The organism is Bacteroides sp. An279 (assembly GCF_002159615.1).
GTDB classification, from domain to species: domain Bacteria; phylum Bacteroidota; class Bacteroidia; order Bacteroidales; family Bacteroidaceae; genus Phocaeicola; species Phocaeicola intestinalis.
The window spans coordinates 1-41,665 of record NZ_NFJA01000026.1 but is presented as its reverse complement, the minus strand read 5'-3'; the positions used below and the strand labels follow the sequence as shown (position 1 = coordinate 41,665).

The following is a 41,665-nucleotide window of genomic DNA, read 5'->3' as shown; positions in this document are numbered from 1 at the left end:
ATCTGACGAAGAACAGGAGCGAAAAAGACCAAAAAATCGCCCAAAGCACACACGAAAACGTATACATCAAGACAAGAAAAACTTTTTGGAGAAATTCAAAACAGCTTCTCATATAAAAAGGAACCATGACAAATGTTCCGTCATGATTCCTTCCTCATATTTCCGCACATTGTCCGATAACGGACCTACAACTATCAATTAGCCATTTCTGAAATGAACTTGATGCGCACCAACCGGATTTCTTCTTCCGTATAATCACCTCCCAGCTCACTCATGGCATCGTCTATCTTGTCTGTAGTAGACTCTTTGAAATAATCATAAATATCAAGCATGTGGTCTTCATCCATGACTTCTTCCAAAAAGTAATCGATATTCAGTTTTGTGCCAGAATAGACTATAGCCTCGATTTCATCAAGCAATTCATTAAATTCGATTCCTTTTGCTACAGCTATGTCATCAAGCGCTACTTTACGGTCAATACTTTGAATAATAGAGACTTTCAGTTTCGACTTATTGGCAACTGTACGCACACGCAAATCTTCCGGACGGTCGATTTCGTTCTCCTCGCAATGCTTCTTGATCAAATCGCAGAACTCCTGTCCGTAACGTTTAGCCTTACCGGCACCCACTCCCGGAATATTCTGCAGTTCCTCCAATGTTATCGGATAGATGGTAGCCATTGCTTCCAACGACGGATCCTGAAATATGACATAAGGCGGTACATCCAGTTTCTTTGACATCTTCTTGCGCAAATCTTTCAGCATAGAGAACAGCACCGGATCAACGGCACACGAAGCACCGCCGCGCATCGGCACGTCTTCGATTTCTTCTTCATCGAAATCTGTATCTTCTACAATCTTGAACGATTTAGGCTTCTTCAAGAACTTGCGTCCCTCAGCCGTCACTTTCAGCAAGCCATAGTTTTCTACATCTTTACTTAAATATCCGGCAATCAGCGCCTGGCGAATCACGGCATTCCACAACCTTTCTTCTTCGCCCATACCCGAACCGAACACTTCCAGATCTTCGTGTTTGTGCGCCAATACCTCGCTTGTCTCTTTTCCCAAAAGGATATCAACAATATAATCTTGTTTAAAGTTTTCTTTAACTGCAATGATTGTTTCAATCACTGCACACAATGAATCCTGAGCCTCCACTTGTTTCTTCGGATTTAAACAGTTATCACAATTACCACAATTATCTTCTGTATATTCTTCACCGAAGTAATGCAACAACACCTTTCTACGGCACACTGATGATTCGGCATAAGCTGCAGTTTCCAACAGTAATTGCTTTCCAATTTCCTGTTCGGAAACAGGCTTTCCCTGCATAAATTTTTCCAACTTCTGCAAGTCTTTGTTCGAATAGAACGTTATACATTGGCCTTCCCCTCCGTCACGTCCAGCACGCCCAGTTTCCTGATAATACCCTTCCAGACTTTTCGGCATATCATAATGAATTACAAACCGGACATCCGGCTTGTCTATTCCCATACCGAAAGCAATGGTGGCAACAATCACATCAACGTCTTCCTTCAAAAAAGCATCCTGATTGGCATTCCGTGTAGCCGAATCCATACCGGCATGATAAGGACGCGCCTTAATGCCATTTGCCTGAAGGATTTCGGCAAGCTCCTCCACTTTCTTCCGGCTCAAACAATAAATGATACCTGATTTTTCCGGATTCTGCTTAATGAAACGGATAATATCCTTGTCTATATTATTGGTCTTAGGACGTACCTCATAATACAAGTTCGGACGATTGAAAGAAGACTTGAACTCAGTTGCATCCACCATCCCTAAATTTTTCTGGATATCCATTTTTACTTTAGGTGTAGCCGTTGCCGTCAATGCTATCACCGGAGCTTTTCCGATTTCATTGATAATCGGCCGAATACGGCGGTATTCCGGACGGAAGTCATGTCCCCATTCAGAAATGCAGTGCGCCTCATCAATTGCATAAAAAGAGATTTTTACATGCTTCAGGAAATCAACATTTTCTTCTTTCGTCAATGATTCGGGAGCCACATACAACAACTTGGTTTTTCCAGCCAAGATGTCCGACTTCACCTGATCAATCGCTGATTTCGTGAGTGAAGAATTAATGAAATGCGCTACTCCATCTTCTTCGCTGTAGTTGCGCATCGCATCTACCTGATTTTTCATCAGAGCAATGAGCGGAGATATCACGATAGCCGTACCTTCCATCAATAAGGAAGGCAACTGATAACACAAAGATTTCCCTCCACCGGTAGGCATTAACACAAATGTATCTTTGCCTGCCAGCAGGTTACGAATAATAGCTTCCTGGTTTCCCTTAAATGTATCGAAACCGAAATACTTTTTCAATTGTGCTGCTAAATTGATGTTTTCCGCCATTGTCTCTTCATTTTAAGTGATGTTAGTATTCAAGTTTTTCAAGAGAATAATTCCTTTTTCCTCTTAACAAAGTTATAAACAAGTTTTGATATTATGCAAATTTCTTAGGAATAAATTCAAGAAAAAACTACTTTTTTCATCACTTTCCATGTTTTTAAGCCATTTGAAGACGCGAGATGTTCGCTTTTCCCATCTGTTCTTTCGCATAATCGAGCGTCACGACAAAGGTATCCACCTTGTGCGAAGGAACCTCGAACATCGTGTCCATCATAATGGTTTCCACGATGGAGCGCAAGCCGCGGGCTCCCAACTTATACTCGATAGCCTTATCGACAATATATTCGAACACCTCCGGCTCGAACTCCAATTTCACGCCATCCATTTCGAACAATTTGATATATTGCCTGATAATGGAATTCTTGGGTTCGGTCAGAATGTTGCGCAATGCCGTACGGTCCAACGGGTTCAGATAAGTCAGTATCGGCAAACGTCCGATAATTTCAGGAATCAGGCCGAATGACTTCAAGTCTTGAGGTGCAATATACTGCATCAAGTTCTTGCGGTCGATATTCACCGTATTCTTTGCTGCACCATATCCTACCACGTGCGTATTCAGGCGCTGGGCAATCTTACGTTCTATCCCATCGAACGCCCCTCCACAAATAAACAAGATGTTCTTTGTATTTACCGGAATAAGCTTCTGCTCCGGATGCTTACGTCCGCCCTGAGGAGGCACATTGACGATAGACCCTTCCAAGAGCTTCAGCAAACCTTGCTGAACCCCTTCACCACTGACGTCACGGGTAATAGAAGGATTATCCCCCTTACGGGCTATCTTGTCTATTTCATCAATAAACACAATACCTCGTTCTGCCTCGGCAACATTGTAGTCTGCTACCTGCAACAGGCGGGTGAGGATGCTTTCGATATCTTCGCCCACATAACCGGCTTCGGTCAAGACCGTAGCATCGACAATGGTAAAAGGTACGTGCAGCAACTTGGCTATGGTGCGCGCCAGCAATGTCTTTCCAGTTCCGGTGCTTCCTACCATTATGATATTCGACTTCTCGATTTCCACATCATCTTTGCTCTCGGGCTGCAACAAACGCTTGTAATGATTGTAAACAGCCACCGAAAGGTAACGCTTGGCACTATCTTGCCCGATGACGTATTGGTCAAGAAACTCCTTGATTTCTTTCGGTTTCGGTAAATCCTGCAAATTCAGATTCAAACCGTTTCCTTTCTGGCGAACAGCTTCCTGTACGATTTCATGCGCCTGTTCGGCACAACTGTCGCAAATACATCCGTTGACCCCCGTTATCAAAAAGCCCACTTCATTTTCCGACCGTCCACAAAAGCTGCAACGCCGTTTGCCTCTTTGATTCGTTTTATCTTCCAATTTTCTTGTTTTTTAGTTGAAAAAGTCAACAAGCTGGCAAGACTTCTTAATTACCATTCAGGTCTTTGCCAACTTGTTATCTGATACTTTGTTTACTCGTTAATACTACAATACCGGTTTACGCGACAACACTTCGTCAATCATACCATATTCCTTGGCCTCTTGTGCTGTCATCCAGTAATCACGGTCCGAGTCTGCCCATACCTTATCGAAATCGGTATGCGAATGTTCGGCGATAATCGTGTACAATTCTTTCTTCAATTTCTGTATTTCACGTGCCGTAATCTCAATGTCGGATGCCTGACCCTGTGCTCCTCCCATCGGCTGATGAATCATCACCCGTGAATGCGTCAACGCAGACCGCTTGCCTTCCTTGCCAGCCACCAGCAACACCGCAGCCATCGAAGCAGCCATACCGGTACAAATGGTAGCCACATCACTACCGATAAACTGCATTGTGTCATAAATACCCAGACCGGCATATACCGACCCGCCCGGAGAATTGATATAAATAGAAATGTCTTTACCCGAATCTACTGAATCCAGATACAGCAGCTGTGCCTGCAAGGTATTGGCTGTATAATCATCAATCTGGGTTCCGAGGAAAATGATGCGGTCCATCATCAAACGCGAGAAAACATCAAGCTGCGTCACATTCAGCTGACGTTCTTCCAAAATATAAGGATTCAAATAACCTGCCTGCGACTTGATTACGTCATCAAGCACCATGCTGTTCATGCCTAAATGCTTGACAGCATATTTTCTAAAATCATCCATTCGTCTATTAAGTTTTTAATTGTGTTTTAATCTGAATAAAAAGAGAAGCTTTTAAACTGGCCTCTTTTTTCCGCTTGGGCAAAAGTACAAAAACTTCCACTCACTTAACGGAATGCCAAATTAAAAGCTCCTCTTTTAGCAAGTTTTAGCAATTCGCCTTCACCACAGGAAGGAAATCACTCAAACATCTTATTGAATTCTTCTGCTGAAACGGCCTTGTGGTTTAATGTAACCTGTGCTTTCAATGCTTCTGCCAGCTTGCTTTCCACAGCACGGTTTACCAAAGCTTCCACACTTTCGCGTTTCTTCAACATTTCCTTCGAATAGTTATCCAGCAGTTCATCCGGAACATTGATCATGCCATACTGGGCAAATTGAGCACGAGTAGCTTCCTTGGCCATTTCGTTAATATCTGCCTGTTCTATTTTAATTCCGTTGGCAGCCACCAGTTTTTCCTTAATCAGGTGCCAAGTCAGTTCTTCCAGGCTCTTCTCATAGTGTTCTGAAACGAACTCTTCGCCTTTATCCTTGTTGTTTTCCAGCATGATGCGCTTCATCAACTCATCAGCGAACTGCAATTTTCCGATTTTTCCGGATACATACGAGCGCACATCAATCAAGAATTTATAATCACTGTCTGCTTCGTATTGCTTGGCAATGGTTTCCTTGATTTGTGCACGGAATTCCTCTTCACTATGCGCCTTGCCTTCACCCAAAACCTGATCGAACAGTTCCTGATTCAAGTCTCCCGGAATCATACGTGTAATCTCTTCTATCTGGAAGCTGAAATTGCCGGTATGTGCACCCACTTCTTCTTTCTTGATTTTCAAAAGTGACGACAATTCGGCTTCATTGTTGTCGAAAGCAACAGACGGGTTGAACACCAACACAGTATTCACCTTCGCACCGTTGAATACAGCCTTCTGGTCATCATTCTTCATATAAGTAGGCATCATTACTGCACCTTCTACCTGAATGCCGCCTTCTTTGGTATTTCCGTTTTCATCCAATTCGGCAAGCAAACCTTTCAACAAATCATTGTCCTGATAGTCTTCCACCTTTTCATATTTGGCCGTACGCTGAGTATACAACTTCACCTGTTGGTCTACCATCTCGTCTGTGACATTGATGTCGTAATAATCAATGGTATCAGCAGCCGACAAATCTACTGTAAATTCGGGAGCCAAGGCAATATCGAAAGAGAATTCAAAGTTTTCGTCATTGGCAAAATCTACATTGCTTTCTTTGGGAAGCGGAGCGCCCAACATATCCACTTTATTTTCACGAATATATTCGTTCACCTTTTCCTGCATCAATTTGTCAACTTCCTCTACCAATACTGACGTACCATACTGCTTCTTGAGCAATGTCATCGGAACCATGCCTTTGCGAAATCCCGGCATATTCACGTTCTGACGAAGCTTTTTCAATGTTTTTTCTACTTTTTCCTGATAGTCAGCTTTTTCAATCTGAACGGTAAGCACCGCGCTCACCTTGTCTACATTTTGCAATGAAATATTCATTTCCGACTTATTGTTTTAATTACTACTATATTTCCTATTCAATTTTTGAGGTTGCAAAAATAGTGTTTAATCTTACAATAACCAAAAAGTCAACGTAAAATTTCACAAAACACCTGGCAGATAATGCTATTCGCGTATATCTCTCATCTGAAAATCTTTCCGGCGGAGCACAAAACTGTTACTCAAATATTTCTCACGCACAATCTTGTTGGCCGCCAGTTCCTCGGGTGTGCCTTGAAACAAGATTTTACCTTCGAACAACAGGTAAGCCCGGTCGGTAATGCTCAATGTTTCCTGCACATTATGGTCGGTAATCAGAATGCCGATGTTCTTATCTTTCAATCTCCATACAATATGCTGGATGTCTTCTACAGCAATAGGGTCGACTCCGGCAAAAGGCTCGTCCAACATGATAAACTTAGGGTCGATGGCTAAGCATCGGGCTATTTCCGTACGCCGACGCTCTCCCCCTGACAACTGATCCCCCAAGTTCTTCCGGACCTTCTGCAGACGAAATTCGGCTATAAGACTTTCCAGCTTTTCCTTCTGATACTCTTTCGAAGTCTTGGTCAGCTCCAATACTGAAGCGATATTGTCTTCCACGCTCATCTTCCTGAATACGGAAGCTTCCTGCGCCAGATAACCGATACCGTTCTGCGCACGCTTGTACACCGGATAGCTGGTTATATCCTGGTCGTTCAAGTAAATATGTCCCTCATTGGGCACAATCAGTCCCGTCGTCATATAAAAAGAAGTGGTCTTCCCTGCCCCGTTCGGCCCCAGAAGCCCCACGATTTCCCCTTGCTTCACATTAATGGAAACGTGGCTCACCACGGTACGCTTGCCATACTTCTTCACCAAATTCTCAGTACGAAGCACCATACGTCCGTCAGCCGGAAGCTCGAAATTGCCTGTAGCCTGTTGCTGGTTTTCCTGTTCTGCCATATTGCTCTAAAATTCGTTTGCGTGATAAAAATCTTCGGCAAAAGTAGTAAAAAACTTGGGTTATGTGGTCATTCGCCCTAATTTCCTCTTCCCTTTTATTATAATATAGCTAAAAAACCGTACTTTTGCACTAAAATCAGACTTGAATAAGATATGGTAAAGCCAATTTCAAACTTCGGAAAATACATCATGCTTATGGGCAGGGTATTCGCCCGTCCTGAACGGTTCAGGATGTATTTCAAACAATACGTCAACGAAATGGCACAGCTGGGCATCAATTCCATCGGAATCGTCCTGCTGATTTCCTTTTTCATCGGCGCAGTCATCTGCATCCAAATCAAGCTCAATATAGAAAGCCCTTGGATGCCACGTTTCGTGGTCGGCTATACGACCCGTGAAATCTTGTTGCTGGAATTTTCCTCCTCCATCATGTGTTTGATTCTTGCCGGAAAGGTGGGCTCGAACATTGCATCCGAACTGGGAACCATGCGCGTCACCCAACAGATAGATGCACTCGACATCATGGGCGTAAATTCGGCATCGTACCTGATTCTCCCTAAAATAATCGGACTGATGACCATGATTCCCCTTCTGGTGGTATTCAGCATCTTTGCGGGCATTATCGGAGCCTTCTGTACTGCCTGGTTTGCCGGCATCATGAATGCCACCGACCTGGAATATGGCATCCAGTACAGTTTCGTGGAATGGTATGTGTGGTGCAGTTTCATCAAGTCGTTGTTCTTTGCTTTCATCATCGCCAGCGTTTCGGCTTTCTTTGGATATACAGTCGAAGGCGGTTCCATAGCAGTGGGTAAAGCAAGTACCGACGCTGTAGTATCGAGCAGCGTACTGATTCTGTTTTCCGACCTGATTCTAACCCAATTACTCAGCTAAAGCGAAACCAATCATGATAGAAATAAAATCAATATACAAATCTTTCGAAGACAAGAATGTGCTGGAAGACATCAGCTTCACTTTCGAAAACGGGAAAACCAACCTGATTATCGGACAGAGTGGCTCGGGAAAAACCGTGCTGATGAAATGCCTGGTAGGACTGCTCGCTCCCAATAAAGGTGAAGTATTATACGACGGGCGTAACTTTCTCACAATGGACAAGAAAGAAAAAAAATCATTGCGCAGAGAAATGGGGATGATTTTCCAAAGTGCAGCTTTGTTCGATTCGCTCACCGTACTGGAAAACGTGATGTTTCCCCTCGACATGTTTTCCAACAAGAATTACAACGAGCGGGTCAAACGTGCCCAGTTTTGTCTGGACCGGGTCAACCTGCTTGATGCCCAAAAGAAATATCCCGGCGAAATAAGTGGAGGTATGCAGAAACGTGTGGCAATCGCCCGTGCCATTGCTCTTCAGCCCCAATACCTGTTTTGTGACGAACCCAACTCCGGACTGGACCCGAAGACATCGCTGGTAATTGACGAGCTGGTACACGACATTACCACAGAATACAATATGACCACCATCATCAACACCCATGACATGAACTCGGTATTAGGTATCGGCGATAGCATCCTTTACATTTACCAAGGGCACAAGGAATGGGAAGGCAACAAAGACCAGGTATTCAGTGCCACAAACGAACGGCTGAACAATTTCATCTTTGCTTCCGACCTGCTTCGGAAAGTGAAGACCGAAGAGGCCTCGAAAGTAAAATAACCTTTGCAAAAGAAATGAACCTATGTTCATCAGCCCACGAACTTATCTTCGCCCGCTGATGAACATAGGTTCATAAGCATACGGACCTATATCCGCCCATATCATCTTTTATACTTCCAGTTGTATTTCATCACCAAGTCAAGGAATGTCAAAGAGGCTTCCTTCATCCGGTTCTCCATTGTTGCAATCCGATTCTGGATGTAAATGTAAAACACATAAAGCACAATGGCCGCAACCAAAGCAAATATCATAGGAAACAGAGCCGTACGTATATTCCCCGCCATATCCGATACCGAAAATCCACCGGTATAGCAAAGAGAATCAAAAGCCATAGCCATACCAATTACTGTGCCCAATACGCCTAACGCCAACGTCGTGACAATAAACATCCTTATCCACAAGCACCTTTTCTTCAGATTACCCGATTGTACTTCCCGATAAGAAACGACCATCCGTTCTACCACATCCGAGTCCTCATCGATTCTCGACAAGCCGTGATAACAAACAGCCGCTACTGGTCCACGCGTGTTATGACAAAGATTCGTAGCTCCTTCCACATCACCTTTTTCCAATGCAGACGCTACTTTTTCCATCAATTTCCGGATATCGATATCCGCCAAGCCCAACGACAGGATACGCTCTACGCAACAAGCCAAGCCTAATACGAAAGCAATGCCGACCAATGACATCAAGCCAGAATCTCCTTCTTTCCATCCTGAGGTCAGAACTCCGGGCACACCTCTTTGCCCAGCGGTCTCAACTGTGTCCTTGTCCATCACCTCATACTCTTCCGCTTGTTCGAATCCCTTGCTAATATCTGCATCTTGAGCCCTTGCAGAATAAACCATTCCCAATGACAGAATACCTGCCACCGCGAAAAATGCAAAAAACTTCTTCATCTTGGATTTGTTTAAAGATTCATATAAGACCTGATAAATCTTACCTTGCTGCGGAGAGAACGGGATTCGAACCCGTGATACGCTTTTGACGTATACACGCTTTCCAGGCGTGCCTCTTCAACCACTCGAGCATCTCTCCTTGACTCTTATGACCGTATCTTAGAAATTCGTGTGCAAAAGTATTCTTTATTTTTGGTTTTGCCTAAGATTTGGCGTACAAAAGTCTTCCAGCAAAGATGAATTTAATATATTTTAAAAACTTTCAGTGCGTTTGCTGATGTCACAGAGGCTATTCCAGCCATCGGGACTCCATAAATCTCAGACAACCTCTCTGCTACTTTCACAATAAATGCACTTTCGTTCCGCTTTCCCCGATAAGGCACCGGAGCCAAATAAGGCGAGTCGGTCTCCAGCACCAAACGCTCTAATGGCACCGACGATGCCAATACAGCCGGTAAGGTACTCTTCTTGAATGTCACAACGCCATTTATCCCCAACATAAAACCGGGATAATCCAACAAGCGGAGCGCCTCTTCCTCTGTACCTGTAAAACTATGGAAAATACCTGTCAGACTCTTTTTGTCATACCGCGAAAGCACTTCCAACAATTCGGAACAGGCGGCACGGCAATGGATGACCAACGGCAAACCATACGTCAATGACCATTCTATCTGTCTGTGCAACACCTCTACCTGCTCTTTCAGGTAAGTCTTGTCCCAATACAAGTCAAGCCCCACCTCTCCGATACCATAAAACCTCCTGTCTGAATGCAACCACCGTTCTACACGCTCCAGACGGATTTTCCAATCAGCATCTACCGATGTGGGATGCAATCCAATCATCGGATAACATCCTTCATGTTCGTCGCACAAAGCCAGCATCTGCTCTACCGATGCATCATCAATGTTGGGCATAAACAAACGTGTCACTCCTGCTTCACGGGCACGAATCAATGCCAGTTCGCGGTCTCCGTCAAACTCTTCGACAAACAAGTGTGTGTGTGTATCTATCAAATGAACCATAACCCCTCCTTTCATTTATCCGGTTACAGGTTACGGTGCATCAGACCGACTACAAAATCCAACAGATGCCGCTTGTTCTCCTGCGGAACCTGCACCTGTTCCAATAAACGCATCCCTTGCCCGTAATAATCTTCTATCTTCTTCTGGCACAGTTCTCCGATTTTCTCCTTATTATATATAGCCGTCACAGCAGCTATCTTTTGTTCAGGCATATAATCTCCGGTAGTAATCCAGTGCATCAGTTCGGTACGGGTTCCGGCATCAGCTTGCTCGAAAGCCGTAATCAGCATAAAGGTTTTCTTGTTGCAAAGAATGTCTCCCCCGATATTCTTACCAAAGACTTTCGGATCGCCATACACATCCAAATAGTCATCCTGCAATTGGAAAGCCAAGCCGATCTGGATGCCGAAGTCATACAACTTCCGGGCATCTTCCTCGGATGCACCTCCTAAAATCGCCCCTATCTTCAACGAACCCGCCAACAACACCGAAGTCTTCAAGCGTATCATCTCAATGTATTCATCTACCGACACATCATTACGGTGCTCGAATTCCATATCCCATTGCTGCCCCTCGCAAACTTCCAGCGCCGTTTGTGAAAATACTTCCATTACCGGTTTGACATACTGCGTAGGACAATCTTTCATCAAGAACTGATAAGCCAAGATAATCATGGCATCGCCCGAGAGAATTGCCGTATTTTCATTCCAACGCTTATGTACCGTCGGCTTCCCTCTCCGCTTGTCTGCCTTATCCATCAAATCATCATGCAAAAGAGTAAAATTATGATATGTCTCCAGTGCAGCAGCCTGCGAAAATACAGCCTCCACATCTTCCTTATATAAGTTGTATGCCAATAGCAACAACAATGGACGGATACGTTTTCCGCCAATGGCAAGTACATATTCTATCGGTTCGTACAAACCTTTCGGGTCGCGCATATAAGCCAGTTTTTCCATATACACATGGAAAAGCCCTTGCATTTCTTTCGTGGTCAATTGTTTCATAATTCTTTGGTATAAATAATGCTCCGGAATACTCCGTACTGCAAATATAACAGAAATCTTTAAAGGGTTGTCAAGAAAGAAAAGAAATCTAACAAAAATGTGTATCTTTGAAGCGCAAACCATAAAAACGAAACAACGTATGAAAAAAATAGTCATCGCCATCGACGGTTTTTCGTCGTGCGGAAAAAGCACTATGGCAAAAGACTTGGCAAAAGAAATCGGCTATATCTATATCGACAGCGGTGCCATGTATCGTGCCGTAACCCTATATTGCATCGAACATGACTTATTCGACCCGGACGGAAACATCCGGACCGAAGCCCTCAGACAACACATGGACGAGATACACATTACGTTTCGCATAGACACAGCCACCCAGCACCTGCACACCTTCTTAAACGGAAAAGATGTAGAAGAACAGATACGTACACTTGAAGTGTCCTCAAAAGTCAGCCCTGTGTCAGCACTTGATTTCGTGCGCCATGCTTTGGTGCGCCAACAGCAAGACATGGGCAAAGACAAAGGCATTGTAATGGACGGACGCGATATCGGCACCGCCGTATTCCCCGATGCCGAACTGAAGATTTTTGTCACAGCTTCACCCCAAATCCGTGCCAAACGCCGCTACGATGAGTTGTGCGCCAAAGGACAGAAAGCTTCATTCGAAGATATCCTGCACAATGTAGAAGAACGCGACCGTATTGACCAGACCCGTACCGTAAGCCCCTTACGAAAAGCTGAAGATGCTATCTTACTGGACAACAGCAATCTGACACTCAGCGAACAGAAAGACTGGTTGTTGGATCAATTCAAACGTGTAGTCTATGAATAACAAGACATCCCCCCAAATAGAAATAGACGAAAGTTCAGGCTTCTGTTTCGGTGTGACTACTGCTATCCAGAAAGCAGAAGAAGAATTGTCTAAAGGTGCTCCTCTGTACTGCCTGGGAGACATCGTCCACAACGGACAAGAATGCGAACGCCTGAAAAGACTCGGACTCCTCACCATAGACCATGAGAAATTCGGCACACTGGAAAAAGTAAAAGTCTTACTACGGGCACACGGCGAACCTCCCTCTACATACGAACTGGCTCGGCGAAAACACATCGAAATCATCGATGCCACCTGCCCCGTCGTATTACGGCTTCAGAAGCGTATCAAGCAAGAATATGCCACCCCTGCCCCTGAAGGACGAAAAAAACAAATAGTCATTTTCGGGAAAAACGGACACGCGGAAGTTTTAGGACTGGTAGGACAAACCAATGGTGAAGCTATCGTGATTGAAAATCTGGAAGAAGCCAAACAACTGGATTTCAACAAAGACATCCGGCTCTATTCACAAACTACAAAATCTCTGGACGAATTCAGAGAAATCGTTGCTTATATCCAAGCACATATTGCCCCTCATGTCACGTTCCAGTTTTACGATACCATCTGCCGGCAAGTAGCAAACCGCATGCCAGAAATACGCCGTTTTGCTGCAGCCCACGACTTGGTATTTTTCGTTTGCGGACATAAAAGCTCGAATGGAAAAATACTTTACCAAGAATGCCGCAAAGTAAACCCCAACTCTTACCAGATAGACCAACCTGAAGAAATAGACCGCAACTTGTTACAACAGGCACGTTCAATCGGCATTTGTGGAGCGACCTCTACCCCTAAATGGCTGATGGAAGCCTGTAAAGAAACCATTTTGTCACTCAACCGACAGCCCGGATAATGTCAAAAAATGGAAATATTTATTTGCTTGTAAACTAGTTTTTTGATACCTTTGCAGTATCACTATATAACGAATAACAATTTTATGGGAACTATTAAATGTATTGGTATTCTGACTTCGGGAGGAGACGCCCCAGGTATGAACGCAGCCATCCGTGCCGTAACACGCTCTGCTATCTATAACGGCTTGAGAGTAAAAGGCATTTACAGAGGATACAAGGGATTGATTACAGGAGAAATTCAAGAATTCAAAACGCAAAACGTAAGCAACATCATCCAACAGGGAGGAACAATCCTGAAAACAGCACGTTGCCAGGAATTCAAGACCCCGGAAGGACGTAAGATTGCATACGAAACGATGCAACGTGAAGAAATCGATGCCTTGATTGTCATCGGAGGGGACGGTTCGCTGACGGGAGCACGCTTGCTGGCCCAAGAATACGACATTCCGTGTATCGGTCTGCCCGGAACCATCGACAATGACCTGTATGGCACAGATACAACCATCGGTTATGACACCGCACTGAACACCATTCTGGATGCAGTGGATAAGATTCGTGATACAGCCACCTCACACGAACGTCTCTTTTTCGTAGAAGTAATGGGACGTGATGCCGGATTCCTTGCCTTGAATGGCGCTATTGCCGCAGGAGCTGAAGCTGCAATCATCCCCGAATTCAATACAGAAGTCGACCAACTGGAGGAATTCATCAAAAACGGATTCCGCAAGTCAAAGAGCAGTTCCATTGTGCTCGTTGCAGAGAGTGAAATCACTGGCGGAGCCATGCATTATGCCGAACGCGTAAAGAACGAATATCCGCAATATGACGTACGTGTCACTATCTTAGGGCACTTGCAACGCGGAGGAAGCCCCACGGCACATGACCGTATCATCGCCAGCCGTATGGGAGTAGCCAGCATCCAAGCGCTCATGGAAGGCCAGCGCAATGTAATGATCGGTATCGAAAACGACCAAATCGTATATGTGCCGTTCAGCAAAGCCATTAAAAACGACAAGCCCATTGACCGTGAATTAGTCAATGTATTGCATGAATTGTCCATCTAAACTTTCATTTACAGAGAACAAAATAGTCTCAAAACAAGGGTGACAAAGATTTAAGAAATCATGCCATTTCATGTTTTGAGACTATTATTCGTCTATGCCTCTTAAATTATATCATACTTTATTCTTGATAATCATGACTTCGATAATAGAGACCGCTGTCTGCACAGGTATCTGCAAAACCTCTGCCAACTGATTAATAATCGACTTCTCTTCCTCCTCCAAAACGCCATCTGCCAAAGCAATATCTACCGCACAAGCAAATGCTGTCAGTTTCAAATCATCAGACAAGCCTTCTGCAGAAGCTTTCACCAATGCAGCCGCACCATCTTTCTTCAAAATAGTAAAGAGTTTATCAAATAATTTATCAAAAGCCGGACCTGAGAAGTTATCGTATATCCTTAACCGACGGATATAATTAACGATGCCATCCCATTCAGAAGTAGCAATATTTCCGTCCGCACCAGCCAAAGCTACAGCTATTCCCGCAAAAGCCTCTTGCTGTGTCAGCTTTGTTTCTTCCGGAGTTGCTTGGAAAATTTTGTCAAACAGTCCCATAATACAAGAATTTAAAAGTTAATAATAAGTTTATTTAGCAAGCTATGCAGCTTTATTCTCAAAGGTAGTAAAAAATTAAAGAAGGTTGTTTTACCTCCTATTATTTAACACATATTTAATGTTTTAGATTTCTTATCACCTTCCTCGCTTCTTTAATCCTGAGGAACAAGACGAATGCCTTCTTTTTCCAAGACAATCAGACGTTTCTTGTATAAATCGCCGACCGCCTTTTTAAATGTTTTCTTACTTACCCCGAATGTATTGTAAATCACAGCGGCATCGGTCTTATCGTTCATCGGTGTAAATCCGCCTTGTGCCTCAATATATTGAAGCAAGGTCTCCGCAAAGTCGTCTATCTTTTCAAATCCTGCTTTCTGCAAAGCCAAATCAATCTTTCCGTCTTCACGTACCTGCCTGATATAAGCCAGGACATGTTTTCCCGGACTCAATGGCTGGAACACCTCGTTGTGATATAACATCCCGCTGAATTTATTATCCACAATGACTTTATAACCTAAATCCGTACGTTGCCATACCAACGCATCCACTTCTTCACCGGCTTCATATACCGGATGTTCTTTCGACAAGAAATGCTCCACTTTGGCAGAAGCAGCAATACGGTAACTTTCCTCATCTATGTATACATAAACAATATACTTACCACCCTTCACCATCTTTGTCTTCTGTTCCCGATAAGGGACAAACAGGTCTTTCATCAATCCCCAGTCCAAAAAAGCACCAAACTGATTGACCCACGCCACTTCCAGGCAAGCAAACTCTCCTACCTGTACATAAGGTTGGAGTGTGGTAGCTATCAGCCGCTCTTCCATATCCAGATAAATGAAAACATTCAAGACATCACCCGGAACGCAACCTTGTGGAACATAGCGTTTTGGCAACAAGATTTCCCCGTCTTCCCCACCATCCAGATACACACCGAAATCTACCTCCTTCACAACCTCTAACTGATTGTATTTTCCTAACCGTATATGACTCATAAAAATATTTTTGTTACAAAGATAGAAAGTTTTTTCCATATATTTCGTATCTTAGCCGGATATAAGGAACATCCCGTATAAAACCAACCTATCAAACCATTATAAAGATTATGAAAAGACTTTTTTTAGCCATTGCCGTTATCACATCGGCATTTTTCTCCTTACCCTGCCAGGCGCAAACGATTACTTGGGCGACATTCAACATCCGGTATGATAACCCTGCCGACCAATCGAACAACTGGCAATTCCGCAAAGACACCGTCACACGGTTCATCCAGGCACAAGACATGGACATCGTAGGCATGCAAGAAGTGCTGCACAACCAATTGGAAGACCTGCTGCAGCGCCTTCCTGGCTATAAATCTATCGGAGTAGGACGCGATGACGGGAAAACCAAAGGCGAATATGCTCCTATATTATATAAGGAAGACAGATTCGAAGTATTAGACAGCAACACATTCTGGCTTTCACAATATCCTGACAGCATAGGGTTTATCGGATGGGACGGAGCCTGCACACGCATTGCAACCTGGGCGAAAATGAAAGACAAGCAAAGCGGAAAAATCTTTATGGCAGTCAACACACATTTTGACCATGTCGGTGTTACTGCCCGACGGGAAGGCGCCTTGCTGATTATCCGGAAAATAAAAGAAATAGTAGGCGACCGCCCCGCGGTACTGACGGGCGACTTCAACGTAAACGACCAATCGGAAGCTTACCGCACCATTACTTCCAACGCATTCGTACTGAAAGATGCGGCTAAGATTGCCGGCAAACAGACGGGAGTGGATTACACTTTCCACAACTTCGGGCAAATTCCTTCGGAGCAATGCGAGAAAATAGACTTTATCTTTGTCACTCCGCAAATAAAAGTACTCGACAGTTTCATTCCGAAAGAAGCGGCACCGGGAAGCAAATTCCTGTCCGACCACAATCCGCAAATCGTACACCTTATATTATAACAATATATACAAAAGACTAAGTGACATGAAACAACAAAATCAAACGGAAGACCCTACCGGCCCGATGAAAATGATATTCAACTACAACAACATTTTCTTCAGCTTCTTCTACGATGATACCAGCGGATGCATTCACCGCTCCCGTGAATTTGCCATGAATTATGTTTATTCGGGGGAAATGTTGCTCGATAACGGCAAAGAACAAATACACGTGAGCAAAGGCGAATGCGTATTTATCCCTCGCGACCATCATATCACAATGTATAAACGGACAGCCAATGGCGAAAAATATTGCGGTATTTTCCTGATGTTTACCCGCAACTTTTTAAAAGAGATGTACACCAAATCCGAACAATACAAAGCGCCGGCAAATACTCCTAAATTAGATTCGGGAGTCATCAAACTGCCCAAGACAGCGGAAATCACCAGCCTTTTCGCCTCCATGACTCCTTATTTCGACCCCGATGTAAAACCGCAAGACGACCTTATGCAACTCAAACTGCAGGAAGGATTGCTTGCCTTGCTCCATATCGACAAGCGTTTTGCTCCTACACTTTTCGATTTCAATGAGCCCTGGAAAATAGACATTCTTGATTTCATGAACAAAAACTATATGTACGAGTTCACGATGGAAGAACTGGCACATTATACAGGCAGAAGCCTTGCCACCTTTAAACGTGACTTTAAGAAAGTGAGTAACCTTACTCCGGAGAAATGGCTGATACGGAAACGGCTGGAAGCAGCATATGACTTAATGAAAGAAGGCAGACGAAAAATAGCCGATGTATATACGGAGGTCGGCTTCAAGAACCAGTCTCATTTTTCGTCTGCCTTCAAGAAAATGTATGGCGTATCCCCTACGGCTTTATAAGCGTACGCCCTTTAACGGGGATTCTGCACCATATTCGGATTGGCATCTATTTCGGTTTGCGGGATAGGCAAAGCAATACGAAGGTCATTGGGCTGGATAGTCCATGCGTCAGAGGTATCCAACGTCACCAAGTGCCAGCCCTTGTTGCGCACAATAGGCTTACCGTTGCGCAGGAAATCAAAAAACACTTGCCCCTCTCCTACCAGTTCCCGGCGCACTTCTTCCAAGATGCGGTCAATGGTAAAACCTGCAGTCGAGACCTGCATACCGGTATTCGGCGTACGCTGGCTGATTAAATCATTCAGGTAAGTACGCCCCGTTTCTGCATACGAGCCTCCTAAATGGAAGCCAGCCTCTGCAGCATTCAGATAGACTTCGGAAAGACGGATGATACAGATGTCATTGTCTTGCGGATTGCCGGTCTTTCCGGGAAACTTCGTAAGAAACACTTTCCGGTCTCGTGCCGCTTCAGGCAATCCGCCATTGTTGGGCGTAACAGAAGCAACTGTCACACTATGACGCACATCGTCAGGGTCCTGTTCCAGCAAGTCTAAGTAGTCTTCAGTCAATATCAAGTTGTTCCAGTCGAAAGTCGCTTCATTGGCATAAACCATCGGAGCGCCTTCACCTCCTGTTCCTCCCGCAGGTTCGGTCATCGTTATATACAGTTCGAAAAGTGATTCGGACTGGAAATCCTGTCCCCATACTGCAGCATATTCACTCTGCGTATAAAGCTGATAAAGCCCTCCATTATTCTCGATGACATCCGTCGCAGCATCCCATGCCGCCTGATACTCTCCCATATCCAGATAAACACGTGAAAGCAAAGCCTGTGCCGCCCAATAATTGACATATCCGTCCGCTTTCTCACGCGTCAGGTCAGGCAAAGCCTCCGTAAAATCCGCTACAACCTGTCCGTAACATTCAGCAACCGTATTACGGGCAGGAGCCGAAGTCGGATCAGTAGGAGACGTAACAATAGGTACGCCCAGAGACGCACCGTTATCATACATATAAGGCATGCCGAAGAAACGTGTCAAATTGAACAATGCCAACCCGCGCAAAACCAGTGCTTCAGCCTTGATGCTTGCCAAATCTTCATCGGCAGCTCCTTCAATGCCTCCTTCCTCAATACGCTGAAGAATATTGTTCGCCTGACGGATGACAATATAAGGCTGTTGCCAAGGCAGAGTAATGTTCAGGTTATCGGTAGCCTGGACATTGTACTCGTAATAAGGAGACACACGCCGTCCGTCTCCTTTGGTAACCCGCGCCTGTACATCCATGGCACGGCAATCTCCGTAATACCAGTAATTGTCGCCATAATAGCTATGCGAGGAAGTCTCACGATAGACTCCGTTCAAAGCAGTTTCAATATCAGTCAGTGTAGACAAAGCCTGGTCTGTCGTGACCGAAGTAGACGGATTCAAATCAAGCCAACTATCTGAACAAGAAGTTGCCGCCAACGAAGCCGCCATCATTCCTATATATAAAGTAACTCGTTTCATACTGTTGTTTCTATCCATTGAATTAGAAAGTTAATTGTACACCAAAACTGAATGTGCGCATAGTCGGAGCTTCACAGAACACTTCGCCATTCACCGGAGTTTCCGGATCGTAATATTTCCATTTCGCCCATGTCAGCAAATTGCTTCCGGAAAAATAAACACGGGCATTCTGCAGCAATACCTTTTGTGTCCAACGTTCGGGCAAAGTATAACCGAAAGTCAAGCTCTTCAACCGCAAATGGTCGGTACTGTGAATATAACGTGAAGAGTTTTGCGGTCCAGCCGCTTCTCCATAGACAAAACGCGGCACATCGGTCACATCACCGGGCTTCGTCCAACGGTTGAGCGTATAAACGGACAAATTATAACCCGTACTTCCGGTTTCGTTCCCATAAATTCCAGTTGTCCCGTTTTCAATATAAGTTCCGGCTTTATCGAAAGAATATCCTCCCAACGAATAAGTCAAGGTAAAGCTCAAATCAAAGTCCCGATAACGGAATTGGTTGGTCAAACCGCCCGACACCTTCGGCTCCGCTCCCTTATAAGCGATGGCTTGAGCTGCATTTGCATCCGTCGTAAGCGAACGGTTCAGGCTTCCGTCTTCATTGGTGGTATTCAAGTAATATTGCGCCTGTCCGGTCTGCGGATCCACACCGGCGTACTCCTTTACATAAAACGTATGATACGGCAACCCTACCTTATGAATGAACCACGTGCCTTCGATAGACTGCTCCAGCTCGCCGTTCAGCGATACAATCTTATTCCGGTTATGGCTCAAGTTGAAAATCGTAGTCCAGTTAAAACCGTTCGAAGAAAAGTTCAAGGTACGCAATTCCAATTCCACCCCTTTATTGTTCAATTGCCCCACATTGGCAAGATAACTGGTAAAACCGGTTGTAGAACTGATTGGCAAATTATACAGCAAGTCTTTCGTGTCGCGGTTATAATATTCCAGACTGATAAAGATACGGTTAATGAAAGACAAATCCAATCCGATATTCAAGTTATAGTTCTTTTCCCACTTCAAGTTCGAATTCGGCTGGGACGATTCATACGAGCCCGCATTGCCGATATAGTTCTGCCCATACGAATACAAACCCATATATCCGTATAACGAATTCGGCTGGTTTCCGTTCACACCATAGGATGCACGTATTTTCAAGTCACTCAAAATATGGCGCACAGGCTGCATGAACGATTCGTTGCCGATGTTCCACATGCCCGACACAGACCAGAAATTCCCCCAACGGTTATCCGGCGAAAGGCGCGAGCTTCCGTCCCGGCGGAAACTCCCTGCCACATAGTAGCGGTCATCATAATTATAATTCAGGCGCGACAAATACGAAATCATCCGATAAGCTTGCGTCGATGACATAAAGTCGCTCAATGAGGCGGCATTGTCCGGTTCTGTCAATATTCCGGAAGGCAAACCGAACGCCTCGCCTACGGCATGGTCGGTCTCATAACTTTCTACTTCATAAGCTGCCAGAACATCCAGATTATGCTTGTCTGCAAATGTATGCACATAATTAATAGAGGTAGACGAGTTCAGCCGTCCATATTCGATAAACCCTTTCGCCGTACGGGCATCGCTCCCGCTTTTGGGTCCCGCCGAACTGAGCGGATTGTAATAACGGGCATCCTTCTGGATATTGTAATCGTAACTCAACGTTTCCTTCAGCTTCAGTCCCTTTAGGGGTTCTATCTGGGCATATCCCGTACTGAACATACGAGTCATGCGGGTACGGTTGTAGTCGGTCAAGATATCCCGCAACGGATTCAATGAAGACCCCGGATAAGCTCCCGTATAATTGCCTTCCTCATCGCGTACAGTCATTGAGGGATTCATCGTCACAGCCACATCAAAGAAAGGATTTATGGCAGAAGTACGTTCCTCGTTCAATTCCTGGTTCATCTGCGAGAACATCATGTTAGCTCCCACTTCACCATACCTGCCAACCTTTTGAGTCAGGTTCAGACGGGCAGAATAACGTTTCAGGCTTGAGTTCTTGGCAAGCCCTTCCTGCTTGTCATACCCCAACGAAGCATAATATGTCGTGCGTTCGCTTCCTCCCGAAACCGATGCCTCATAGCGCTGCTGGGAAGCCGTACGAAGCAATTCCTTACGCCAGTCCGTATATCCCATCGAAGGAATGGAAGCATAATTGTCTATCAGCCCGTCGGCATATTCCGTGGGCGATTCCATCCCCTGGTCTGTAGCATAATTCACCAAGCCCTCATACAATAATTCACGCCGTTGGTCACCGTTCAGTGTCGGCCGGAAATCGACAGCAGAGTTTGAGAATCCTCCCGACACATTCAGCGTGACTTGCGTCCTGCCTAATTTCCCCCGTTTGGTGGTAATCAAGATAACGCCGTTAGCCGCGCGCGAACCGTAAAGCGAAGCTGCAGCCGCATCTTTAATCACCGTTATGTTTTCAATATCAGAAGGGTTCAGCGTGCTCATGATATTTGTTTTCGAATTATTCATATACGATGCGTCAAAGCCTCCTGTACTTAAATTTCCGGAAGTAACCGGCACGCCGTCAATTACGAACAAGGGTTCTTGCGACGCGTTAAACGATCCCATACCACGGATACGGATGCTTTGATTGGCACCCGGTTGCCCCGAACTTCCGGTAATGTTCACACCGGTAGTCATCCCTTCCAGTTTCTGCTCCACATTCATAACAGGAATGTCTTTCATCATATCCGCCCGCAAGGTATTGGCAGAACCGGTAAATGACGACTTGGTAAAATTACCATATCCCGTCACTACGACTTCCTGCAACATCTGATTATCAGGCTGCAAAATGATATTCAACTTGTCACGCCCATGAGGGATACGGACTTCCTGAGTTTTCATACCTACATACGAAACAATCAAAGCCTGAGTCTCAGAAGGCACATCAAGCGTATAATGCCCGTTGATATCAGTAATCGTACCTTGAGCTTCGTTTCCTTTAATGGCGATGACAGCCCCAATCAAGGGTTCGCCGTCTTCAGCCGAAGTGATAATGCCTTGCAATGTACGGTTTTGAGCGACAACCGTCTGCCCCACTAAAAACAAGGCAATGAAAATAAACAATACTTTCTCTCTTGACATAAGTTATAAATTTTTGCCTATACACTACTTCCCTTGCAAAACAAATACCAAACACCGGCTTTTCACATCCGATTCATCAAAACACATTAAACAACAACATTTTACCATTGCAAAAAATAAAGAAGGAAATCAAACCGGCAGATATTATTGTAGAAAAAATCCACAATCTGTGCAACATTGCCACACTATAAAAAAATGAATGTCCGCAAAATGTCAATGGTATGAAAGGAGTTAGAAGAAGTTATGCTCGCTTCGCCCACAGGAGTTAAAGGACAATAGTTCTGTTAGGATTTCCATTAGTAAATGCATTGGCTTCTAACTCCCTTTAACTCCCTGAAATAACTTCTTATTAGTGAAATGCGGACAATCATATTATAAAAAGCATATCTTTCATTTTGAACTTTTCAACAATATAAATTGAGCCTTTCAGCAATCAGACTAAATAAGTTCTGCCCTATCTTTGTCTTTGTAATCATAAAAAATGAATCAACATCATGAAACCTTACATCATTTGCCACATGATGGCATCCATAGACGGACGCATTGACTGCGATATGACGGAACGCATTGGCGGAAACGAATATTACGAAGCACTGGAGCAACTGGCTTGCGACTCCGATTTATCAGGACGTATAACGGCGGCCATGCACATTGCCTTACCCGAACCTTTTCACACCGACAATCCGAAACCGGCAAACCAATCTTCGTTTTACAAGGCAACAGAAGCAAAAGGATATTCCATCGTACTCGACTCGAAAGGCAAGCTGAAATGGCCTGGCAACAATATTGACGGAAAACCAATGCTCGTCATCGCAAGTGAACAAGTGGCGCAAACCTATCTTGACACCTTATGCAGACAAAACATTTCGTGGATAACAACCGGAAAAGAAAAAGTTGACTTGACCCAAGCCGTAAAGATGCTGAATGAACATTTTGGCGTAGAACGTCTTGCCATCGTAGGAGGAGGACACATCAACGGAGCCTTTCTGAAAGCCGGACTGCTGGATGAAGTAAGCCTGGTAATCGGTGCCGGAATCGATGGAAGGAAAGGAATGACCGCCGTATTCGATGGCATTGATGATAAAAATTACCCCACCACCCTTCTGAAACTGAAAAGTATGGAACGCATCGGTGAAAACTCCGCCTGGTTGCGCTATAACGTCATTGACACTACAAACCCAAGCAGGCCTTAACCATGAAACATCCACTGAAAAGACTTTATACAACCCTGCAGGCAGGCTTATTTGCCACCTCCAGCCTTATGAATAATCCCATCAATTCTAATAGCTTTATAGAAGAAAAACTGATTTAACACAAACGTAGAACAAAGTATTCCCGCAGAGCGACAAGGTAGACCACAGCAAGGCTTACTACAAAACCCAACGCGGCTACCACAAACGTTCGCTCAACTCGAACGGTGGATGGAATCAGACTTCTTCACTTTCGTTCCTCAACATGCCGATTCTGACGTACGCCGGTGAAATCCGCAATGCCGTATTGCTTGTCCACGGCGAGAAAGCACACTCACGTTAATTCAGCGAAAAATCCCGTTCGATAAAATCGAACAGTTCTACCACAATATAGCTGCACCGTTTGTAAGATTAATAATCTTACAGCGTGAAGATTAATAATCTTTCGGCATGAAGATTAATAATCTTACAAACAAGGCAGTCATGTGAACACATGAAACGAACACATCAAACCCAAAAAACTATTTGTAGAAATTCAAAACAGTTTCTTCTAAATACCGATGTTCATATAAAATAATGTAAGCAAGACTCTAATAAAAAAAGAAGTTAAATCATTTCCTTTTATTGGTTTATAAAATAAACTATTCTATATTTGCAAAACAGAAGCAAGGGAAAGCGCGCACTCTTGCTTTTATTTAACGTATTTGGTTTATACTATAAACTTATTTATCAACTTAAAACAATAAATGATTATGAAAACAATCTGCTTTATAATCGCGCTGTTAAGCTTGTCTGTATCTGCTTCAGCCAAAGGATTTTCTATCTCCATCGACAATATCCGCAATGATAACGGGAATATCTTGGTCATGCTTCAAGCGGACGGACAAAACAAACCTGTTTACGGAATGGCAAAAGCACAAAAGGGAGAGGTGACCATCACAATAGAAGAAGTGACTTGGGACCACTTTACCATTTCTGTCTTTCACGATGAAAACGAAAATTGGCAAATAGATACAGACGAACAGGGAAAACCTGTAGAAGGTTTTGCACGGGAAAAGCATCATCCGAAGAAAAAAGAAGATGCATGTAAGTTGAAATTGTTTTATTTCGATAATCCTTTAGAACGATGAAACGCCTGGTCTTTCTCTACCTATTATATACAGGAGGCATTGCACTTCTACATGCGATGCCTATCGCCCCACAGGCATTGACGGACAGCATCCATGCTACATTGAAAACCTACGACCTGCCAGAGATAACGGTGAGAAGCAGTAAAATCAAGCGGAATGCCGACCGGTTTATCATGCAAGTGACACCATCCTCGGGAAAAAACGGAATTGAATTGTTGAAAGAAGCACCCGGTGTATGGCTTTCCGACAAAGGGATTTCCATCAACGGAGCGTCTGGAGCCAAAGTCTATATCAACGGACAGGAAGTGAGGCTGGAAGGAGAACTTCTGTACTTCCGCCTGCAATCCTTGCAATCGGCAGACATCCAGCGCATCGAGATACTTCCCTTCTCCGGAGCTGAAAAAGATGCAAACGCTCAAGGCGGTGCTGTCTATATCCTGTTAAGAAAACCCAAGCAGAAAGGTTGGCAAGGGCATTTCTCGCTGATGTCCACAACAGAACATTCCGCCCAGCAATATCAGCCTAACGGAAGTTGGCATGCACATTGGGACAAATGGGACTGGTACGCTTCCGCTTCCATAACCTGGAAACCGGAAGATGCAAGCGATTGGAACGAAGACCGCATCTATCGCCAAACAGGCAAACAGTTTCAAAGCACAGGAGCACGAAAGCAAACATCAGATTATGAGACGTTCCGCTCGGGCATCATCTTCTCGCCCGACACGCTGAATACGTTCGGACTGGAAGTGGAATACTTCCGCCATTCATCCGATAACCCGTCGCATAGCCGTGACGCAATAAGCAACAGACATGAAACGGTCTATAGCCATGGGAATTACCACCAAAAATCTGATTACGACATGACATCCGTTAATTTCAGCTACCAGCACCGCCTGTCACATTCCTGTTCGACATTAAAAATATTGGCAGACTATACCGGCAAACATGCAAAAGGAAAAAACCGCTACAACATCCTGCGCCAAGCCGGGGATTACAAAAAGGATACTTTATACCGGTCGCAAACAAAAGCCGATTACCGGATTATCAACGCAGATGTGTCATGGAATAGCAAATCTTTCCAAACAGGTGCCAAATACACACAAACCTATACCGATAACACTTCGGCATACGAAGGATTCCGTAGCGGAACCACGTGGACGCCCCTGCCCGATTTCGGTTATACACGGGATTACCGGGAACAGATAGCCGCCTGGTATGCACAATACACATTTACCCGAAGGAAATGGACGGTAAAAGCCGGACTCCGGTTGGAATATACCCATACCTCTAACCGGGAAAACAACGTAAACCAACGGTATTTCGACTGGTTTCCGCACATGGATGTCAGCTATGCGTTCGACCCTCTCCAACACTGGATGCTGGCAGGACAATATGGCAAGTACATCGAACGCCCGGCATTCGCGGCACTAAACCCGAACCGGACACAAACCTCCGACTATAGCTACCAGATAGGAAACCCTTGGCTGAAGCCTACTTACATCAACCGCTTCAGCCTGACGCTAATCTACAAATACCGCTACACCTTAACCATAGGAGGCAATCTGCATAAAAACCTGATTCGCGAGTTTACCAAGCAAGACGAAGCAAATCCGGACATCGCATACGTCACCTACGAAAACCACCATCGGGAAAATCATTGGTTCGTTGCAATTTCCGCTCCTTGGCAACCCACAGGCTGGCTAAACCTTACCGCCAACTTTATCGGATCCAGGCAAGACATCTATATGAATCCCGAAGAGGAACGGCAAAGCCATTGGCTTTATTTCATCCGCGCCCAAGCCGAATGCTTCCTGCCTTGGGATCTTTCACTTGAAATGAAATACAGCGGAACTTCACGCTTATATTCGGGGAATAGCGAAATCAATCCCTATCACACGGCAGACATCCGCTTGCAGAAAAAATTCAATCAAGGGAAATGGATACTCACGCTGGGCATAGACAATCTGTTCGACCGTTCTTCCGGCTATGCATGCCATACGGAAGACTACGAGAGAGACATACATATCCACACAGCTTCGCAAAGGAGGACATGGAAAATAGGAATCGCATGGAACTTCGGAAAAGGGAAACAAGCGAAAAAGACGGAAGTGGAAAAAGGCAAATTTTCCCAGCGGAACCGTTTGGCAGATTGATGAAACCGTTTTATATTTGCAAGCAAAAGCAAGTCCTCGTTTTCTTGCTTTTATTTTTCCGCATAAAGTTTATAACATAAACCATTTTATTAAGACTATGGAAGAAAAGACATTAAACGAAAAAGAAAGCCTGGAAATCATCACACGCATGATTCAGGAGACGAAAAACAAATTGGAAGTAGGCGACGGGAATATGTTGTTACTATGGGGATATGTGTCGGTATGCACGGCTATCCTTGTCTATGCCCTGCTTTTATGGGTTCAAACCCCACAAGTCAACTGGCTTTGGTTCCTGATTCCCCTCATCGGGTATGGGGTTACGCAAAAACAAAAAAGGAAAGAAGCCAACGTAAAGCCACATTCGTCCAGCTACGTTGATAAGGTTTCCGCCGGAATCTGGAAGAGCGTAGGCATTATTGCCTGCTTGTTTGCAGCTATTTGCATGGCTTTTATGTTTTGCGGATACAACTGCTGGGTACTGATGTTTGCATACGCTTTCATCATTATCGGATTCGGAAGCATAGCGCAAGGGATTATCATCCGTGAACAAAGTCTGACATTCGGAGGGTTGTTCAGTATAGCCGCGGGAGGAGTCGTGGCAAGCTGCGCCATCTGCGACATACCGATTTATATCACTTGGGCGATACCTTTGTACATCCTTTGTTTTATCTTGATGATGATTATCCCCGGACATATCATTAACCGTAAAGCCAAGAAGCTATGCCGAAAGAACTGAATCCGTTGCTGCATTCCCAGCTAAGACTTGGCGTGATGTCTATCCTGATGGTGAAAGAGGAGGCAGACTTTGTATACCTGAAAGAGAAGACCGAATCCACCGCCGGCAATTTGAGCGTACAGCTCGACAAGCTGGCGGGAGCAGGCTATATCACCATCGAAAAAGGCTTTGAAGGGAAACGCCCACGCACCACATGCCGCATCACCCCCGAAGGAAGGGCCGCTTTTGAGGAGTACGTCAATACGCTGAAGGTGTATTTGCACTTAGAATGAACGGCGAAGGCAACTATATGCACAAGTCTGAAAGGGGCATGCCTACGGACATGGCATGTCCCCTTTATCATAGTAGAGACGATTGCACATCATCTCTAATGTTTAGGAAGACTGAAACAGTTTCTATATCTCAGCGGTTCCGGATGCTGTATTTTCTTCCTGCTGCACACTACGTTTTCTTTTTTTCAACCTGCCGCTCTTCCGCAACGCTTCGGTAATAATCCACTGAAGTTGCCCGTTGGTACTACGAAACTCATCGGCTGCCCATTTCTCGACAGCCTCCATTGTATCCGCATCCAATCTCAAGACGAAACTTTTGGTTGTACTCTCTTTCTTTGCCATAGGATTAATGATTCAACGTACCCGTATTCAGAACAGGTTGGGCAGACTCATCGGCACAAAGCACTACCAGCAAATTACTCACCATAGCGGCCTTCTTGTCATCGTCCAGTTCTACTATCTGGTCTTTTTCCAACTTGTCGAGTGCCATATGAACCATTGATACAGCACCTTCTACTATCTTCTCGCGTGCGCTGATAATTGCCGAAGCCTGTTGGCGACGAAGCATTACGGCAGCAATTTCGGGTGCATATGCAAGGTAATTGATACGTGCTTCCACAACCTCCATACCCGCCATTGCAAGCCGTTCGTTCAGTTTCTGTTCCAATTGTTCGTTGATTTCATCTCCTCCCGAACGAAGAGTCAGTTCACCTGTCTCGCCTTCATTGTCATCATAAGCATATTGTCCCGCCACCTGACGCAATGCAGCATCACTCTGTATTTTCACAAAATTCTCAAAAGCATTCATCCGTCCGGCTATGGCATTGCCGGCATTGGCTGCAGCTTCTTTTCCACTTGCCGCCATCGTTTGCGAATCAATTTCAAACATAGCCTTGTACGTATCCTTCAGCTTCCATACCAGCACCAGTCCGATAAGAATGGGATTCCCTATCTTATCATTGACCTTAATGGGTTCCACATCGAGATTACGTGCACGGAGCGAGAGTTTTTTCTTGGCAAGAAACGGATTGACCCAGAAAAATCCGGTTTCTTTAAACGTACCTTTATATTTACCGAAAAACACCATAGCACGCGCTTCATTAGGCTCCAATTGCATATAACCGGCAAACAGCACACACCATACAAGGAAAAGCAATACGCCGATAGCATATCCCGCTTCGGATACCTGTACAAAACAGCCTACAATAGCAGCACTTACGATAATCAGATGCACGAATAACATTGCAAATCCATTCAGCCTGAATCCTTTGAAAATCATTTCTTTTGTTTCCATAAACATAACATTAAAGTTGATATTATTTTAATATCACAAATATATATAAATGAATTGATACAAACAAGAGTAAAAGGAATATTTTCAAATTGATTGCAGGGGGCATATCGCATACGCTCTGAAAAAGCTCTACATGGATAAGTTGGTGCATTCGGGCGTATGCGATACGTCCCTACATTGGCTGTTTATGAATCTTCATTTATTTTTATTCGATTCAAGAGTTAGAAGCTGCGTTCCATCAGACACCACGCCAAGAACATTTTTTATAGAAATCCGAAACAGTTTCTTAATGTTCTTGCCTATTTCCCATTCATTATGTATATATTTGTGCCCACATTATCTAAATGAATATCCGCAATACGCTCCTACAGCAAATTGGACTAAATGCGGATATCAAATTATCTAATTACAAAGAAAAATGAAACTGGAAGAATTGTATAGCCTTTTTCTGACATGCAAAGGAATTACGACAGACAGCCGTCATTGCCCACAAGGAAGTATGTTCGTAGCCCTGAAAGGAGAAACATTCAACGGCAATGCCTTTGCAGCGCAGGCATTGGCACAAGGGTGCCGCTATGCCGTAGTAGACGAACCGGAATATGCAGGCGAACATTGTATCCTGGTAGACAATTGCCTGACAACCTTGCAACGCTTGGCTACCTACCACCGCCGTCAACTCAAAACGCCGATACTCGGTATCACCGGAACAAACGGAAAGACCACAACCAAGGAATTGGTATCTGCTGTACTGAGTTGCAAATACAACACCCTGTTCACTCAAGGAAACCTGAACAATCATATCGGAGTTCCGCTGACTTTATTGCGCCTTACTCCCCAACATGAAATGGCAGTAGTAGAGATGGGAGCCAATCATCCGGGAGAAATCAAGACCTTGGTACATATAGCCGAACCCGACTACGGACTGATTACCAATGTAGGCAAGGCACATTTATTGGGGTTTGGCTCATTCGAAGGGGTTATCCGTACAAAAGGAGAATTATACGATTATTTACGCGGGAAAAGCGGGTCGACCATCTTCATCCAAAACGAGAACCCTTATCTGAACAACATTGCCAGCCAACTGCATTGCATACGTTACGGACAGGCCCCAGGTCTGTTTGTAAGCGGAAAGACAACAGGGTGTTCTCCGTATCTTTCCTTCTGCTGGACATCGGAAAGTATTTCACACGAAGTACAAACCCATTTAATAGGTAGCTATAACCTGGACAATGCATTGGCAGCAGTAGCAATAGGACGTTATTTCGGAGTTCCCGATACAGATATTTGCAAGGCTATCGCCTCTTATCTTCCCCAAAACAACCGTTCAGAACTGAAAGAAACCGCTTCAAACCGCCTCATCATTGATGCCTATAATGCCAACCCTACCAGCATGCACGCTGCACTGGAAAATTTCCGGCAAATGCAGGTTCCCCACAGGATGGTTATTTTGGGCGATATGAAAGAGTTGGGCAAATCCAGTATTGAGGAACATCAAAAAGTAATAACCTATTTAAAGACATGTCCTTTCGAGCGAATCGTACTGGTGGGTCCTGAATTTGCGGCTATACCTTCCGGATACGAACATTATCAAGATGTATACCAACTTATCGAAACCTTGAAGCAGGAAAAGCCCGAAGGATACACCATTTTAATAAAAGGTTCCAACAGTATGAAATTGAGCCAGATTCCCGATTATTTATAATTGCTCAACCGCCATTAACCTGCAAAACCTGAATCATGTGAATCAGGAATTATAGGGAGTTAGAGCCAATATTTCTAACTCCCTTTTAACTCATTGATGGCTAAATGCCGGCTTTCTGAAACGGTTTTATCTCTTGTCCTGCTTTAAGTATTCGGTAGGAGTCACTCCATATTCGTCCTTGAAGCATTGACGGAAATAAGCCACACTACTAAATCCGGTCAAATCTGCTATTTCAGCGATGGAATATCCTCCATCACTGATAAGTTCCAGGCTTTTCCGTATCTTGATTTTGCGGACAAATTCATTGGCAGACATTTCGGTCAGACCTTTGATTTTCCGATAAAGAGTAGAATGGCTCATACACATCTTATCCGCAATGAAAGCCAAATCCATTTTTTCCATATTCAAGTGTTCTTCCACGATAGCCGTAACTTTTTGCAGAAACACTTTATCCAGATTACTCAGCTTTTGTTCTGGTTCTCCAGCATTTTCCGGTTCATCTTCTGTTTTCAATCCAGCAATGATAACCTTTGCCAGTTTCTTACGGTTATCCAGGATATTGTCTATACGGCTGTTGAGCAAACGGGCGCTAAACGGTTTGGTGATAAATGAATCGGCACCGGCTGCATATCCTTCCTCTTTATCCTGAATCGTATCTTTTGCCGTCAGCAAAATAACCGGTATATGGCTGGTACGCATATCTTCTTTCACTGCCTTACAAAGCTCGATGCCATCCATCACCGGCATCATAATGTCAGACACAATGATATTGGGTATCCGGTTCGAAGCAATATCCCATCCCTCTTTTCCATCGTTAGCAACCAACACCTCATATTTCTCACCAAACGAACTGCGGATGTATTCACAGATATCCCGGTTGTCTTCTACCAGCAGAATAATGGGTTTTGTCTCACTCCGTGCATCCGCCAACTCTGTCTGTTCGTTTCTGTTTCGGGTCACGATACTCCGATGACTGGTATTAGGATACGTGTTTTCGGTCAACAGCCTGAGGGTAAACCGGCTGCCTTTATCCACTTCACTTTGTACATCGACAGTTGCCTGATGTAAATCAGCAAGCGACTTGACGAGCGAAAGCCCAATACCCGAGCCGGAAGCCTGGTATTTTCCCTCTCCCTGGTAATAACGTTCGAATATATGATTCAGTGATTCCTTCGAAATGCCATGCCCGGTATCAGCCACCGTAATCTCCGTATAGCGCACACCGTTTTCCTCGCTTGCATCGAGTGACAAAGTAATTTCTCCTTTAGGAGTATATTTCAAAGCGTTCGACATCAAGTTATCTATAATAATTGTGATAATTTCACTATCATAATAAATCACTGTATTGTCAGCCGTAATCCGGATATTGATGCCGACATTCGGATTACGATTCAATTCTTTATACTTGATGCCTATTTCCTGGACCAGTTTGCCCAAATCATCCTGTGCCACTTTCAACTTCCGGTTCTCTGTTTCCGTTTTCCGGAATTCCAGAATCTGATTGATAAGATTCAAAAGACGGTTGGCATTATCGTGAATAATACTGATTTTATTGACAACTCCAGCCGGAAGCGTCTTGTCGGCAAGCAAGTCTTCCAGCGGCCCGAGAATCAGTGTAAGTGGTGTACGCAGCTCATGGGTTATGTTGGTATAAAACCGCAATCGTTCGTTATTCAGCTTCTTGTCATTTTCATGCTGATGATGCTCCAGGCTGAGCCTGCTCTCAAGAGTAAGTTTCCGCTTGTATGAACGCATCAGCCAATAACAGAAACACCCCACAAGAACAACATATAATAACTTGGCATACCAGGTCAGCCAGAACGGAGGAGTTACCACAATCTTCACCGCAGCAAAATCATCTCCAAAAGGTTGATTGGGAAGACGCGCCTTAACTTTAAACACATATTCACCAGGCAAGAGGCTATGGAATGTAATGCTGTTCTGGCTATGTGTCTCAAACCATGTTTTATTAAGCCCTTCCATCAGGTAAGCATATTCCACCTGCTGGCTTTGGGTAAAGTCCATCACATTAAACGACAGAGTGAGGGTATTGCTGTTATAAGGAATTCTCACTTCATTGTCTTCAATGGGTTCAAAAGTAGCGTTTTGTTCGTTTTGGGCATTGTCGCCATAGCTTCGTACGCCCGTTATCTTGATAGAAGCGATTTGTTCATTGTCTTCAATCAAGGACGGATGGAAATAACAAATGCCGTTCTGTGAACCGAAATAAAGATTTCCATCCTTATCTTTGCCCACAGCACCATCCATAAAATCACCCTGGGGCACCCCTTGCGTGTAAGTATAGTTACAGAATTGCCTCCTGTCGTTTTTCCACACCGAGATTCCCTTATTCGTACTTAACCAGATTTGTCCTGCATCATCTTCTATGATGCTTCTTACATTGTTGTCCGGCAATCCCTGGGAGGTACCGAATACTTGAAAGCTGTAAGTCTTTGTATCGGTAATATGTACCAATCCACCACGCGTAGCAGCCCATATATCCCCCTCAGAAGCCTGATAAAGATAATTTACGGCATTAGAAGTCAGTCCGCCGGATGCATCTATCCGCTTTACCAGTTTATTTTCAGCATTAAATATGAAAAAGCCCTTTCCGAAAGTACCTATCCAAAGTTTTCCTTGCCGATCTCTTAAAATACCATGCACCATAGGGTCAACAAGCTGCCCGTTGATACGGTCCTCCCGCCGGATTTTATCATTCTGGCACGAGAACAATCCGTTTTGAGTGCCTATCCAAAGCTTGTCAGCATCTTCGTAAAAAGTACATATCTCGGCATAAGGCTCATTTATCGGTATACGCGTAACCGTACCTGTATTCGGGTCACACCTCAACACTCCGTCACGGTACATGCCGAACCACAGCATTCCGTTCCTGTCTTTATAAATAACAGATACATGCGTATAAGGCATGATTCCTTTTTTCAGCGGGATTACCTTCCAAAGGCTGCGATTCTGAAATATAGCCACTTCGTTTTCGCCTCCAACCCAAAGCCTGCCACGATTATCAAAGGCAATTCCCCAGACCTGTTTGCCAACCGCCTTTCCGTCGCGGGAAGTATCAAACGCCAGCATCTGGAAATCGGGACGCTTATAACTCAGGAAATCCAGCCCTCCCCGATAATTTCCAATCCAGATATTCCCGAAGCAGTCTTGCAGGAAACAACTGGCATTGGGTGAAGAAAGTCCATGCAAGTCACCGGTCACACCAATGTTGCAAAATGTCATATTCTCGGGCGAAGTAAAGGTATTGGCATGCATATTCAGCATGCTGACACCCCCCATATGAGTACAAATCCAGATATTCCCGTCCAAGTCTTCCCCTATGCTATTGATTTGGTTGGAGATAAGCGAATGCGGGTTATTCCCGTCGTGACGGAACGAAATGAAACGTTCCTGTTCCATGTTAAACAAGGCAAGCCCCTGCGTGGTGCCTACCCAAATATTTTTTCCTTTATCAATATAGATACATTTCACCGTATTTCCAGGAAGGCTGTTCGGGTCATCCGGATTATGACGGTAGTTTTTACAAGTACGTGTTTTCAGGTCAATCACACTCAACCCATCTGCATGTTGTCCTACCAGCAACTGACCTTTCCCATTATCGGCTGCGCACCAGAAATTGCCTTCCAATCCCTTTACATCTTTGGTGCGAAAAGACGTAAAAGCCTGTTTCCGATTATCATAATAATCTACCCCCAAGTGATAGTGTACAATCCATAATCCTCCATCGGTAGCAGGAACGATATTGGTCACATCATTGGTTATCATGTTATTGGCATCATAGAAATGCGTAAACCGTTGCTGCAGGCAGTCAAATACACACAATCCGTCGCGTTGGGTCCCTACCCAAAGCGTATTATCGTATGCATTGTAGTAAATGGCATTCAGCTCATTACTGGTAATATCCGAATTGGAAGTATTATATTGTGTAAACTGGCTTCCATCGAACCGGCTTAGTCCCGATTCGGAAGCAATCCAGATATTACCTGCTTTGTCTTGCGCCAGATCGACCACATAATTGCTCGATATGCCATTGGCAGCATTCAAGCGTTTGAATGTAAATTCACGCTGAGCCGAAACTGACAACGAACCTATCAACCCAGACAGTAATATAAGTGCAACGATACGTCTTATCATAATAAACCGATTTCTGTACAAAATGTGTATTATCCAAGTTTGCGGAGTATCCATAAAAAAGCACACCTGAATCGCATGATTATCATAAAGATGCGGGACAACCAACCGATTGCAAAAGACCAGTGATTGCCCCACATTTTACCTACTGAAAACTCGTTGTGATATTTAGAAACTGCTTTGAACCTGTTTAATTTGCCGTTTCTTCATCGGCAACCGCCTCTTCCCAGTTAGTAAACATCGGAACCGAATCGTCATAACCGTCATAACCGTAGTTTTGACGCAACGGAGCACCAATGTTGGCAGTAATAGCCGAGTTCGGGACAGGCCAGAACAAGTTACGTTTGTCTACCCGGTAATTCAACTCCCTACCTGAAACAATCGTACCGTGATTAAAGATGTTGTAGCGTGTACAACGTTTGTACCAGTAACTTCCACCGTTCAGGTCAGTTCCGCTCTGTTTGTCCCAAGTGTTGAGGTCGTAAGTCTCACCCCATTCATCCGGTTGTCCGCTGCGGGCAAGGCACCACGAGATACGGGTCAGCTCGGGCTGACGCCATTCTTCCAGATAAAGTTCACGGGCACGTTCATCGGCAATGTCACCAATGGTAACGGTAGTGAACATCTTCTGTGCATGGGCACGCTGACGGATGATATTTACATCTTCAGCCGCTTCAGCTGCACGTCCCTGATAAAACTTAGCTTCTGCACGGAGCAGGTAAGTTTCTGCCAGACGGAACAAATATAAATTGCCATTCGAAGTGGTATTACCATTTGTCGCACCGTTAAACTGGTTGGCACCCATATTCTCTTCTGCGCTTTGGTCGAGTATATAGACTTTATACAAAGGAGTAGGGAACCAACTGCGGATGGTATCTGAACAAAGCAAGTCACCTTTTCTTACGATTACTTCACCACTTATCGAGTCAATATAATCTTCAGGCGCATAAAGCATCATGTTTTGACCATAGAAGTCCGATTTGGGATTATTGTATTTCAGGTCGGTCATTTCAATCCAGTTACCTACCTGACGGTTATGGCGCAAATCCTGCCAGTCCGTTTCGCCATCATAGTTCCAAATGGTCTGGTTATAATGGTAAGAAGTACGGAAACATCCGATGCCACGTCCCATAGCACGTACCCAATCCAACTGTGAATCATATTCACCTGCATTACGTGCATAATTGTAAGTTGGCGAGCCAAGGTTATGCGGGTCTCTGATGATACCATTACTCCAATGTACACACATGGCACGCATAAGCGGATAAGAGATAAAACCTTCTGCATAATAATTCAGGATAGGCATAATCAGTTCTTTGTTGGAAGCATCTGTAATGTTCACGCCACGATGCAAATCCCACATCACATTCCGTTCTACCGGCCAAGTATCCGGATTGCCCGAAGGTACATTGGTGCCAAAAGATTCGGTCATCAGTTGCAGGCCATGATTGTCAATCAGGTCCGTAGCCATCTGTTCTGCCTTCTGGTATTCACCTACCACCAAGTAGCACTTGATAAGCAATTGCATGCAGGCTTCCTGGTTGACGGTACCAATATAACCGATTTCGCTCTGTGGCGGCACGTGCTCTACGGCAAACTCCAGGTCGTGTACCAACATCTGGAAGATGGCTTCCTTGCTGGTCGACTTATAGTTTTGTTTAGGCACCTCAATCAATTTGGTAATCAAAGGTATATCGCCAAACAACAATACACCGTGATAGTAAGCATACGCACGATGGAAATAGGCGCGCCCTAAATATTCGTCACGCAGGGTCGGATCCAATCCTTCCACATTATCTACATTTGAAATGATGGTATTGGCAAAAGTCACACTGTTCCACGTACGGTCCCAAAAACGTTGCATGGCGTTTTCGTCCCCACCGCCTTTCATACCCGATGTCGGGGTGATTTTATTGGCAAAATCATCCTGCATATCACCTGCATCAGTCTTTGCATACAGACCAATATCAGTCATAAAATAAAGCGAGGCCATCGGCAAAACATTACCATTCCCGTCCATCAGCATTTCTTTCAGCCCATAGTCACACATCGCCATAGCGGCTTGCAGACCGGATTCCGTCGTATAAGTATTTTCCGGATTGTAGAACGACAACGGGTCTTGTGCCAAAAAGTCGTCAGAGCATCCGGTGTTCAGCAGGGCGGCAGATGCCAGCACCATACATCCCTTTGCAAATATCGAATTTCTTTTTTTCATAACTGTTTTCCATTTAAAGATTAAAGTGTTACATTGATACCAAAGTTAAAGGTACGTGTAGCCAGACCACCTGTTTCCGGATCACCATATTCCCATCCGCTGATAGTGCAGACGTTCTTGCAGCTTGCCGTTACACGGATACGGTCTACCATGAACTTGCGGGTCCATTTCTTCGGAATGGTATAACCGATGGTGATGTCATCCAAACGTACAAAACTACGGTTATAAAGTTTATCGACACCACTTGCCAGACCCGTATTCGGACCTGCTGCATTCAGGCGGCAATAGTCATTGGTCGGGTTTTCCGGAGTCCAATATTCCTTTTCCGGCATATTGAAGCCGTTGGTTACCTGCGAACCGCCGTTATCGATATTCAGCCAATTGCCGCTCGTACTCTTATGACCCATGTACGAATAAAATGAGATAGAGAGAGTCAGGTCTTTCCACAGGGTAAAGTCGTTGCGGAAATTCCAGTAAATAGGAGGAGCGGTAGTGCCCAAATATACCTTATCGTTATCGTTGTACACCGGGATACGGGTACCGTCTTCCGCTATCTGGTCGTCTTCCGTATAGTGGTTGATTACTTTCGGGTCACCAGGTTTCTGACCCACCAAAGCCGCGGCGGCAATGTCTTCGGGCGTATTCTGCCATACACCGTCGGTTTCATAATACCAGATGGTGCCGATAGGCTGTCCGATATACCAGCCATTGGATGTATCGCTAAGTTCGTTGCCATTCTCGTCATAGTCATAATACAAGTGGTTAATCTTATTCTTGTTGATGGAGAAACCTACCGAAGTGTTCCAAACAAACTTGTCGTTTTCGATGTTGGTCGAATTGACGGCGATTTCAAAACCCTGGTTTTGCACTTCACCCAAGTTTGCCATAATGCTGCCGAACCCGGAGAAACTTGGCAGGCGTTGGCTCATAATCATATCCGTAGTTTTCTTAAAATAGTAATCCATGTTAGCTGTCAGCCGGCCTCCAAAGAACGAAAGGTCAAGTCCGACGTTCCATGCCTTTGTTTTCTCCCATTCCAGGTTGGGCGCAGCCAGACGACTCATATAAAGCGGATTTACGACATTCGAATTACCGTTTTGGTAATACACCATTTCACCACCAGCCAGGGCAAGGTTTGCCAATGTAGAATATACATCTCCAAATTCACGGTTACCGTTGGTACCCCAGGAAAGACGGAGCTTACCCATGTCCCACCATTCTTTCGTATCTTCCATGAATTTTTCTTCCGTAAAAATCCAGCTGGCACCTACCGAACCGAAGTTACCCCAAGGATTGTTGGCACCGAAACCTGCATATCCATCCCGGCGGAACGAACCAGTAATCATGTAACGGTCTTTGTAGCTATAGAACAGACGTCCCAGGTAAGAAGCTGCTGTGTAATGCGTATCGTTGGTACTGAAGTTACTCTGAGTCTTATTAGCACCAGATGTATAATGGAAACCAAGTGCATCACTCGGTGTGATATTGCGTGCTTCGATACGATCTTGCCAGTAGCGGTGCTCTTCGGCTTCCTGTACCAAGGTCAACGTCACATGATGGTCACCGAATGTCTTATCCCATGTCAGGGTGTTGTTCAGGTTCCAGTCGAAGTTCTTGCTCCATTCTCGGTCAACACCCCGACTGGGAGCTGATGCGTTTGGTAAGTCTGCCGACATCCAGTAGCGGTTATAGAACCACTGGTAACGGGGCGCAATATTGAATTGGTAAGTAATGCCGAACGGAAGAGTCACTTTGGCATTGAAGATGGTATTCAATACGGTATACCCTTTTTCCAAATCATAGTACTGGCGGTCGAAATAATAGTTATATCCGCCATTGGTAGGCAACCCAGACATCGGATATTGCTCGTATCCACCAGTTTCTTCATCATACATCGAAGCGTATGGAGAGTTGCGAAGCATGTTGTTGTCCCAATAATTGCTTCCTAAAGATACCTGCATATCACCGTCCGAACGGTCCTGGAAGTTGACGTTGGCACCGATTTCCAGCCAGTCGGTAATCTTGGCGTTTACTTTCATGTTGGCACGGTAAGCATCATAGTCATTACCTCTTACGGCACCTTCATTTTTCATATAACCAAGCGACATATAATAATTTACTCTTTCGGTAGCCCCCGAAATGCTGGCATTATAATCCTGATTCAAACCGGTGCGGAACGTAGCGTCATTCCAGTCTGTAACCTGTCCGTTCAAGAAATTCTGCAATACCAACGGAGAATTATTGAATTCCAAACGGCGGGCAAAAAGACTCAGTGCCGACTCTCCCGTAGTCGGACCGATACCACTCACACCCGTATTCATCATCCAAGCCTGTTGGTCTGCATCACTCATCAGGCGAGGGTCATCATAATATCCTTGTGGATAAAGCAGGTTGCCGTTTTCGTCTTTTGCTTGGTAATACCCATAAAGTCCGTCCTCTCCCTGGCCATACGTATTGACCATCTTACGATAATCCTGATGGTATTTCAAATAACCGGCCGCATCAAAATAGTCACGGTAAGCCGACTTTTTATTAACGGCAAGGTTGGCACTGACATTGATAACCGGTTTGCCTATTTTACCTTTCTTGGTAGTGATAATGATGACACCTGCCGCTGCCTGTGCACCGTAGATAGCAGCCGAAGAAGCATCCTTCAACACATCGATCTGACCGATATCATCCGGATTGATTTCCGAAAGTTCGCCATAAAACGGCATACCGTCCAATACAATCATCGGGCTGGCATTGGTACCCAATGAGTTCTGTCCACGCAACTGGATACTTGGGCTACTCTTTGCCGAAGCATCATAGCCGATTTGCAGACCCGGTGTGCCGCGCAATACATCCTACACGGTATTCGGGTTCTGGTCGGCAAGTTTGGTCGGATTAATTTGCACCACCGAACCGGTCAAGTCTTTCTTGCGCATCGAACCGTAACCTACTACCACCACTTCTTCCAATGTTTCAGAATCTTCCTGCAACGTGATTTGAAGTGTTTTGCCCGGAACAGCCTCTACGGTCTGTGTCTTATATCCTATAAAAGATATTTCCAATACAGCGCCGCTTTTTACTTTCAAAGTAAACTTTCCGTCCAAATCGGTAATGATACCATTATTTGTACCTTTTTCTACTACACTTGCACCGATGACAGCTTCTCCTGTTGCGTCCCGAACGATACCGCTCACTTCGTTCGTTTGCTGTTGGCTTACGGCAGCAGCCGGTTCAGCCATTGCCGTCAAAGGATGACCAGCAATAAAACCTGCACACACCAGTAAAGCAAACAAGGCTTTTCGATTGTTGATAAACGAATCTCTCATTTGTTTTTCAGATTTAAGTTAAACATTACTTTTATTACAAATTACACTAAAGGCTTTATCCTTAACTGATGAGTGCAAATATAATACATAAGAAAAGAATAGATAAAAAAAAATTAGGCAAAAAAGAAAGAAATTATATCAAAATTAAATGTGGAAGAGCAAAAAAGTGAAGTTCTCTACATATTATTTGCAAATATGTGTATAAAAATTAAGCATTAACAATAAAAAACTAAGCATTTTTGATAAAAGAATATTATAATGTGTGCAGCATGAATTTGTGCATTCTATTGATACCACAGTTCCAACATGTTGTCTCCGTCCCGTTCGGTACGCATTACAAAACTGTATTTTATCATACTCAGATGATTTAAAAACTGGTTGTTAATATCTTCTTCTCTCAACACGCAGAAAACTTCGTCTGGTGTAAGATTAATAATCTTCCGCTTGTAAGATTAATAATCTTGCAGCCTGAAGATTAATAATCTTACAGCAGATGGACCTATATGTTTTTGCCGACCCACCTATATCCGCAGGCTTCCGCAACCGCCTGCGCCTTGCTATGATTCTACCCGGAAAGGCAGTAGTCGGTAAGTTATTGACTCGAATGCTTACGAAATTTAAAATGAATACCGCATTTTACCTAATTGACTGTAGGGGCATATCGCATACGCCCTGAAGACATCCGCGTGGATAAGTGAACGCATTCGGGCGTATGCGATATGCCCCTACATGGAATGTTTGTGGAATAAATTTAACCAGGAAATTAGTTTTGAATTTCTATAAAAAGTTTTTCTAGTCTTGATGTATCCGTTTTCGTGTATACTTTGGACGATAAATTCAAAACAGTTAATGGCAGCGTTCCGTCTGGAAGATTAGCCTTGAATCTTCCAGTCGTCAATGGTTCCGGTCTGTGAAGAGAAGCTGGCACCTATTTTATAGATAAGTCGCCTATCGGAAGCATACGGGCGTGCGTAGCCTTTTTCTTCTATCTGCTTTAGGGCTTCGTCTGCCGAACCGTCCAGTTTGAACTCAAAGATATAGACGTAATCGGGTGTCTCTACGATGCAGTCCACCCGTCCTTCGCTCTGTTCCT

31 protein-coding genes, 1 tRNA gene and 2 pseudogenes are annotated in these 41,665 nt (G+C 44.5%); 15 read left to right on the top strand and 19 right to left on the bottom strand.

Going from position 1 to position 41,665, the window contains the following annotated elements; all coding sequences use genetic code 11:
- A partial coding sequence (locus B5F78_RS17565; protein ID WP_206421925.1) for a hypothetical protein occupies positions 1-202 on the top strand: 202 nt, incomplete at its 5' end.
- On the opposite strand, the gene recQ is transcribed toward B5F78_RS17565, so the two are convergent.
- The 5 genes from recQ to lptB all read right to left on the bottom strand — a co-directional run bounded on the left by recQ (position 195) and on the right by lptB (position 7,022).
- Positions 195-2,378 (bottom strand): DNA helicase RecQ, encoded by a 2,184-nt coding sequence (gene recQ, locus B5F78_RS06575; RefSeq protein ID WP_022040076.1) that lies wholly within the window; start codon positions 2,376-2,378, stop codon positions 195-197. The two genes, B5F78_RS17565 and recQ, sit on opposite strands and share 8 nt — an antisense overlap.
- Positions 2,379-2,532: 154 nt before the next feature.
- Positions 2,533-3,777 carry an ATP-dependent Clp protease ATP-binding subunit ClpX gene (gene clpX, locus B5F78_RS06570; protein WP_022040077.1) on the bottom strand — a complete coding sequence of 415 codons (1,245 nt, stop codon included), beginning with the start codon at positions 3,775-3,777 and terminating at the stop codon, positions 2,533-2,535.
- A 105-nt stretch (positions 3,778-3,882) separates the two neighbouring features.
- Entirely contained in the window at positions 3,883-4,554 is a 672-nt protein-coding gene (gene clpP / locus B5F78_RS06565) for an ATP-dependent Clp endopeptidase proteolytic subunit ClpP (protein ID WP_022040078.1), read from the bottom strand.
- Between the two features lie 176 nt (positions 4,555-4,730).
- Positions 4,731-6,077: a trigger factor gene (gene tig / locus B5F78_RS06560; RefSeq protein ID WP_022040079.1), complete on the bottom strand. Its 1,347-nt coding sequence runs from the start codon at positions 6,075-6,077 to the stop codon at positions 4,731-4,733.
- 126 nt (positions 6,078-6,203) lie between these two features.
- Entirely contained in the window at positions 6,204-7,022 is an 819-nt protein-coding gene (lptB, locus tag B5F78_RS06555; protein WP_022040080.1) for an LPS export ABC transporter ATP-binding protein, read from the bottom strand.
- A gap of 153 nt (positions 7,023-7,175) precedes the next feature.
- Here lptB and B5F78_RS06550 point away from each other — a divergent pair, with 153 nt between their 5' ends.
- Together B5F78_RS06550 and B5F78_RS06545 are read left to right on the top strand one after the other, a co-directional pair.
- Positions 7,176-7,916, top strand: coding sequence for an MlaE family ABC transporter permease (locus B5F78_RS06550; RefSeq protein ID WP_022040081.1), 741 nt, complete (start codon positions 7,176-7,178; stop codon positions 7,914-7,916).
- Positions 7,917-7,929: 13 nt separating this feature from the next.
- Positions 7,930-8,697, top strand: a complete 768-nt coding sequence (locus B5F78_RS06545) for an ABC transporter ATP-binding protein (protein ID WP_022040082.1) — start codon at positions 7,930-7,932, stop codon at positions 8,695-8,697.
- 101 nt (positions 8,698-8,798) lie between these two features.
- On the opposite strand, the gene B5F78_RS06540 is transcribed toward B5F78_RS06545, so the two are convergent.
- From B5F78_RS06540 to B5F78_RS06525, 4 genes are all read right to left on the bottom strand, one after another.
- Positions 8,799-9,596: a MotA/TolQ/ExbB proton channel family protein gene (locus tag B5F78_RS06540; protein WP_087406334.1), complete on the bottom strand. Its 798-nt coding sequence runs from the start codon at positions 9,594-9,596 to the stop codon at positions 8,799-8,801.
- A gap of 51 nt (positions 9,597-9,647) precedes the next feature.
- Positions 9,648-9,735: transfer RNA gene (locus B5F78_RS06535), tRNA-Ser, on the bottom strand.
- Positions 9,736-9,838: 103 nt separating this feature from the next.
- Entirely contained in the window at positions 9,839-10,618 is a 780-nt protein-coding gene (locus B5F78_RS06530) for a TatD family hydrolase (protein WP_087406333.1), read from the bottom strand.
- A 23-nt stretch (positions 10,619-10,641) separates the two neighbouring features.
- On the bottom strand, positions 10,642-11,601 hold the full coding sequence (locus B5F78_RS06525; RefSeq protein WP_430746780.1) for a polyprenyl synthetase family protein: 960 nt from the start codon (positions 11,599-11,601) through the stop codon (positions 10,642-10,644).
- Between the two features lie 163 nt (positions 11,602-11,764).
- Between B5F78_RS06525 and cmk the strand changes: the two genes are divergently transcribed.
- The 3 genes from cmk to pfkA all read left to right on the top strand — a co-directional run bounded on the left by cmk (position 11,765) and on the right by pfkA (position 14,411).
- A complete protein-coding gene (cmk, locus tag B5F78_RS06520) occupies positions 11,765-12,457 on the top strand; it encodes a (d)CMP kinase (RefSeq protein WP_087406335.1) in 693 nt (230 codons plus the stop codon).
- Positions 12,450-13,346, top strand: coding sequence for a 4-hydroxy-3-methylbut-2-enyl diphosphate reductase (locus B5F78_RS06515; RefSeq protein ID WP_087406331.1), 897 nt, complete (start codon positions 12,450-12,452; stop codon positions 13,344-13,346). Before cmk ends, B5F78_RS06515 begins: the two co-directional genes overlap by 8 nt.
- Positions 13,347-13,430: 84 nt before the next feature.
- A complete protein-coding gene (pfkA, locus tag B5F78_RS06510; protein ID WP_013619221.1) occupies positions 13,431-14,411 on the top strand; it encodes a 6-phosphofructokinase in 981 nt (326 codons plus the stop codon).
- A gap of 111 nt (positions 14,412-14,522) precedes the next feature.
- Here pfkA and B5F78_RS06505 read toward each other — a convergent pair whose 3' ends face one another.
- The gene (locus B5F78_RS06505; RefSeq protein ID WP_022040089.1) at positions 14,523-14,966 is read right to left on the bottom strand and encodes a tellurite resistance TerB family protein; all 444 of its coding nucleotides are present in this window, start codon (positions 14,964-14,966) and stop codon (positions 14,523-14,525) included.
- Between the two features lie 152 nt (positions 14,967-15,118).
- Positions 15,119-15,964, bottom strand: coding sequence for a CvfB family protein (locus B5F78_RS06500; protein WP_022040090.1), 846 nt, complete (start codon positions 15,962-15,964; stop codon positions 15,119-15,121).
- Between the two features lie 110 nt (positions 15,965-16,074).
- On the opposite strand from B5F78_RS06500, the gene B5F78_RS06495 reads away from it, so the two are divergent.
- Both B5F78_RS06495 and B5F78_RS06490 read left to right on the top strand, forming a co-directional pair.
- Positions 16,075-16,926: an endonuclease/exonuclease/phosphatase family protein gene (locus B5F78_RS06495; protein WP_140400064.1), complete on the top strand. Its 852-nt coding sequence runs from the start codon at positions 16,075-16,077 to the stop codon at positions 16,924-16,926.
- Between the two features lie 64 nt (positions 16,927-16,990).
- Positions 16,991-17,797 carry a helix-turn-helix domain-containing protein gene (locus B5F78_RS06490; RefSeq protein WP_087208549.1) on the top strand — a complete coding sequence of 269 codons (807 nt, stop codon included), beginning with the start codon at positions 16,991-16,993 and terminating at the stop codon, positions 17,795-17,797.
- A gap of 11 nt (positions 17,798-17,808) precedes the next feature.
- On the opposite strand, the gene B5F78_RS06485 is transcribed toward B5F78_RS06490, so the two are convergent.
- Both B5F78_RS06485 and B5F78_RS06480 read right to left on the bottom strand, forming a co-directional pair.
- A complete protein-coding gene (locus B5F78_RS06485; protein ID WP_087406330.1) occupies positions 17,809-19,305 on the bottom strand; it encodes a RagB/SusD family nutrient uptake outer membrane protein in 1,497 nt (498 codons plus the stop codon).
- 22 nt (positions 19,306-19,327) lie between these two features.
- Positions 19,328-22,411, bottom strand: coding sequence for a SusC/RagA family TonB-linked outer membrane protein (locus B5F78_RS06480; protein WP_087208531.1), 3,084 nt, complete (start codon positions 22,409-22,411; stop codon positions 19,328-19,330).
- A 494-nt stretch (positions 22,412-22,905) separates the two neighbouring features.
- On the opposite strand from B5F78_RS06480, the gene B5F78_RS06475 reads away from it, so the two are divergent.
- From B5F78_RS06475 to B5F78_RS06455, 6 genes and pseudogenes are all read left to right on the top strand, one after another.
- Positions 22,906-23,604: a RibD family protein gene (locus B5F78_RS06475; RefSeq protein ID WP_087406329.1), complete on the top strand. Its 699-nt coding sequence runs from the start codon at positions 22,906-22,908 to the stop codon at positions 23,602-23,604.
- A 172-nt stretch (positions 23,605-23,776) separates the two neighbouring features.
- Positions 23,777-23,941, top strand: a pseudogene (locus B5F78_RS17790) (alpha/beta hydrolase); the annotation flags it as partial.
- Between the two features lie 412 nt (positions 23,942-24,353).
- Positions 24,354-24,731 (top strand): DUF2141 domain-containing protein, encoded by a 378-nt coding sequence (locus B5F78_RS06470; RefSeq protein WP_239473398.1) that lies wholly within the window; start codon positions 24,354-24,356, stop codon positions 24,729-24,731.
- The gene (locus tag B5F78_RS06465; protein ID WP_087406328.1) at positions 24,728-26,884 is read left to right on the top strand and encodes an outer membrane beta-barrel family protein; all 2,157 of its coding nucleotides are present in this window, start codon (positions 24,728-24,730) and stop codon (positions 26,882-26,884) included. The genes B5F78_RS06470 and B5F78_RS06465 overlap by 4 nt, the downstream gene beginning before the upstream one ends.
- A 97-nt stretch (positions 26,885-26,981) precedes the next feature.
- On the top strand, positions 26,982-27,620 hold the full coding sequence (locus B5F78_RS06460; protein WP_022039110.1) for a hypothetical protein: 639 nt from the start codon (positions 26,982-26,984) through the stop codon (positions 27,618-27,620).
- The gene (locus tag B5F78_RS06455) at positions 27,605-27,892 is read left to right on the top strand and encodes a winged helix-turn-helix domain-containing protein (protein ID WP_087249533.1); all 288 of its coding nucleotides are present in this window, start codon (positions 27,605-27,607) and stop codon (positions 27,890-27,892) included. Before B5F78_RS06460 ends, B5F78_RS06455 begins: the two co-directional genes overlap by 16 nt.
- A 123-nt stretch (positions 27,893-28,015) precedes the next feature.
- Here the strand turns inward: B5F78_RS06455 and B5F78_RS06450 are convergent, their stop codons facing one another.
- Together B5F78_RS06450 and B5F78_RS06445 are read right to left on the bottom strand one after the other, a co-directional pair.
- Positions 28,016-28,234 (bottom strand): Arc family DNA-binding protein, encoded by a 219-nt coding sequence (locus tag B5F78_RS06450; RefSeq protein ID WP_087208519.1) that lies wholly within the window; start codon positions 28,232-28,234, stop codon positions 28,016-28,018.
- A 4-nt stretch (positions 28,235-28,238) separates the two neighbouring features.
- Positions 28,239-29,186 (bottom strand): SPFH domain-containing protein, encoded by a 948-nt coding sequence (locus B5F78_RS06445; protein WP_087208547.1) that lies wholly within the window; start codon positions 29,184-29,186, stop codon positions 28,239-28,241.
- Between the two features lie 418 nt (positions 29,187-29,604).
- Between B5F78_RS06445 and B5F78_RS06440 the strand changes: the two genes are divergently transcribed.
- Complete coding sequence (locus B5F78_RS06440) at positions 29,605-30,888, top strand: UDP-N-acetylmuramoyl-tripeptide--D-alanyl-D-alanine ligase (RefSeq protein ID WP_087406327.1); 1,284 nt, start codon at positions 29,605-29,607, stop codon at positions 30,886-30,888.
- Positions 30,889-31,014: 126 nt separating this feature from the next.
- Here B5F78_RS06440 and B5F78_RS06435 read toward each other — a convergent pair whose 3' ends face one another.
- The 4 genes and pseudogenes from B5F78_RS06435 to B5F78_RS06420 all read right to left on the bottom strand — a co-directional run.
- The gene (locus B5F78_RS06435; RefSeq protein ID WP_087406326.1) at positions 31,015-35,043 is read right to left on the bottom strand and encodes a hybrid sensor histidine kinase/response regulator transcription factor; all 4,029 of its coding nucleotides are present in this window, start codon (positions 35,041-35,043) and stop codon (positions 31,015-31,017) included.
- Between the two features lie 187 nt (positions 35,044-35,230).
- Positions 35,231-37,255, bottom strand: a complete 2,025-nt coding sequence (locus tag B5F78_RS06430; RefSeq protein WP_087406325.1) for a RagB/SusD family nutrient uptake outer membrane protein — start codon at positions 37,253-37,255, stop codon at positions 35,231-35,233.
- A 20-nt stretch (positions 37,256-37,275) separates the two neighbouring features.
- Positions 37,276-40,572, bottom strand: a pseudogene (locus B5F78_RS06425) (SusC/RagA family TonB-linked outer membrane protein).
- Between the two features lie 872 nt (positions 40,573-41,444).
- Positions 41,445-41,665: PD-(D/E)XK nuclease domain-containing protein (locus B5F78_RS06420; protein WP_204502519.1), on the bottom strand; the 221-nt coding region annotated here is incomplete at its 5' end.

What these genes read in the sequence shown, in the direction of transcription:
- recQ (WP_022040076.1), bottom strand. Translation starts at nt 2,378, where the DNA reads ATGGCGGAAAACATCAATTTAGCAGCACAATTGAAAAAGTATTTCGGT.
- clpP (WP_022040078.1), bottom strand. Translation starts at nt 4,554, where the DNA reads ATGGATGATTTTAGAAAATATGCTGTCAAGCATTTAGGCATGAACAGC.
- tig (WP_022040079.1), bottom strand. Translation starts at nt 6,077, where the DNA reads ATGAATATTTCATTGCAAAATGTAGACAAGGTGAGCGCGGTGCTTACC.
- lptB (WP_022040080.1), bottom strand. Translation starts at nt 7,022, where the DNA reads ATGGCAGAACAGGAAAACCAGCAACAGGCTACAGGCAATTTCGAGCTT.
- B5F78_RS06550 (WP_022040081.1), top strand. Translation starts at nt 7,176, where the DNA reads ATGGTAAAGCCAATTTCAAACTTCGGAAAATACATCATGCTTATGGGC.
- B5F78_RS06545 (WP_022040082.1), top strand. Translation starts at nt 7,930, where the DNA reads ATGATAGAAATAAAATCAATATACAAATCTTTCGAAGACAAGAATGTG.
- B5F78_RS06540 (WP_087406334.1), bottom strand. Translation starts at nt 9,596, where the DNA reads ATGAAGAAGTTTTTTGCATTTTTCGCGGTGGCAGGTATTCTGTCATTG.
- B5F78_RS06530 (WP_087406333.1), bottom strand. Translation starts at nt 10,618, where the DNA reads ATGGTTCATTTGATAGATACACACACACACTTGTTTGTCGAAGAGTTT.
- B5F78_RS06525 (WP_430746780.1), bottom strand. Translation starts at nt 11,601, where the DNA reads ATGCAAGGGCTTTTCCATGTGTATATGGAAAAACTGGCTTATATGCGC.
- cmk (WP_087406335.1), top strand. Translation starts at nt 11,765, where the DNA reads ATGAAAAAAATAGTCATCGCCATCGACGGTTTTTCGTCGTGCGGAAAA.
- B5F78_RS06515 (WP_087406331.1), top strand. Translation starts at nt 12,450, where the DNA reads ATGAATAACAAGACATCCCCCCAAATAGAAATAGACGAAAGTTCAGGC.
- pfkA (WP_013619221.1), top strand. Translation starts at nt 13,431, where the DNA reads ATGGGAACTATTAAATGTATTGGTATTCTGACTTCGGGAGGAGACGCC.
- B5F78_RS06505 (WP_022040089.1), bottom strand. Translation starts at nt 14,966, where the DNA reads ATGGGACTGTTTGACAAAATTTTCCAAGCAACTCCGGAAGAAACAAAG.
- B5F78_RS06500 (WP_022040090.1), bottom strand. Translation starts at nt 15,964, where the DNA reads ATGAGTCATATACGGTTAGGAAAATACAATCAGTTAGAGGTTGTGAAG.
- B5F78_RS06495 (WP_140400064.1), top strand. Translation starts at nt 16,075, where the DNA reads ATGAAAAGACTTTTTTTAGCCATTGCCGTTATCACATCGGCATTTTTC.
- B5F78_RS06490 (WP_087208549.1), top strand. Translation starts at nt 16,991, where the DNA reads ATGAAAATGATATTCAACTACAACAACATTTTCTTCAGCTTCTTCTAC.
- B5F78_RS06485 (WP_087406330.1), bottom strand. Translation starts at nt 19,305, where the DNA reads ATGAAACGAGTTACTTTATATATAGGAATGATGGCGGCTTCGTTGGCG.
- B5F78_RS06480 (WP_087208531.1), bottom strand. Translation starts at nt 22,411, where the DNA reads ATGTCAAGAGAGAAAGTATTGTTTATTTTCATTGCCTTGTTTTTAGTG.
- B5F78_RS06475 (WP_087406329.1), top strand. Translation starts at nt 22,906, where the DNA reads ATGAAACCTTACATCATTTGCCACATGATGGCATCCATAGACGGACGC.
- B5F78_RS06470 (WP_239473398.1), top strand. Translation starts at nt 24,354, where the DNA reads ATGAAAACAATCTGCTTTATAATCGCGCTGTTAAGCTTGTCTGTATCT.
- B5F78_RS06465 (WP_087406328.1), top strand. Translation starts at nt 24,728, where the DNA reads ATGAAACGCCTGGTCTTTCTCTACCTATTATATACAGGAGGCATTGCA.
- B5F78_RS06460 (WP_022039110.1), top strand. Translation starts at nt 26,982, where the DNA reads ATGGAAGAAAAGACATTAAACGAAAAAGAAAGCCTGGAAATCATCACA.
- B5F78_RS06455 (WP_087249533.1), top strand. Translation starts at nt 27,605, where the DNA reads ATGCCGAAAGAACTGAATCCGTTGCTGCATTCCCAGCTAAGACTTGGC.
- B5F78_RS06450 (WP_087208519.1), bottom strand. Translation starts at nt 28,234, where the DNA reads ATGGCAAAGAAAGAGAGTACAACCAAAAGTTTCGTCTTGAGATTGGAT.
- B5F78_RS06445 (WP_087208547.1), bottom strand. Translation starts at nt 29,186, where the DNA reads ATGGAAACAAAAGAAATGATTTTCAAAGGATTCAGGCTGAATGGATTT.
- B5F78_RS06440 (WP_087406327.1), top strand. Translation starts at nt 29,605, where the DNA reads ATGAAACTGGAAGAATTGTATAGCCTTTTTCTGACATGCAAAGGAATT.
- B5F78_RS06435 (WP_087406326.1), bottom strand. Translation starts at nt 35,043, where the DNA reads ATGATAAGACGTATCGTTGCACTTATATTACTGTCTGGGTTGATAGGT.
- B5F78_RS06430 (WP_087406325.1), bottom strand. Translation starts at nt 37,255, where the DNA reads ATGAAAAAAAGAAATTCGATATTTGCAAAGGGATGTATGGTGCTGGCA.